Origin of the sequence: Rhodococcus sp. RDE2 (assembly GCF_020885655.1) — a bacterium.
Lineage (GTDB): Bacteria > Actinomycetota > Actinomycetes > Mycobacteriales > Mycobacteriaceae > Rhodococcus > Rhodococcus pyridinivorans.
In genome coordinates this window covers 2,980,760-3,038,430 of record NZ_AP025186.1, presented here as the reverse complement: position 1 = coordinate 3,038,430, position 57,671 = coordinate 2,980,760, and the positions used below count along the sequence as shown (strand labels likewise).

At 69.1% G+C, this 57,671-nt stretch carries 51 protein-coding genes (2 of these 51 running past the window's edge); 32 read left to right on the top strand and 19 right to left on the bottom strand.

Annotation, left to right across the window (positions count from 1 at the left end; genetic code table 11):
* On the bottom strand, positions 1-572 hold the 5' portion of the coding sequence (locus LPH33_RS14115; protein WP_229564975.1) for a GlxA family transcriptional regulator. Its footprint begins 508 nt before the window's first position; 572 of the gene's 1,080 nt are visible here — the first part of the coding sequence; the start codon lies at positions 570-572; its stop codon lies beyond the left edge, outside the window.
* 232 nt (positions 573-804) lie between these two features.
* The gene (locus LPH33_RS14110; protein ID WP_145691081.1) at positions 805-1,323 is read right to left on the bottom strand and encodes a 2'-5' RNA ligase family protein; all 519 of its coding nucleotides are present in this window, start codon (positions 1,321-1,323) and stop codon (positions 805-807) included.
* Between the two features lie 19 nt (positions 1,324-1,342).
* On the opposite strand from LPH33_RS14110, the gene LPH33_RS14105 reads away from it, so the two are divergent.
* From LPH33_RS14105 to LPH33_RS14090, 4 genes are all read left to right on the top strand, one after another.
* Positions 1,343-2,428, top strand: a complete 1,086-nt coding sequence (locus LPH33_RS14105) for an isocitrate/isopropylmalate dehydrogenase family protein (RefSeq protein WP_160876881.1) — start codon at positions 1,343-1,345, stop codon at positions 2,426-2,428.
* A 108-nt stretch (positions 2,429-2,536) separates the two neighbouring features.
* Positions 2,537-3,409: an ABC transporter substrate-binding protein gene (locus LPH33_RS14100; RefSeq protein WP_229568343.1), complete on the top strand. Its 873-nt coding sequence runs from the start codon at positions 2,537-2,539 to the stop codon at positions 3,407-3,409.
* Positions 3,410-3,420: 11 nt separating this feature from the next.
* Positions 3,421-4,428, top strand: coding sequence for an amino acid ABC transporter permease (locus LPH33_RS14095; RefSeq protein ID WP_229564974.1), 1,008 nt, complete (start codon positions 3,421-3,423; stop codon positions 4,426-4,428).
* Positions 4,425-5,198 carry an amino acid ABC transporter ATP-binding protein gene (locus LPH33_RS14090; RefSeq protein ID WP_160876885.1) on the top strand — a complete coding sequence of 258 codons (774 nt, stop codon included), beginning with the start codon at positions 4,425-4,427 and terminating at the stop codon, positions 5,196-5,198. Before LPH33_RS14095 ends, LPH33_RS14090 begins: the two co-directional genes overlap by 4 nt.
* A 7-nt stretch (positions 5,199-5,205) precedes the next feature.
* Here the strand turns inward: LPH33_RS14090 and LPH33_RS14085 are convergent, their stop codons facing one another.
* The gene (locus LPH33_RS14085; protein ID WP_202400262.1) at positions 5,206-6,114 is read right to left on the bottom strand and encodes a class I SAM-dependent methyltransferase; all 909 of its coding nucleotides are present in this window, start codon (positions 6,112-6,114) and stop codon (positions 5,206-5,208) included.
* Positions 6,115-6,333: 219 nt separating this feature from the next.
* Between LPH33_RS14085 and rpsA the strand changes: the two genes are divergently transcribed.
* A complete protein-coding gene (gene rpsA, locus LPH33_RS14080) occupies positions 6,334-7,794 on the top strand; it encodes a 30S ribosomal protein S1 (protein ID WP_229564973.1) in 1,461 nt (486 codons plus the stop codon).
* Positions 7,795-7,981: 187 nt separating this feature from the next.
* Here rpsA and LPH33_RS14075 read toward each other — a convergent pair whose 3' ends face one another.
* Positions 7,982-8,194, bottom strand: a complete 213-nt coding sequence (locus tag LPH33_RS14075) for a hypothetical protein (protein WP_016934979.1) — start codon at positions 8,192-8,194, stop codon at positions 7,982-7,984.
* Positions 8,195-8,484: 290 nt separating this feature from the next.
* On the opposite strand from LPH33_RS14075, the gene LPH33_RS14070 reads away from it, so the two are divergent.
* From LPH33_RS14070 to LPH33_RS14040, 7 genes are all read left to right on the top strand, one after another.
* Entirely contained in the window at positions 8,485-9,942 is a 1,458-nt protein-coding gene (locus LPH33_RS14070; RefSeq protein WP_145691078.1) for an MFS transporter, read from the top strand.
* Between the two features lie 82 nt (positions 9,943-10,024).
* Positions 10,025-13,447 (top strand): BTAD domain-containing putative transcriptional regulator, encoded by a 3,423-nt coding sequence (locus LPH33_RS14065; RefSeq protein WP_088899276.1) that lies wholly within the window; start codon positions 10,025-10,027, stop codon positions 13,445-13,447.
* Between the two features lie 112 nt (positions 13,448-13,559).
* Positions 13,560-14,948, top strand: coding sequence for an FAD-binding oxidoreductase (locus tag LPH33_RS14060; protein WP_229564972.1), 1,389 nt, complete (start codon positions 13,560-13,562; stop codon positions 14,946-14,948).
* 47 nt (positions 14,949-14,995) lie between these two features.
* Complete coding sequence (locus LPH33_RS14055) at positions 14,996-15,829, top strand: DUF5602 domain-containing protein (RefSeq protein ID WP_229564971.1); 834 nt, start codon at positions 14,996-14,998, stop codon at positions 15,827-15,829.
* A 47-nt stretch (positions 15,830-15,876) separates the two neighbouring features.
* A complete protein-coding gene (gene coaE, locus LPH33_RS14050) occupies positions 15,877-17,094 on the top strand; it encodes a dephospho-CoA kinase (RefSeq protein ID WP_186455092.1) in 1,218 nt (405 codons plus the stop codon).
* 97 nt (positions 17,095-17,191) lie between these two features.
* Positions 17,192-18,334: an LLM class flavin-dependent oxidoreductase gene (locus LPH33_RS14045; protein ID WP_060652933.1), complete on the top strand. Its 1,143-nt coding sequence runs from the start codon at positions 17,192-17,194 to the stop codon at positions 18,332-18,334.
* Entirely contained in the window at positions 18,331-18,993 is a 663-nt protein-coding gene (locus tag LPH33_RS14040; protein WP_088899274.1) for an FMN reductase, read from the top strand. Before LPH33_RS14045 ends, LPH33_RS14040 begins: the two co-directional genes overlap by 4 nt.
* Here LPH33_RS14040 and LPH33_RS14035 read toward each other — a convergent pair.
* Both LPH33_RS14035 and LPH33_RS14030 read right to left on the bottom strand, forming a co-directional pair.
* Positions 18,981-19,610 carry a TetR/AcrR family transcriptional regulator gene (locus LPH33_RS14035; RefSeq protein WP_229564970.1) on the bottom strand — a complete coding sequence of 210 codons (630 nt, stop codon included), beginning with the start codon at positions 19,608-19,610 and terminating at the stop codon, positions 18,981-18,983. The two genes, LPH33_RS14040 and LPH33_RS14035, sit on opposite strands and share 13 nt — an antisense overlap.
* Positions 19,567-20,589 (bottom strand): NADP-dependent oxidoreductase, encoded by a 1,023-nt coding sequence (locus tag LPH33_RS14030; RefSeq protein WP_229564969.1) that lies wholly within the window; start codon positions 20,587-20,589, stop codon positions 19,567-19,569. The genes LPH33_RS14035 and LPH33_RS14030 overlap by 44 nt, the downstream gene beginning before the upstream one ends.
* 182 nt (positions 20,590-20,771) lie before the next feature.
* Between LPH33_RS14030 and LPH33_RS14025 the strand changes: the two genes are divergently transcribed.
* Positions 20,772-21,461, top strand: a complete 690-nt coding sequence (locus LPH33_RS14025) for a TetR family transcriptional regulator (RefSeq protein WP_088899272.1) — start codon at positions 20,772-20,774, stop codon at positions 21,459-21,461.
* 29 nt (positions 21,462-21,490) lie between these two features.
* On the opposite strand, the gene LPH33_RS14020 is transcribed toward LPH33_RS14025, so the two are convergent.
* From LPH33_RS14020 to LPH33_RS13995, 6 genes are all read right to left on the bottom strand, one after another.
* Positions 21,491-21,784 carry a hypothetical protein gene (locus tag LPH33_RS14020; protein ID WP_088899271.1) on the bottom strand — a complete coding sequence of 98 codons (294 nt, stop codon included), beginning with the start codon at positions 21,782-21,784 and terminating at the stop codon, positions 21,491-21,493.
* A gap of 104 nt (positions 21,785-21,888) precedes the next feature.
* Positions 21,889-22,425 (bottom strand): RNA polymerase sigma factor, encoded by a 537-nt coding sequence (locus LPH33_RS14015; RefSeq protein ID WP_145691074.1) that lies wholly within the window; start codon positions 22,423-22,425, stop codon positions 21,889-21,891.
* 192 nt (positions 22,426-22,617) lie between these two features.
* Entirely contained in the window at positions 22,618-23,898 is a 1,281-nt protein-coding gene (locus tag LPH33_RS14010; protein ID WP_229564968.1) for a DUF7373 family lipoprotein, read from the bottom strand.
* A gap of 1,052 nt (positions 23,899-24,950) precedes the next feature.
* Complete coding sequence (locus tag LPH33_RS14005; protein ID WP_016692795.1) at positions 24,951-25,082, bottom strand: putative transporter small subunit; 132 nt, start codon at positions 25,080-25,082, stop codon at positions 24,951-24,953.
* Positions 25,079-26,794, bottom strand: a complete 1,716-nt coding sequence (locus LPH33_RS14000; protein ID WP_051033008.1) for a sodium:solute symporter family protein — start codon at positions 26,792-26,794, stop codon at positions 25,079-25,081. The genes LPH33_RS14005 and LPH33_RS14000 overlap by 4 nt, the downstream gene beginning before the upstream one ends.
* A 461-nt stretch (positions 26,795-27,255) precedes the next feature.
* Positions 27,256-27,774: a DUF402 domain-containing protein gene (locus tag LPH33_RS13995; protein ID WP_088899269.1), complete on the bottom strand. Its 519-nt coding sequence runs from the start codon at positions 27,772-27,774 to the stop codon at positions 27,256-27,258.
* 69 nt (positions 27,775-27,843) lie between these two features.
* Between LPH33_RS13995 and uvrB the strand changes: the two genes are divergently transcribed.
* The 3 genes from uvrB to LPH33_RS13980 all read left to right on the top strand — a co-directional run bounded on the left by uvrB (position 27,844) and on the right by LPH33_RS13980 (position 31,530).
* Positions 27,844-30,003 carry an excinuclease ABC subunit UvrB gene (uvrB, locus tag LPH33_RS13990; protein ID WP_016692792.1) on the top strand — a complete coding sequence of 720 codons (2,160 nt, stop codon included), beginning with the start codon at positions 27,844-27,846 and terminating at the stop codon, positions 30,001-30,003.
* A 45-nt stretch (positions 30,004-30,048) separates the two neighbouring features.
* A complete protein-coding gene (locus LPH33_RS13985; RefSeq protein ID WP_088899268.1) occupies positions 30,049-30,921 on the top strand; it encodes an SCO6745 family protein in 873 nt (290 codons plus the stop codon).
* A 156-nt stretch (positions 30,922-31,077) separates the two neighbouring features.
* Positions 31,078-31,530, top strand: coding sequence for a universal stress protein (locus LPH33_RS13980; RefSeq protein ID WP_059381080.1), 453 nt, complete (start codon positions 31,078-31,080; stop codon positions 31,528-31,530).
* Positions 31,531-31,534: 4 nt separating this feature from the next.
* Here LPH33_RS13980 and LPH33_RS13975 read toward each other — a convergent pair whose 3' ends face one another.
* The 4 genes from LPH33_RS13975 to LPH33_RS13960 form a co-directional block, all read right to left on the bottom strand.
* Positions 31,535-31,954, bottom strand: a complete 420-nt coding sequence (locus LPH33_RS13975) for a hypothetical protein (RefSeq protein WP_088899267.1) — start codon at positions 31,952-31,954, stop codon at positions 31,535-31,537.
* 110 nt (positions 31,955-32,064) lie between these two features.
* A complete protein-coding gene (locus LPH33_RS13970; RefSeq protein WP_172415047.1) occupies positions 32,065-34,326 on the bottom strand; it encodes a HelD family protein in 2,262 nt (753 codons plus the stop codon).
* Positions 34,327-34,556: 230 nt separating this feature from the next.
* A complete protein-coding gene (locus LPH33_RS13965) occupies positions 34,557-35,666 on the bottom strand; it encodes a DoxX family protein (protein ID WP_229564967.1) in 1,110 nt (369 codons plus the stop codon).
* A gap of 166 nt (positions 35,667-35,832) precedes the next feature.
* Positions 35,833-37,527, bottom strand: a complete 1,695-nt coding sequence (locus LPH33_RS13960) for an alkaline phosphatase D family protein (protein WP_160876905.1) — start codon at positions 37,525-37,527, stop codon at positions 35,833-35,835.
* 193 nt (positions 37,528-37,720) lie between these two features.
* Here LPH33_RS13960 and LPH33_RS13955 point away from each other — a divergent pair, with 193 nt between their 5' ends.
* Complete coding sequence (locus LPH33_RS13955) at positions 37,721-37,972, top strand: hypothetical protein (RefSeq protein ID WP_145691065.1); 252 nt, start codon at positions 37,721-37,723, stop codon at positions 37,970-37,972.
* Between the two features lie 204 nt (positions 37,973-38,176).
* On the top strand, positions 38,177-38,482 hold the full coding sequence (locus LPH33_RS13950) for a hypothetical protein (RefSeq protein ID WP_145691064.1): 306 nt from the start codon (positions 38,177-38,179) through the stop codon (positions 38,480-38,482).
* A 492-nt stretch (positions 38,483-38,974) separates the two neighbouring features.
* Here LPH33_RS13950 and LPH33_RS13945 read toward each other — a convergent pair whose 3' ends face one another.
* Positions 38,975-39,664 carry an MBL fold metallo-hydrolase gene (locus LPH33_RS13945; RefSeq protein WP_229564966.1) on the bottom strand — a complete coding sequence of 230 codons (690 nt, stop codon included), beginning with the start codon at positions 39,662-39,664 and terminating at the stop codon, positions 38,975-38,977.
* A gap of 131 nt (positions 39,665-39,795) precedes the next feature.
* Between LPH33_RS13945 and uvrA the strand changes: the two genes are divergently transcribed.
* Entirely contained in the window at positions 39,796-42,819 is a 3,024-nt protein-coding gene (uvrA, locus tag LPH33_RS13940; RefSeq protein WP_088899262.1) for an excinuclease ABC subunit UvrA, read from the top strand.
* A gap of 97 nt (positions 42,820-42,916) precedes the next feature.
* Here the strand turns inward: uvrA and LPH33_RS13935 are convergent, their stop codons facing one another.
* A complete protein-coding gene (locus LPH33_RS13935) occupies positions 42,917-43,282 on the bottom strand; it encodes a DUF1844 domain-containing protein (RefSeq protein WP_016692782.1) in 366 nt (121 codons plus the stop codon).
* A 319-nt stretch (positions 43,283-43,601) separates the two neighbouring features.
* On the opposite strand from LPH33_RS13935, the gene infC reads away from it, so the two are divergent.
* From infC to pheT, 6 genes are all read left to right on the top strand, one after another.
* Positions 43,602-44,315, top strand: coding sequence for a translation initiation factor IF-3 (gene infC / locus LPH33_RS13930; protein ID WP_080597679.1), 714 nt, complete (start codon positions 43,602-43,604; stop codon positions 44,313-44,315).
* A 71-nt stretch (positions 44,316-44,386) separates the two neighbouring features.
* Complete coding sequence (gene rpmI / locus LPH33_RS13925; RefSeq protein ID WP_006553978.1) at positions 44,387-44,581, top strand: 50S ribosomal protein L35; 195 nt, start codon at positions 44,387-44,389, stop codon at positions 44,579-44,581.
* Between the two features lie 67 nt (positions 44,582-44,648).
* Positions 44,649-45,029, top strand: coding sequence for a 50S ribosomal protein L20 (gene rplT / locus LPH33_RS13920; RefSeq protein ID WP_006553977.1), 381 nt, complete (start codon positions 44,649-44,651; stop codon positions 45,027-45,029).
* 38 nt (positions 45,030-45,067) lie between these two features.
* Positions 45,068-45,880 (top strand): TrmH family RNA methyltransferase, encoded by an 813-nt coding sequence (locus LPH33_RS13915; protein ID WP_229564965.1) that lies wholly within the window; start codon positions 45,068-45,070, stop codon positions 45,878-45,880.
* 84 nt (positions 45,881-45,964) lie between these two features.
* On the top strand, positions 45,965-47,035 hold the full coding sequence (gene pheS, locus LPH33_RS13910; protein WP_059381089.1) for a phenylalanine--tRNA ligase subunit alpha: 1,071 nt from the start codon (positions 45,965-45,967) through the stop codon (positions 47,033-47,035).
* 59 nt (positions 47,036-47,094) lie between these two features.
* On the top strand, positions 47,095-49,581 hold the full coding sequence (gene pheT / locus LPH33_RS13905; RefSeq protein ID WP_229564964.1) for a phenylalanine--tRNA ligase subunit beta: 2,487 nt from the start codon (positions 47,095-47,097) through the stop codon (positions 49,579-49,581).
* Here pheT and LPH33_RS13900 read toward each other — a convergent pair.
* A complete protein-coding gene (locus LPH33_RS13900; protein WP_229564963.1) occupies positions 49,570-50,637 on the bottom strand; it encodes an Lrp/AsnC family transcriptional regulator in 1,068 nt (355 codons plus the stop codon). The genes pheT and LPH33_RS13900 overlap by 12 nt on opposite strands.
* A gap of 58 nt (positions 50,638-50,695) precedes the next feature.
* Between LPH33_RS13900 and LPH33_RS13895 the strand changes: the two genes are divergently transcribed.
* The 7 genes in view from LPH33_RS13895 to argB are tightly spaced (at most 60 nt apart) and all read left to right on the top strand, a layout consistent with a single transcriptional unit that may run on beyond the window.
* Positions 50,696-52,027 (top strand): flavin-containing monooxygenase, encoded by a 1,332-nt coding sequence (locus LPH33_RS13895; RefSeq protein ID WP_160876915.1) that lies wholly within the window; start codon positions 50,696-50,698, stop codon positions 52,025-52,027.
* The gene (locus tag LPH33_RS13890) at positions 52,024-52,935 is read left to right on the top strand and encodes a bile acid:sodium symporter family protein (protein ID WP_088899258.1); all 912 of its coding nucleotides are present in this window, start codon (positions 52,024-52,026) and stop codon (positions 52,933-52,935) included. Before LPH33_RS13895 ends, LPH33_RS13890 begins: the two co-directional genes overlap by 4 nt.
* Positions 52,932-53,936: an SDR family oxidoreductase gene (locus LPH33_RS13885; protein ID WP_088899257.1), complete on the top strand. Its 1,005-nt coding sequence runs from the start codon at positions 52,932-52,934 to the stop codon at positions 53,934-53,936. The genes LPH33_RS13890 and LPH33_RS13885 overlap by 4 nt, the downstream gene beginning before the upstream one ends.
* Entirely contained in the window at positions 53,933-54,433 is a 501-nt protein-coding gene (locus LPH33_RS13880; RefSeq protein ID WP_229564962.1) for a PspA/IM30 family protein, read from the top strand. Before LPH33_RS13885 ends, LPH33_RS13880 begins: the two co-directional genes overlap by 4 nt.
* Before the next feature lie 60 nt (positions 54,434-54,493).
* Positions 54,494-55,567, top strand: a complete 1,074-nt coding sequence (gene argC, locus LPH33_RS13875; protein ID WP_060652954.1) for an N-acetyl-gamma-glutamyl-phosphate reductase — start codon at positions 54,494-54,496, stop codon at positions 55,565-55,567.
* On the top strand, positions 55,564-56,814 hold the full coding sequence (argJ, locus tag LPH33_RS13870; protein WP_059381097.1) for a bifunctional glutamate N-acetyltransferase/amino-acid acetyltransferase ArgJ: 1,251 nt from the start codon (positions 55,564-55,566) through the stop codon (positions 56,812-56,814). The genes argC and argJ overlap by 4 nt, the downstream gene beginning before the upstream one ends.
* Positions 56,811-57,671 carry the 5' portion of an acetylglutamate kinase gene (argB, locus tag LPH33_RS13865; protein WP_088899255.1) on the top strand. Its footprint extends 78 nt past the window's final position, so the window shows 861 of its 939 coding nt (coding positions 1-861); it begins with the start codon at positions 56,811-56,813; its stop codon lies beyond the right edge, outside the window. Before argJ ends, argB begins: the two co-directional genes overlap by 4 nt.

Here is a 57,671-nt window from a genome sequence, read left to right as displayed (position 1 = left end):
TGGGCTCCCTGGGCGGAGCGGACGATGTGCAGGCACAGGTCGATGCCGGCCGCGGTGCCTGCGGCGGTGAGGACCGGATGGTCGTCGACGTAGAGCACGTCCCGGTCGACCTGCGCCGTCGGATACGTCCGGGCGAGACGGTCGGCGTGCATCCAGTGGGTCGTGCAGCGACGTCCGTCGAGCAACCCGGCCGCGCCGAGGATGAACGCCCCGGTGCACATGCTCGCCACCCGCGCGCCGCGGTCGACGGCGGCGCGCAACTTCGCGAACAACGGTTCGAGGCGCTCGTCGTCGAGCGCGATGCCCTCGCTGTTCACCGCCGGCAGCAGGATCAGGTCGGCGTCGTCGAGGAGATCGAGCGTGTACGGCACCTCGATGGTGTAGCCGAAGCGGGTGCGCACCGGATCGGAGGTCGCGGCGACGAGGTGGAAGTCGTAGGTGGGCAGGCCGTCGTCGGAGCGGTCGAACCCGAACACCTCGCACGCCACGCCGAGTTCGAAGGTCTCGACGTAGGGGAGGACGGGGACGACCACCTTCTCGAGCCGGCCGGCGGTTCCAGGTGTTCCGGACACGGCATCCAGTGTGACACCGCAGTGGCAGAAAATCGATGTTCTCCGACGGCTCTGCCACTGTCGGGTGGGTTTCCGGCACGGCAGGCTCGAAGCATGATCCTGCTGGTCCTCCTACTTCTGGCGGTCTTCCTCCTCCTCGACGTGCTGGCCCTCACCGGACGCACGCCCGACACCCATATGGAAGTGACGCAGTTCGGCGACTACCGCTTCTGAACCGCCCGCCGCCCCCTGCTCAGGTGAGCAGCCACTCCCGCTTGGCCTCGCCGTCCCATCGCCGCACACCCGCACTCGACCCGGTCAGCTGCCGCTCCGGCGTCTGCGCCGCCAGGACCGCCGCACCGACGCGCGCGGCCGGCACCCGCCGTGCGAGGGTGACGTGCGGCGTCCACTCACCGGGCCGGATGTGCGCGGGGATCCCGGGGCAGTCCGAAAGCACCTCGAACACCCGCGCCTGGAGTTCGAGCAGTTCGATCGACGGCACGACCGTCCGGGCGAGCGTCGCGTACCGGCCACCGAAGATCACCACGCCACCGAGCCGGAGGGTGAGCCGCCGGACCGTGATGGCGGCCTGCACCGCGTCCTCGAGTTCGTCCGGTACGGCATGGGCTACGAACAGCGTCACGTGCGGACGGTTGGATTCGGAACGGACCCGTCCCTGACTGTGCAGACCGGCGTCGAGCAGCCGCGTCCACTCGTCGCGCACCGCCGCGTCGAGCGGGGCGTCGAGGAGGAGTTCCACCGACTGGACCACGGTAGGCAATGATGACCGGGTGACCGACGACACCGCAACGCTTCAGAGCCACCGCATCGGACTTCTCGAGGGGGACGGCATCGGTCCCGAGATCGTGCCGGCGACCCGCAGGATCGTCGACACCGCCGTCGCGGCAGCCGGGGTCGCGGTCGAGTGGGTGCCGCTGCCGGTCGGCGCCTCCGCGATCGAGACGCACGGCAGCCCTCTGCCGCAGGTCACCCTCGACACCCTCACCGAACTCGACGCGTGGATCCTCGGCCCGCACGACAGCGCCTCGTACCCACCGGAGTTCCGGGGGCAGCTCACACCCGGCGGACGGATCCGCAAGCACTTCGACCTGTACGCGAACATCCGGCCCGCGTGCGCACTGCCGGGAGCGGCGTCGGTGTCACCGAAGATGGATCTCGTCGTCGTCCGGGAGAACACCGAGGGTTTCTACGCCGACCGGAACATGGCCGTCGGCAGCGGCGAGTTCATGCCCACCCCCGACATCGCACTCGCGGTCGGAGTGATCACCCGCGCGGCCTGTGAACGCATCGCGCACACCGCCTTCGACCTCGCGTCCCGTCGCCGCAAGCGCGTGACCATCGTGCACAAGGCCAACGTGCTCGCCCGCACGACCGGCCTGTTCCGGGACGTGTGCCAGGAAGTGGGTCGTCTCTACCCGAGCGTCACCGTCGACGACCAGCACGTCGACGCGATGGCCGCGCTGCTCGTCCGCCGCGGCGCCGAGTTCGACGTGATCGTGACGGAGAACATGTTCGGCGACATCCTGTCCGATCTCGCCGCCGAACTGTCCGGCTCGCTCGGCACCGCGGCGTCGATCAACGCGTCACGCACCAAGGCCATGGCTCAGGCCGCGCACGGCGCCGCACCGGACATCGCCGGGCAGGGCCGCGCCAACCCGATCGCGCTGATCCTCTCCGCCGCCATGCTTCTCGACCGTGTCGGTGCGCGCGCGGACATCGAGTTCTCCGCGGCCGCCCGCGCCATCGAGGACGCGGTACGCACGACCGTCGCGGCGGGTGTCGCGACCGCCGATCTCGGTGGCACCGCGTCGACGGACGAGTTCACCGCCGCCGTCATCGCCCGCCTCGAGGCCTGAGCTTCGGGTTTGCATTCGCACCCCTCCCGGGTTGGATACTGTTCGACTGTGAATCGAGCAGTGCACACCCGCCGCGCGACCTCGTGGGGGCGTCGTCGCGTCCGGACCCTGAGCAGGCTGGCGGCGGGAGCAGCGGTGCTCACCCTCGCGACCGGGTGCGTGGTGAACACCGAATCGACCGTCCCGCCCGGCGACCGCGTCACCGTCGACAAGGTCGACGCCATCGCGAGCCGGTTGCCGCCCGACATCGCCGACGGCGGCACCCTCGAGGTCGGAGTGAACGTCCCGTACGCCCCCAACGAGTTCAAGGACGACGACGGCACCATCGTCGGCTTCGGTGTCGAACTCGTCCAGGCCCTCGGAGACGTTCTCGGACTCGAGGCGGTGCTCAACGAAGCGGACTTCGACCGGATCATCCCGGCGGTCCAGGCGGGCACCTTCGAGATGGGTTCGTCGTCCTTCACCGACACGAAGGAACGCGAGGAATCGGTCGACTTCGTCACCTACTACAGCGCCGGGGTGCAGTGGGCGCAGCGCACCGGCGAATCCGTCGACCCCGACAACGCGTGCGGCCTGCGGGTGGCGGTGCAGACCACCACCATCGAGGACCTCGAGGAGGTCCCCGCCAAGAGCGAGGAGTGCGTCGCCCGCGGACTGCCGCCCATCGACAAGGTCAAGTACGACAGCCAGGACGAGGCCGCCAACGCCCTGATCCTCGGCCGGGTGGACGCACTGTCCGCCGACTCACCGGTCACGGCGTACGTCATCGCCCGCAGCGAGGGACGACTCGAACCGGCCGGTGAGGTCTTCGACGCCGCGCCCTACGGCTTCGTCGTCGCGAAGGGTTCGCCGTTCGGTCCCGTACTGCAGCAGGCGGTGCAGTACCTCATCGACTCCGGTGCATACGACGAGATCACCGCGCGCTGGGGCATGGAGGACGGCGCGATCACCACCTCGCAGATCAACGGCGCGACGAGCTGAGAAAGGGAACCATGAGCGAGTCCACGTCCGCGAGATCCGCGGAACCGCGACCGGACGAACCGGAGCCGATACGCGCAGTACCCCTGCGGCATCCCGGACGATGGATCTCCGGCGCGATCGTCCTGGTCGCACTCGGGCTGTTCGCCTGGGGAGCAGCCACCAACGAGGCGTACCGCTGGGACATCTACGCCCAGTACCTGTTCGACGCCCGCATCACTGCAGCCGCCTGGAAGACCGTCCAGCTGACGGTGCTCGCCATGGCCATCGCCGTCGTTCTCGGCGTGGTGCTCGCCGTGATGCGTCTGTCCCCGAATCCCGTGCTGCGCTCCGTCGCATGGCTGTACCTGTGGGTCTTCCGCGGTACCCCCGTGTACGTCCAGCTCGTGTTGTGGGGACTGTTCCCGTCGATCTACAAGCAGATCGACCTCGGGATCCCGTTCGTCCACCAGTTCGTCCACATCGACGTGCAGGGCCTGAACGCAGCGTTCCTGTTCGCCGTCATCGGTCTGGCACTCAACGAAGCGGCCTACATGGCGGAGGAAGCGGCCTACATGGCGGAGATCGTGCGCGCCGGCATCACCTCCGTGCCCGAGGGGCAGCTCGAGGCGTCGACCGCGCTCGGCATGTCGTGGTCGCAGACCATCCGCCGCACCGTCCTGCCGCAGGCGATGCGGGTGATCATCCCGCCCACCGGCAACGAGCTGATCAGCATGCTCAAGACCACCTCGCTGGTCGCCGCCGTGCCCTACAGCCTCGAGCTGTACGGCCGGGCCCGCGACATCTCGGGTGCGAACTTCCAGCCGATCCCGCTGCTGCTCGTCGCTGCGACCTGGTACCTGGCGATCACCAGCCTGCTCATGATCGGCCAGTACTACCTCGAACGGCACTACTCGAAGGGCCTGAGCCGGCAGCTCACCGCCCGCCAGCTGCAGGCACTCGCCGACGCACAGAACGCACCGGTCACCGAGGCCGGCAAGCCGACGCCGAAGCCCGGCGCACCGGGGGAGGAACGCATATGACGTCCGTCGACACGCCGATGGTGCGGGCCGACCGGGTCTGCAAGAGTTTCGGTGCCGTCAAGGTGCTCAAGGGCATCTCGCTCGAGGTCGGGCGCGGCCAGGTGACCTGTCTGATCGGCCCGTCCGGATCGGGCAAGTCGACCTTCCTGCGGTGCATCAATCACCTCGAACGCGTCGACGCCGGTCGCCTGTACGTCGACGGCGATCTCGTCGGCTACGCCGAGCGGGGTTCGAAGCTGTACGAACTGCACCCGCGGGCCGCCGCGAAGCAGCGCCGCGACATCGGCATGGTGTTCCAGCACTTCAACCTGTTCCCGCACCGCACCGTGCTCGAGAACGTCGTCGAGGCGCCGATCCTCGTGAAGAAGCTCAAGCGCGACGAGGCGGTCGACAAGGCCCGGGATCTGCTCGCGCGGGTGGGGCTGGCCGACAAGGTCGACGCCTATCCCGCGCAGCTGTCGGGCGGCCAGCAGCAGCGCGTCGCGATCGCCCGCGCACTCGCCATGGATCCCAAGCTCATGCTGTTCGACGAGCCCACCTCGGCCCTCGACCCCGAACTCGTCGGCGAGGTGCTCGCGGTGATGCGGGACCTCGCGGAGGGCGGCATGACGATGGTCGTCGTCACGCACGAGATGGGCTTCGCGCGGGAGGTCGCCGATCAGCTCGTGTTCATGGACGGCGGCGTGGTCGTCGAGGCCGGGGATCCCCGCGAGGTGCTGGCCGACCCGAAGGAGAGCCGGACCCGGGAGTTCCTGTCCCGCCTGTTGTGAATCGGGTTCAGGCGGGTTTGCGACTGCAGAAGATGGCGGTGCCCGGGAAGATCGAACCGCGCAGCGGGCTCCACTGCCCCCACTCGCGGTCGAGATGCTCGGGCCACTCGGGTTCGACGATGTCGTAGACCTCGAGGCCGGCGGCGACCAGTTCGCGCACCCGGTCGCCCACCGTGCGGTGGTGTTCGGCGTAGGTCGCCCGGCCCGTCGCGTCCACCTCCACGTAGGGCGTCCGGTCGAAGTACGGGAACATCGCGACCAGGCCTTGTTCGCCCGGGTCGTCGGGGAAGATCCACCGCATCGGGTGGTTCACGGAGAACACCCACCGTCCGCCGGGCCGCAGCACCCGCGCGACCTCGCGCATCACCCGGGCGGAATCGGCGACGAAGGGCACCGCGCCGAACGCCGAGCACACGATGTCGAAGCTTGCGTCGGCGAAGGGCAGGTTCTCGGCGCCGGCCTGCACGAGCGGAACCGTCGGGCCGGAGGCGGCCATCGCCGCGCGTCCGCGCTGCAGCATCCCCATGGAGATGTCCAGACCGACCGCGCGGGCGCCCTGTCCGGCGAGCCAGCGGGCGCACGGCGCCGAACCGCATCCGAGTTCGAGGACGTCGCGGCCGGCGACCGGGCCGAGCAACTGCACATCGCCCTCGTGCAGCCCTTCCGGGCACCACACGAACTCGCCGGCGGCCGAATCCACGCCGAGGAACTCGCCGTGCGTGCGGTGGTAGTCGTCGGTGTCGGCGTCCCACCACACCCGGTTCGCGCGTTCGCTCTCGAGAGAGCCGAGGCGGGTCCGGGTGGGGCGGGTCTCGCCGAGGATCGTCTCGGCGTCCGCGTGGCGCGCGGCCTCCTCGTCGGTTCCCTCCGGGGCGCCCGAAAGGTCTGGAAAAGGGGTGTTCGCGGAGCCCGACATGTGTGTGAGCCTATCGGGTGCGGGGGAGCGGTCCCGATATCGGTTTGCCCGGGTCCCCTCGAGACGCGTAGCCTGGTGATCGCGAGTGTCCGCAGTTCGGCTCCAGGGCCGAGCGAGGAACTCGCCGTGACTCGCACATCGCCGTATCGCAGTGGGTGTTTCACGTGCCCGACCGAATTTGACCAACCGACTATCAACCCGTCCGGAGCAACTCAACACATGGCCTCCACCACCGTCACCTCGCCGCAGGTAGCCGTCAACGACATCGGCTCCGCCGAGGATTTCCTCGCCGCCATCGACGCCACGATCAAGTACTTCAACGATGGCGACATCGTCGAGGGCACCATCGTCAAGGTCGATCGCGACGAGGTGCTGCTCGACATCGGTTACAAGACCGAAGGCGTCATCCCGTCCCGCGAGCTCTCCATCAAGCACGATGTCGACCCCAACGAGGTCGTGTCGGTGGGCGATGAGGTCGAGGCTCTTGTTCTCACCAAGGAGGACAAGGAAGGCCGTCTGATCCTGTCCAAGAAGCGTGCTCAGTACGAGCGCGCCTGGGGCACGATCGAGGAGCTCAAGGAGAAGGACGAGGCCGTCAAGGGCACCGTCATCGAGGTCGTCAAGGGCGGCCTGATCCTCGACATCGGCCTGCGTGGCTTCCTGCCCGCGTCGCTCGTCGAGATGCGTCGCGTCCGCGACCTCCAGCCGTACGTCGGCAAGGAGATCGAGGCCAAGATCATCGAGCTCGACAAGAACCGCAACAACGTGGTCCTGTCGCGCCGCGCATGGCTCGAGCAGACCCAGTCCGAGGTCCGCAGCGAGTTCCTGCACCAGCTCCAGAAGGGCCAGGTCCGCAAGGGCGTCGTGTCCTCCATCGTCAACTTCGGCGCCTTCGTCGATCTCGGCGGTGTCGACGGCCTCGTGCACGTCTCCGAGCTGTCCTGGAAGCACATCGACCACCCGTCCGAGGTCGTCGAGGTCGGCACCGAGGTCACCGTCGAGGTTCTCGACGTCGATCTCGACCGCGAGCGCGTCTCCCTGTCGCTCAAGGCGACGCAGGAAGATCCGTGGCGTCAGTTCGCCCGCACCCACGCGATCGGTCAGATCGTGCCGGGCAAGGTCACCAAGCTCGTTCCGTTCGGCGCGTTCGTCCGCGTCGAGGAGGGCATCGAGGGCCTCGTCCACATCTCCGAGCTGGCCGAGCGCCACGTCGAGGTCCCGGACCAGGTCGTTGCCGTCGGCGACGACGCGATGGTCAAGGTCATCGACATCGACCTCGAGCGTCGTCGTATCTCGCTGTCGCTGAAGCAGGCGAACGAGGACTACACCGCCGAGTTCGATCCGTCGAAGTACGGCATGGCCGACAGCTACGACGAGCAGGGCAACTACATCTTCCCCGAGGGCTTCGATCCCGAGACCAACGAATGGCTCGAGGGCTACGAGAAGCAGCGTGAGGAGTGGGAGTCCCGCTACGCGGAGGCCGAGCGTCGCCACAAGATGCACACCGCTCAGATCGAGAAGATGGCTGCCGACGAGGCTGCCGAGGCTGCGGCCGGCGTGTCCGGTGGCAACTACTCGTCCGAGTCGGGTGCCGAGGCGACTCCGGAGACCGGCGGCGGATCGCTCGCGAGCGACGCCCAGCTCGCCGCTCTGCGCGAGAAGCTGTCGGGCAACGCCTGACACAGGGTTCCACGGACGGCCCCGCACCATTTCGGTGCGGGGCCGTCCGCGTTCTACAGGGGCTCGTTGCTCCGGCGCAACGGCTCCCGGGACCACGCCCGGGACCACGACGAGACCGGCCCCCTCCGCAACGGAGGGGGCCGGTCTTCGTATGTCGTCGGTGGCAGGTGCTCAGCTCACGGCGAGTTCACCCCACGGCGGGAGTGGCCCACTGCGCGGGCAGGGCCGTCGCCCGCTTGCGCATCGCGGCGTGGCTGTGGCGCGCGTTCGTCAGCAGCGCGGTGAACCAGTTCCGCCGGTGCTCGGCGAGGGCGGCAGCGACCTCGGGGATGAGGATGCAGTGAACACCGTTTTCCATGCCGAGGCGATGCCGACCTGTGGTTGAGGTGGAGGATCGCATGGCCTGCCTTCTCGAATGCTCCGGACGAGCCGGGACGGACGCTTCGCAACGACGATATCGGACACGACGTCGAATTCTCCGCATTTGCCCCAGGTAGGAGGGGGTGTGTCCGGTCCCGAGCGGCCTGCAACTGCCCCGTGACCCTGTCGTGATCGGTGTGTGATCCCCGGTCGTCCCGACGGGGAGATGTCGGTGACTGCCGAGCGGTCCAAGAAGTACACCCGGTTCGTCCCAAGCGACGCGATGCACCGTGTCCGAGGTCCACACACCTCGATACGGAAGGACGTTCCATGACCACACCGATCCCTGCGAGAAGCACCGCGACGAAGCGGATCACGCTGCTGGTGGTATGTGTGACGACGGCGATGCTCATGCTCGACATCGCCGTCGTCAACACCGCACTGCCGTCGATCGCCGTCGACCTCGACGCGGGCGTGAGTCCACTGCAGTGGGTGATCGACGCCTACACCCTCGCCCTGGCCACAGTCGTCCTCGGTGCCGGGTCGTGGGCCGATCGCCGCGGCCGCCGCCAAGTGTTCGTCGCCGGCCTCGTCTGGTTCACGGTCGCCTCGCTGCTGTGCGCCCTCGCCCCGACGATCTGGTTCCTCGATCTCGCCCGGGCCGTGCAGGGCATCGGTGGGGCGGTCCTGTTCGCCTGCTCGCTCGCCCTCCTCGCCGACGTCTTCGACCGGGGGCCGGCACGGGCGTCGGCCCTGGCCGCCTACGGCGCGACCATCGGCGGCGCCTTCGCGGTCGGCCCGCTCGTCGGAGGTCTGCTCACCGAACTGCTCGACTGGCGCGCGATCTTCTTCGTCAACGTGCCGATCGGCCTCGTGACCCTGCTCCTGTCCCTGCGCTGGGTGCCCGAATCGCGGGATCCCCGCCCGCGCGGCGCCGATGTGCCGGGGCAGTTCCTGGCCGCGGTGGGACTGGCGGCGCTCGTGTTCGCCGTGCTGCGCGGCCACGAGATCGGGTGGTCCGATGCCCAGCCGGTGCTCGCGTTCGTCGTCGCTGCCGGTGCCCTCGTCGCCTTCGTCGTGCACGAGATGCGCACCGCCGAACCGATGTTGCCGCCACATCTGCTCGCCAACCGGGCCTTCGCCGGAGCGCAGGTCGCGGCCTTCGCCATCTCGGCGTCGTTGTTCGCGGTGTTCGTCTACACCACCCTGTACCTGCAGAACGTCCTGCTGTTGTCGCCGGTGCAGGCGGGGTTGGTGTACCTGCCCGCGACCGTCGCCATGTTCGTCGTCGCCGGTACGACGGCGAAACTCGATCGTGTCGTCCCCGCGTGGGTCTCGTTGTCGTGCTCGCTGGCGCTCGTCGCCGTCGGGTTGCTCATGATGACGGTCGCCGAGGCGGACAGCTCGAAGTACGTCCTGCTGCCGGGACTCGTGGTGGCCTGCGCGGCCGCGGGTGTCTTCAACCCGGTGATGAGCGGGATCGTCCTCGGGGAGAGCACCGCGGATCATTCCGGTCTCGCGGCCGGTATCAACGACGCGTTCCGTCAGACCGGCATCGCCGTCGGCGTCGCGGTGCTCGGGGTGTTCCTGCCCGCCGAGTCGCTGCTGCCCGGCGGGTCACCGCAGGACTTCGTGGCCGGCCTGCAGGGGGCGCTCGTGGCGGCGGCGGTCGTCGCGGCCCTCGGAGCGGTGGTGTGTGTGGCCTGCCTGCGCACCCGGCGGCAGACCGTACCTGCGTTCGGGGACACCGAGGGCGACACGGTCGAATTCCCGGCCGTGACGGGATGAGAAGTCGCCGCGCACCCGGCGAAAACTGTCCTTACACTGCAACGATCGCATAGTTCGGCCGGGGTCGAGGGGGGCTCACCACATGATGTACCGACTGCTCGGACCGCTGGAGGTGGTTCGGGTCGCGTCGACGAGTGACCCGGCGGGGCCCTCGTCGGAGTCGCAGGTCGATCTGGGTCCGCGCAAGCAGCGAGCGGTCTTCGCCGTCCTGCTGCTCAACCGGGGGCGGGTGGTCTCCACCGACCGGCTGATCGACGCCCTGTGGCAGGACGACGCGCCCGCCAGCGCGATGGCGAGCATCCAGGCGTACATCTCCAATCTGCGCAGGGTGCTGAGAGGGGAGAGCGGTGCGGCCTCCCCGATCGTGCGCCAACCTCCCGGCTACGTCCTCGACATCCCGGCCGAGTCGGTCGACCTGGCCCGCTTCCTCGACGACGCCGAGGCCGCCCGTCGGCACGCCGAGAACGGGGAATGGGAGCTCGCACTCGACACCGCCGACCGTGCCCTCGACTCGGTGCGGGGGCATCTCCTCGAGGACCTGCGCGACGAACACTGGGTGGAGGTCGCGGCGGCATCCTTCGACGAGGTACGTACCGAATGCCGTGAGACCCGGATCACCGCGCTGCTCGCCCTCGGTCGCCTCGCTCCCGCCCTCGTCGACGCCACCGAACTGTGCAGCGAGTTCCCGTTCCGCGACCGCACCTGCTGGCTGCGCATGCTCGCCCTGCACCGAGCGGGGCGTTCGTCGGAAGCACTCGAACAGTTCCGCGTCCACGAGACGAGACTGGACGCCGAGCTGGGGCTGCGGCCCGGCACCGAACTCACCGACCTGCAGGGCGCGATCCTCCGGCACGAACCGGGACTCGCGGCGTGGCCCCGCACCCCGGGATGGACGGGCGCGGAGGAGGTTCCGGCACCGGCCGCGCCCGCCGTCCCCGCGCCCACCCCGGCGCCGGGCCCCGGACGCATCTTCGTCGGGCGCACCTCCGAGACCGGAACCCTCGACCGCATGCTCGACGAGGTCCGCTCCGGCGCGACCCGGTGGGTCGTCCTCACCGGACCCGCCGGCATCGGCAAGACCCGCCTCGCCGAGGAATGCGACGCCAGGACCGCCGCGATCGGCGGGACCACCGTGTGGGCGCGGTGTCTCGAGGACGACGGAGCGCCCGCCTGGTGGCCGATCCGGCGCATCCTGCGCGAACTCGGCGCCGATGCCGACACCACCCTGATCCCGCCCACCGGAGTGGAATCCGACGAAGCGCGCTTCGCGGTCTACGAGCGGATTCTGGGCGTCGTCGAAACGGCCGCGGCGCAGACTCCCGTGCTCACGATCGTGCTCGACGACATCCAATGGGCCGACCCGACCTCCCTACGTTGCCTGCTGTATCTCGTGGGAGCCCTGCACAAGCGGGGCGTCTGGTTCGTGTGCACACTCCGCGACTCGGAGACGACCCCCACCGTCCAGCGCTTCGTGGACGCCGTGCTGCACGGTGAAGGCAACCGGCACATCGACGTCCCGGCGCTCGCCGAATCCGAGGTCGCCGCCCTGGCGGGACATGTGAGCGGCGCACCGCTCGACGCCGACGAGGCCCGCCTGCTCGCCGAACGGACCGGCGGTAACCCGCTGTTCGTGTCCGAATACGCACGTCTTCCCCGGGACGAACGCCTCGACGGGGGCATCCCCATGGCGGTCCGCTCGGTCCTCGCGCGGCGGCTCGCCGCGGTGGAACCCGCCGTCCTGCAGGTGCTCCGAGTGGCCGCGGTCGTCGGCGACACCATCGAGATGGACATCCTCGCCGGTGCGACCCGCCTCGATCCCGACACCCTCGCCGACTACCTCGACGACGCCGCCGACGAACGCATCATCGTCGCCGATCCCGGATTGCGGGGGTACGCCTTTGCCCACGGACTGCTCCGCGACGAGGTCCTCGCGGCGATTCCCGCCATCCGCCGCCAACGCATGCACGCACGCGTCGCGGAGGTCCTGGCGGACTCCTCCGACCCGGATCGTGCCGGCAGACGAGCCCGGCACCTCATGGCGGCACTACCGCTCGTCGACCCTCGCATCGTGTTCGACGCCTGCGTCACCGCCGCCCGCGAGGCCACCGAGAGGTGGAACTCGGAGGAGGCGGCACGCTGGTGGGACGATGCCGTCCGGGCCTTCGACCTGCTGCCCGCCGCGGAACGATCCCCGGGCGACCGCGACGATCTGCTCGTCGCGCGCGTCGAGGCACTCGCCCGGGCGGGTCGCGGCCAGACCGTACTCGATGTCGTCGACGCCGGTCTGCTCGACGCGGTCCGCGACGGCCGCACGTCGACGGCCGGGCGCCTGGCTGCAGCGCTGCTGCGCGCGGCCGGCGCGTGGCCGTGGGTGTCCTACGGTAAGGATCCGGGACCGGTCCTCGACCGCCTCGCCGCACTCGAACCGTTCGTCGCGACCGACCGCGCGGCGCATGCCCGGGTGCTCGCGGCGCTCGCCGTGGGCAGTTGCTATCACCCCGATTCGTCCGTCCCCGACGGGATGAGCCGCACCGCGCTGGAGATCGCACGCGAACTCGCCGACCCGGACGTCGTCGCCGACGCGTTGCTGGGCCGCATCCTCCTCTACTCGGGGGTCGCGACACACAGTCACGAATCCGCCCGTCTCACCGACGAACTTCTCGCGCTTCCGCACCAGCAGGCGCGGTTCGACGAGGTGATCGCCCACGCCGTCGCGAGCATGACGCAGATGAACCTCGGGGACGTCGACGCCGCCACGTTCCACGTCCGCCGGGGCATCGCCGGCTGCGACCTGCTGCGTCTGCCTGTGCTGCGCGTACAGCTGCGATGGATGGAGGCGACCCTCGCGGCGTGGCACGGCGACTTCGCCGAGACCCGGCGCCACTACGACACCGCCACACAGTTCCACCTGCAGACCGAGCTGTACACGGCGGGCAGTTCCGATCTCGCCACCAATACCCTCGAGTGGGAGTACGGCACCCTCGCCGACGCGGATCCCGGCACCGTCGAACCGGACTCCTGGAGCATCGCCATCGCCGGCGCCCGCCGGGACACCGCGGCGGTGATCCGCGACATCGAACAGTGGGTAGCCAAGGGAGCACCCTTCACCTGGACGACGCTCGGTCACCGCACACTCATCGCGCGCGTCGTCGCCGACCTCGCCCTCGTCGACTACGCCGAGATGTTCCTCGAGCTCCTCGATCCGTTCACCGATCGCATCGCGACGGTGGGACAGGTCGGGGTGATCGGCTCGGTGGCGGAGGTCTGCGCGCGCCTGCACGCACTGCTCGGACGCACCGACGACGCCGCAGTGCTGCTGGACCGGGCCGAGGACCTCGCGACCCGCACATCGAGCCCACCGACACTGCTGCGGTGCCGTCTGCTGCGCGCCCAACTGCGCCCGGTCTCGCCCGAACGCAGCCGGGACATCGTCGCGATCGCCGACGAAGCCACCCGCACCGGCATGCTCGGCCTCGCCGCCCACGCCCGCTCGATCCCCACCTGACCGGTTCTTGGCGGACACTTGGACGACGCCCCCACGTCGCCGCAAGAAGCCGCCAAGCCGGTCCCGGCACTCTTTCGTCGCACCTCATCCCGTGCGACGAAAGGAAGTGCACATGAACCTCCGGACGCCCACCGTCGGCACCGACCCACTCGACGCCCTCCGCACCGCGGTCACCGGATCGATCTCCCTGCCGGGCGAACCCGGCTACAACGCCGCGACCCCGTGGAACGTGGCGGTCCCGGTCCGTCCCCGCGCGGTGATCGCGGTCGAGAACGCCCTCGACGTCAGCGCCACCGTCCGGTTCGCGGGCGAACACGGCCTGAAGGTGGCCGTACAGCGCACCGGGCACGGCGCCGTGCCCCTCGGCGACGATGTGCTGCTCGTGCACACCGGCCGCCTCACCGAATGCCTGATCGACCCCGACACCCGCACCGCCCGTCTCGGAGCCGGCCTGGTGTGGCAGCAGGTCGTCGACGCGGCCGCACCCCACGGTCTGGCCCCGCTCGCGGGATCGTCACCCCACGTCGGCGTCGCCGGTTTCCTGACCGGCGGGGGAATCGGACCGCTGGTCCGCACCTACGGACTGTCCTCCGACCACGTGCGCGCCTTCGATCTCGTCACCGGTGACGGAGACCTGCTCCGGGTGACTCCCGAGCAGCACGCCGAACTGTTCTGGGGCCTGCGCGGTGGCAAGGCGACCCTCGGCATCGTCACCGCGGTGGAGATCGACCTCATGCCCCTGCCGCACTTCTACGGTGGGGCGCTGTATTTCGACGGCGCCGACGCGGCCACGGTGGCGCACGCCTGGCTCGACCTGTGCGCCGACCTGCCCGAGCACAGTTCGACCTCGCTGGCCTTCCTGCAACTGCCGCCGCTGCCGGGAGTCCCGGAACCGCTGGCCGGCCGCGCGACCGTGGCCGTCCGCTTCGCGAGCGTCGCCGGCGAAGCCGAGTCCGAGGCGATCCTCGGTGCGCTGCGCACGGTCGCGGCGCCGATCCTCGACGGCATCGCCACCCTGCCGTACGCGGCACTGGGAGCGGTGCACGCCGACCCGGTCGACCCGATGCCGACCCACGAACACAGTGCGCTGACCCGCGAACTGACGCACGACGCGATCGACGCGTTGCTCTCGGTGGCGGGACCGGGCTCGCACTCGCCGCAGACCATCGTCGAGGTACGGCTCCTCGGCGGAGCCCTGGCACGCGAACCGCGGCATCGCAGCGCCTTCTGCCACCGCGACGCCGCTTTCACCCTCTTCGTCATCGGTGTGCTCGCGCCACCCTCGGCAGACGCCGTCGTCGCACACACCCACGTGATCGACCGGGCGCTGGCGCCGTGGACCACGGGCACCTCGCTGCCCAACTTCACGGCCACCTCGGATCCGGACCGCATCGCGCGCACCTACGACGACGACACCGCGCACTGGCTCGGCGCCCTCGCCGACGAGCACGACACCCACGGCGTGCTGCGCGTCGGGCAGGTCGTTCGCCGGCCCCGATGAGACCGACACCTCCCGCCCCGAGCCCCTCCACTCCCACAAGGCAGGCAATGCGAACTTCTCGATCGATCACCGCACTCGCCCTCTCCACCTGCGCCGTTCTCGCCCTGACGGGTTGCGGCGACGGATCCGTCCCGACCGCCGAGGGCGCAGAGACCGCGGGACACCATCACGGTGTCACCACCCTCTACGGACCGGAAAGCGAACTGGGGGAGGGCATCTCCCGCACCTACGTCGTCGTCGATCACGAGGGTAGGCCGCGTGAGGTCGGTATCCGGATGTCCGAGTCCGTGCTCACCGGCCTTCCCGACGGCCCGGACGCCGAGATGACGATGCTCATGCTGGATCTTCCCGCCGGCGCCCCGGACACCGGTTTCGACCACGTGATGCTGGACTGGAACCCGAACGGGCACGATCCGGAGATCCTCTACGGCGCGCCCCATTTCGACATGCACTTCTACACGACGGACGCCGACCGCGAGGTGGACCCGGGCGCGCCCGATTTCGCGGAGCGCGCGGCGCGGCTCCCCGACCCCGAATACGTTCCGGAGGGGTACATCCCACCGCCCGGTCCGCCGGTCGAGAACACTGTGCCGTTCATGGGCATGCACTGGACGGACGCTGCCGACGGCGTGATCTCCGGATCCTTCGAGTTCACCGAGGTGCTGCTCAACGGGTCGTGGGACGGGGAGTTCATCTTCATCGAGCCGATGATGACGCGGGAGTGGCTGGCGGCGAAGCCGTCCCTGCGGGAGGTCGTGAAACAACCGTCGTCGTACCAACGGACCGGCTACTACCCGACGGTGTACACCGTCGACTTCGACGAACAGGCGGGCGAATATGTCGTGGCGTTGTCGGGGCTGACGATGCGCGAGGCGTCGTAGGGACCGCGAAGGTGCCCCGGCGACGCGGTGATGCGAGACTGGGCAGCGTGCTGCGAATGGGGTTGACCGGAGGAATCGGCGCGGGCAAGTCGACCGTCGCCAAGGAGCTCGTCGAACTCGGGGCGGTGATCGTCGACTCCGATGTCGTCGCCCGGGAGATCGTCGCTCCCGGCTCCGAGGGACTCGCCGAGCTCGTCGACGCCTTCGGCGAGGACATCCTGCAGTCCGACGGCACCCTCGACCGCCCTGCCCTCGCGGCGAAGGCGTTCGCCAGCGACGATGCCCGCGCGGTTCTCAACGCCATCACCCATCCCCGGGTCGGGCGCCGTACCGCCGAGCTGGTCGCCGCTGCGCCCGACGACGCGGTGGTCGTGCAGGACATCCCGTTGCTCGTCGAGGGCGGGATGGCGCCGGCCTTCCACCTCGTCGCCGTCGTGCACGCCGACGAGACGGAGCGGATCCGGCGTCTCGTCGAACTGCGCGGCATGCCCGAGGCGGACGCCCGCGCGCGGATCGCGGCGCAGGCGACGGAGGAACAACGGCGCGAGGTCGCCGATGTGTGGCTCGACAACACCGGTGATCAGCAGGTGCTGGTCGAGCAGGTCCGGACGCTGTGGAACGACCGTCTGGTGCCGTTCGAGAAGAATCTGCGCACCGGCACGGTGGTCGAGGCGGATCCGGTGCTCGTGCCCGCGCGCGAGGAGTGGCATCGGCAGGCGCAGCGGCTCATCGCCCGGCTGGCCCTTGCAGCCGGGGGAGCGGCCGAGCGCATCGACCACATCGGTTCCACCGCGGTGGCCGGTCTGGCCGCCGTCGACGTCATCGACCTGCAGATCACCGTCGGTGACCTTGCGGCAGCCGACGCGCTCGCACCCGCGTTGGCCGCTGCGGGCTTCCCGCGCATCGACGATGTGGTGACCGACGAACCGAAGCCGTCCTACGGCGCCGGGGGAGAGACCGACCCGGCGGTGTGGGAGATGCGGCTGCACGGCAGCGCCGATCCCGGCCGTCCGTCGCGGGTGGCGGTCAGGGTGGACGGCTGGCCCGCCCAGCAGTTCGCGTTGCTGCTGCGTGACTGGTTGTCTGCGGTCGACACCGCGAAGCGCGAGTACGCCGACCTCAAGGCCGATGCTGCAGCCGAAGCGGCGCAGAAGTCGGATCCTGCCGAGGCGGCCGCCGCCTACGCGGCGCTCAAGGCCCCGTGGTTCGACCGGGCGCATCATCGCGCGTGGGAGTGGGCCCAGAGCACCGGCTGGTCGGCCTAGGGAGTCCGGACCCCAGGCGGGGACCCGCCCGGGAATCTTCCGGATGCCCCGTCCGTTAGAGTAGTTGACAGTTCAACTACTTGACGGAGGTTCGACCGTGCAGTTCGGCATCTTCACCATCGGCGACGTCACGCGCGACCCCACGACGGGTCGGGTCCCCACCGAACACGAGCGCATCGTCGCGATGACGAAGATCGCGCTGAAGGCCGAGGAGGTGGGCCTGGACGTCTTCGCGTCCGGCGAGCACCACAATCCACCCTTCGTCCCGTCCTCGCCGACGACGATGCTCGGCTGGATCGCCGCGAGGACCGAGAAGCTCATCCTCTCGACCGCGACCACTCTCATCACCACCAACGACCCGGTGAAGATCGCCGAGGATTTCGCGATGCTGCAGCACCTTTCCGGCGGCCGCGTCGACCTCATGATGGGGCGCGGGAACACCGGACCGGTCTACCCGTGGTTCGGCAAGGACATCCGGCAGGGCATCCCGCTGGCGATCGAGAACTACCACCTGCTGCGACGGCTCTGGCGCGAACGCGTCGTCGACTGGGAGGGCAAGTTCCGCACACCGCTGCACGGCTACACCTCCACCCCGTGGCCGCTCGACGACACCCCGCCCTTCGTCTGGCACGGCTCCATCCGTTCGCCGGAGATCGCCGAGCAGGCCGCCTTCTACGGCGACGGCTTCTTCCACAACAACATCTTCTGGAACAAGGAACACATCCAGCAGATGATCGCCCTCTACCGGCAGCGGTTCGAGCAGTACGGTCACGGCGCCGCAGACCAGGCTGTCGTCGGACTCGGCGGCCAGGTGTTCATGGCGGAGACCGAGGCCGAGGCGAAGCGGATCTTCCGTCCCTACTTCGACAACGCGCCCGTCTACGGTCACGGCCCGTCGCTCGAGGACTTCTCGACGATGACACCGCTGACCGTCGGCACACCCGAGCAGGTCGTCGAACGCACGCTCGGCTTCGCCGACTACGCCGGCGACTATCAACGTCAGCTGTTCCTCATGGATCACGCGGGTCTGCCGCTCGACGTCGTGCTCGAGCAGATCGAGATCCTCGGCCGGGAGGTCGTGCCGGTGCTGCGTACGGAATTCGAACGTCGCCGCCCCGCCCACGTGCCGTCCGACCCGCCCACGCACACCACCCTCGCCGCGCAGGGGGCCGACTCGGCGCACCGCCAGGTGATCCCGGCCCGCGTCGACCTCGTGCCCGAGGAGGCGGACGCCCGATGACCCGCCGCATCGTCGTCGTCAGCGGTGGCCTGTCCGAGCCGTCCACCACCCGTCTGCTCGCCGACCGCATCGCCGAGGCCGCTCGCGTCGCGGTCGGTGCGCGAGGCGACCACGCGGAGATCGAGGTGATCGAACTGCGCAGCCTCGCGACGGATCTCGCCACCACCTTCACCGCCGGTGTCCCCACCGCGGCGGTCGCGCGGGCCCGCGAACAACTCGCGACCGCCGACGGGCTGATCGCGGTGAGCCCGGTCTTCGCCGCCGGCTACTCGGGCCTGTTCAAGATGTTCTTCGACGCGCTCGACCCGGACACGCTCACCGGTGTGCCCACGGTGATCGCCGCGACCGCGGGCAGCGCCCGGCACTCGCTGGTCCTCGACCACGCGATGCGGCCGCTGCTGAGCTATCTGCGCGCGCTCGTCGTGCCCACCGGCGTCTTCGCGGCCACCGACGACTTCGGCGCGGGCGAGGCCGCCACGGCACTGCGGGGGCGGATGGACCGGGCGGCGGACGAACTCGCCGAGCAGATCACCCGCAGCACGGGCTCACCACACGGGGTCTCGGAAGTCTCGCCCCCCGGACGGCCGCGCGCGTCGGGCAACGCGGTCCGCACGGACGGACCGTCCTTCCGGGAACTGCTCGGTGCTCACCTGGGATGAGCCCCCACGTCGCGGGCCGGTCGGCAGTCGGCGGGGAGGTAGGCACTGAGCAGGTCCGCGGCGAGAGCGCGCAGCTCGGCCGCCGGGCCGTTCACCCGATACAGTCCGCCGACCGCGAGTGCCCCCACGATCGAGATGTGCAGTCGATCGGCCAGCCGGTCGCTGTGGGGCCCGCCGAGCTCACCGGTCAGGGCACGCAGCCTGCGGCGGAGCTCTTCCTCGTGGTCGAGGCAGCGATTCCTGATGTGCTGCGACTCGTCGCCGTCGAATTCCGCTGCCGTGTTGACGAATGCGCAGCCGCGGTAATCGGTCCGCATCGCGAGGTCCTGGATCCAGGCCAGCTGGGCGTCGAGCTGCTCACGTGGGTCCGGGTGTTGCGCGGCGGTGCTGTCCCATTTCGCCCAGAAGTCGTCGTCGCGCCGCTGGAGCACGGCGAGGACGAGGTCGTCCTTGCTCGGGAACCAGCGGTACAGGCTCGCCTTGGCCACTCCGGCGCGGCGAACGACCTCGTCGACCCCCACTGCGCGAACACCGTTGGCGTAGAAGAGCTCTGCTGCGATGTCGACCAGTTTCTCACGCAGGGCCTCCCCGCGTACCTGCTTGGTCGCCTCGCTCACGTCGTCCCTCCCGGTCGCCCACCACTATCGCCGCCTTGCCGAAGCCGAGACGGTTCGTCACCCAGGCCTGGGCCTCGACCGCACGATACAGATCGAACCGCGCGCCGACGACGACCCGGATGCGTCCCGCATCGACGAGACCGGCGATCGCCGTGAGTGCTACGGGATCCGGTTCGACGAGGCACGCGACCGCCCGGATTCCGCGTGCCTCGGCCGCCGCCCGGTACCGCGGGATCGACCACGCGGTCGCGAGCGCGACGGTCCCACCCGGTGCGACCAGATCGAAGAGCGAGACACCGAAATCGCCCCCGACCAGGTCGAGTGCTGCATCCACCGTCCCGATGGCGGCGACAGCAGGACGGTCGGTGTAGTCCACGCACGACCGGGCGCCCAGTTCGTACAGGGCGGCGTGGTCGTGGGGACGCGCGAGTGCGACGACCGTCGCGCCGCGTGCGACCGCGATCTGCACGGCGAGATGTCCGACCCCACCCGAAGCGCCGCTGATCAGGACATGGCACCCACTGCCCACTCCGGCCGCGTCGAGCATCTGCCACGCGGTCAGCGCCGCCATCGGAAGGCACGCTGCCTCGACGAACGGGACCGACGCGGGCAGCGGCACCAGTTGGTAGGCGGGCACGGCCGTGTACTGCGCGTACGTTCCGGCGGGGTAGGGGAACCGGGCCAGACCGAATACCCGATCCCCCACCTCGAACCGCGTGACGCCGTACCCGATGGCGTCGACGACGCCGGCGACATCCCATCCGGGCACGAAGGGGAGTCGCATCGACTGTTCGTAGCCGGCATTGCGCCCGGTGTACATGTCGATCGGGTTGACGCTCGTCACCTCGACGGCGATACGGATTTCTCCGGCAGCGGGTTCGGGCCGCGGAACATCGACGATCCCGAGGGGAGACCCCCACTGTTCGTGGCGGGCGGCCGGCATGGTGCCGGTACCGGGTCTGCGTGCGCCGACGATCATGATTCGCCTCCGTGGTGGGATCCAATATCGAGACAGATCTGTCTCGTTCATCCCCGACGGACGGAGGGTGTGTCAACAGGGATTGCTGCGATGCGGCTCGGCGACTTGCCGTTCCCGAGGGGCACACCTATAGTTCCTTAAGTTATGGGGTCTAACTTAAGGCGATCGGAGGGGCGAGCGGGGTGGCCGGCGTCCGCAGGCGTGCACGCAAGATCGACGTGGAGGACATCATCCGCGTCGGTCGGGCGATCGGGCTGCGACAGTTGAGCCTCAACGCCGTCGCTGCCGAACTCGACGTCTCCACGGCGGCGCTGTACCGCCACGTGGACGGTCGCTGGGGGCTCGAACTCGTCGTGGGGGAGAGTCTGCTCAGCGATCTCGCTCTGCGCGACGATCCGGCACACGACATCGAACAGCACCTGCTGTCGTTCGGTCTGCAGCTCCGCGCGTTCGTCCTGGCTCATGCGGGCCTGGGAACCTACATGCAGACGCTCTTCCCGCGCGGGGAAGCGGGGCAGCGTCTGATGGCGAGCGAGGTCGAAGCTCTCGTGCGCCGCGGGTACACCCCCGACGTCGCTGTCGCTCTGGCCAGTGCGGTGGCGAGCACCGCGATCAACTTCGCGGTGGCCGAGGAAGCGCAACTCGAGCGGATCTCGGGGCTCCAGCAGCAACGCGACGACGTCGCCGAACGGCTGAGCGCCGACGAACGCCTGGGTGAGGCTCATCGCGACCTTCCCGAGTTCGACCACGAGGGGTTCTCGATGATGGTCCTCACGGCGACGATTCGCGGCCTGCTGGCGGTCGGTCCGGTGGGGCGACCACTGCACGAGGTGGTCGTCGATCTCGGATCGACAGGGATGGGGCTGCGATGATGCAGGACGAATCTCGGCAGGTCGTACGATCAGAAGTCGGGATCGGTTGTGTCGACGACGATTTCCGGATCCGATGTATCAGTGAGGTCGAGATCGCCGAGGTGTTCGATCGGCAGGTCGTCGATGACGGGGTGCTCGATATCGTCCTCATCGATTCCCTCGGCAGGAACCAGTTCGGTTCCGATGCGAGGGGTGAGGGGATCGGTGGCGATATCGAGCACCCGACACCAGACGCTGCCGGGTAGTTCGGGTATCCGGTCCATCAGGTCGAGACCCAGCGATTCCCCCAACGGGGGCAACGGATTCGGTTCGCTTCGCGTCATTGCTCATCCTTCCGGGGATTCTCCGGCCGTTCGGTGCCCTCCGTGCCGGCCGATCCGATCGTCGTTGCCGGATCGATACGGGCCGACCGCCGGTCGGAGGCGACTCATTCTGCGCCGAGCAGTGCCGGACTCAGCAGATCGACGAGTTGCCTACGGGCGCGACTGATCCGGCTCTTCACCGTCTGCACACCCACCCCTTGATGGGCTGCGATCTCGGCGTAACCGAGTTGTGCATACTCGCGCAGCACGATCGCAACCCGAAACTGTTCGGGGAGAAGGAAAAGGGCCCGACGGACCGCATCACCGTCGACCACGCTGTCGGCGAGAAGTGTTTCCCCGGATGTATATTCGTCCCCGACCCGTTCGCCGAGGACCTCACCACGTCGTCTGCGCACGACGGCGAGCGCCGCATTGCTCGCGATGCGATACAGCCATGTTCCGAATGCTGCTGTGCCACGGAACTTGTCGAGATTCTTCCACGCCGCGATCAGTGCATCCTGCAGTGCGTCCTCGGCGTCGTGCCGGTTTCCTGTGATCTGGACGCAGACCGCCCACACACGTTCGCGTGACGGTGCGACGAGTTCGGCGAACGCTGCCCGATCGCCTGCCCGGCACCGCTCGATCAACTCGGCCTCGTTCATCGAGTCCCCTCACCATCCCGAGCAGTCACATTGTCCCGCATGCACATTCGAGCCTCTGCTCGACGGGCGGGGGAGTTACGAATATACCGTGGTTCGAAGTGGTCGACGCCGTCGGGGGCAGCGTCGACCACCCGTCGACAATACCGCGAGATCAGTTCTCGCCCAAGCCCATCTCCTGGGATCGGACCAATTTCACGTACTGGGTGGCCAACCGCTGTGACATCGTACGAAGCGAGTCGTTCTCGGGAGCCTCGTTCCCACCGGCCGCAGCCCCGAGAGTTCCGCCATGTACCGCCCGTGGACAATCAGACACACACTCGCCCGCCCCTGCGCCACGTCACCCGACCAGCAACGTGTTCCCGGGATGTCCTGCGGAACGGTCTCGTCCTCGACGAGGTCCGGATGCATCTCCCGGATCGTCTCGACGAAATCGTCCCGCAGGAGCTCCGCCTCCGCAGGACCGGCAGTGCGGTAGACGTTCGACGCGGCCTTGGCGATCCGGTCGGTTCCGGTGACCTCGAAGATCCTCTCGGTACGGGCGGGATGCGAATCGAAGTGCAGCCATCCGTCCGGCCCGTAGACCGCGAGGTCGGACAGGCGGGGGAGCGCCCCCTCCGGCAGGCCCACCGCCCGGGCGAGGACCCTGTCGACATCCATCGGAAGATCGCCGATCTCCTCGACCGGCGTCGCAGGAAAACCGTCGAGCAGCGTCGCCTGGGCCCGCGCGGCACGCGCGGCGATGTCGGTGGTCCAGGCGACGTCCCCGGTCTCGCTGCTCGCATAGGTGTGGATGACGAAGCTTCCCTGCGGGGTGATCGTCGTGGTGGTCACGCGACCGATCACGTCCCACGACCGTACGGAGGCCAGAGTCTCCGGAGCCCCCGGCACGGCGACCGGCACCGCCGGCGGGATACCCGTGACGATCGAGGGATCGCTGGCGAGCGGCGTCGTCCTGTCGACCCGCTCGAAGTCGTGCACGACCTGCGCGGCCCGCGCGGCGTCCTCGGGAGTCGCGAACCGCGCCACCGCGACCTGCAGCATTCCCGACTCGTCCTCGGTGCTGCGGGAGGTCCGGAATCCCGTGATCATCCCGAAGGGTTCGAGGAGATTGCCGGCACCGTCCGCCAGGATCCTGTCGGTGGACACCGAGACACCGGTACGCGATCCTTCCGTCGTCAGCGTCGGATCGATGTCGTGGGGGTGGACGACGAACTCGGCCATCCGCTGTCCCTCGATCACCGGTCCGGCTTCACCGGCAGCGAAGTTCTCCCCGACGAAGTCGCGCGGTTCGACCCGATACTCTCCGGTGTCCAACGAGGCGAGGTCGATTCCTTCGGTGCTCTCCTGCCCGGGAGGGGTTGCGGGTTCGGTCCCGTTTCCGGTGACGGTCGTGTCGGAACCGCACCCGGCGGCCGCCAGGATGGTTGCCGTCGCGACCGCCAGGACGGCGCGCGTGGCACGAGATGTACGCATGGGTCGGCTCTCTCCTCGGTGTGCGAACACGGATCGATACGTGACGCGGATCGGAGAGCGCGGACCGCATGAATGTGCCTGCCCAGGATCATGTGTGATGCCATTCACATCGAATCGTCACGAGCGGTCCTACTGGAAGACCGTGGCGGCGACTGTGGCGCCTACACCGATCGTCGCGACGAGCCCGACCAGGCTCGCAGTGTTGCCGGGGTATCCCCAGTTGCGAGGCCGTAGGTACTTACTCGGGACAGTCGGTTGGGCAGGTGGGGTCGACGTGGAGACACCGTGGTGAGTTCCAAGTGATCGGCCCAGCACATCCGCGGATTCGACTAGTCTGGAGAAACCGACGAAAGGGACAACGTGCGGCATTACGTCAGAGACCCCGGTGTGTGTTCCTCCATCCTTGCAGGAGTTGGGATCGGAGCCGCGTACATTGCAGCACCCTCCCCGTATATCGCAGGGATCGGTGTTCTCTGGGTGGCCGTCGCAGCTTGGTCCGCCTTCGAAGCTCGCCGAAAGTTGGGATAGGTGGAGACGATCCGCAACTATGCCACCGTCCCTTTCGCCGTTCTCGTAGTGGCGACAGTCATTGCCCTCGTAGAACTGGCCGAAGACTGGCATCCATTACGTGCCACCCTCTACTTGCTCATCTGGACAGGGACCGTCGCCGTCCTCCTGCGACGAAACGCCCCCCGTCGTACTACGCAGTGAAAGATCCTCCTGACTTCACGGTCGAACCATGAGGTAGCGGCTGAGCACTGCCGAGTGCCCATCCCAGGGCTGGGACACTCGGCGCCGTCCCGATGCGGGCCTTCCGATTGCGAGCTCATTCGACGTCAACGCTTCCTGGCGTGAGCGAGACCAAGGGATGGAACCGTCTCGTGAGAGCTCTCAGAATCGCGCCAGAAGGATGCTCGTTCCCTGGTCGCGTTCGTCAGCCGCCACTTCTGGAGCGGAGATAGCGAACATGCCTGTCCGGACGAACGATCTGACGAACCGCACGACAGAATCTCGAGCGACCGGCTTTGTGGCTGAGATGCCCGCCGGGAGGGTCAGATCAGATCTTCGCCGTTCCGTCGGGCCTGCAGCCACTCCTTGACGAAGCCGCGGCAGAGCGCCGCCAACACGCCGGCGACGAGTACGGGCCAGATCAGGACGTAGACGGTCAGCGCGAGCGTGCTCATCGGGTCTCCTTCTCCGGAGTGGTTGCTGCGGGGTTCTTCTCGGGCGCAGCGTCGTTCTCGGGTGCGTTGTCCTCCACCACGTCGAAGTCACCGACACGCTGCGCGATGACCTCGAAGTCGAAGTTCTCGTCGGAGTTCACGGACATCGCCCAGCACACGACCGTGCTGACCGCGTAGGCGACGAGCGAGGCGCTGAGCACGGCGTAGTCGTGGACCGAGCCGAGCGCGAAGGGTGCCACGGCCACCGCGGCGACGACACCGACGACGCGTGCGGCCCGGAGTCCGAAGAAGCCGAACGCCATCAGACCCGCGATCACGCCGACACCGACCACCGAGGCGATGTCCACCGCCCAGGCGAGCACGCCGTCCATCGGGAACCACCCGAAACGTACCGGCAGGAACGCTGCCAGGGCGACGAGCACCGACGTCGTGAACGCCTTGTTGGTGACCTTGTGCCAGTAGAAGCTCGCGATGACGGGGAAGACCAGCGCACCCCACAGCGCGCCGACGAACACGAGCAGGTCGAGGATGCTCAACCGCATGCTCGCGAACGCCACGGCAGCGGCGGTCGCGACGACCATCGTGGCGCGCCCGATGAACAGCATCCGCTTGGGATCTGCATTGCGGGTGCCGCCGGCGATGTTCTGGCCGTAGATGTCGGCCATGACGATCGACGACAGCGCCGACAGGTCGGAATCGGCCGTGGACGACAGCGCACCGATGATCATGACGAAGAACACGACGACCAGTGCCGTGGGCAGGAACGACGCCACCATCTGCGGCACGATGTTGTTGACGTCGCCGTCCATCGGGTCGACGCCCAGGTACAGCGCGAGCACGCCGAACATGCCGACGCCGATGACGGTCGCGCCGTAGCCGATCGTCGCGGTGACGAAGGTCGGCTTGATGAGATCCTCGCGCACCGCGAACAGGCGCTGCGCGATCGTCTGGTTGCCGATGGCGTACGCGAGCACGGCCGCGATGTACGGCGCGCCCTGGTTCAGAAAGGCATCGCTCGAGAAGAAGTCGCCCTGCTGGTCGGTGAGGTTCGCGGACCCGCTGTCGAACGCGTCGGGGAAGCCGGTGATGAAGAAGACCGCCGGGATGATGACGACGACCGCGCCCAGCATCGCCACGACCTGCACGAAGTCGGTCAGCACGGACGCGCGGAAGCCGGACCACAGGGTGTAGAGCAACACGCCGGCAGCGATGAAGACGACGCCCTGGACGAAGCCGAACGGCGAGATCAGCGAGATGAGCACACCGCCGGCGATGAAGTTGGACATCAGGCTGATCAGGCTGCCGACGAGGTTCGACCCGGCCAGCATGAGCTGGCTCGACCGTCCGTGTCGGGCGAACATCACCTCGGCGAGGGTGTGCGCCTTCGGTGCGACCGCGCGGATCCGCTTGCCGAAGGGGTAGATGAACAGGATCATCAGCGCGCCCCACAGCCCGTAGTGGATGGGGCCGGAGATGCCGTAGGTGTATCCGGAGGTCGCCGAGGCGTACAGCGAGGACGCCCAGATCCAGGTGGCGGTCATGCTGGCCGCCGACACCCCGAAACCGACCTTGTTGCCGGCGGTCATGTAGCCGTCGGCGTTCTCGTCCTTCTTCCCGATCCGGGCGGAGATGAGAAGCGTTCCACCATAGAAGATTACGAGCAGGACAACGATCGTCGCGGCGCTGAACTGAACGAGCTCGGTGCCGTTCACTGCGACCTCCTTCGTGTTCGCGTCACGTCCGCGGCGATCGGAGCGCAGCGGAACCCAGGGCGCGCTGTGCGCGTCCTGTCCGTCGGTTCCGCTTCGGTGTCGGTCCGATCCACCACCGGACGGTGGGCATGCGTCGAGCGCCCGATCGGCCACGGGCCGGCGGGCGCGGCATACCGCTCCAGCAGGGCACGCCCGGATCCGGGCGTGTGCCGACGAAGGGATCGGCGGCGTTCTCGTCGGCGCTCGTGGGCTGCACGGGCGCGCGCCGCCGGCGCGAGGGGTGTCCTCGGTCGGGCGATGTGCACGCGGAGGGGCGATCCGGGCCGGCCCCGATGGTCGCCTTCTCGGTGCACTGCTTCGCCGGCCGGGGCAGATTACCATGTCCTTTGCGGCAGTAACTTTTTCGCTCCTGCGCCCCGCTGTCTGCGCAGGTGACGACACCTGCGCGGAGATCCTGCGCCTCAGCGCCAGGAGACGGGCGCACCCCGTTCCCGCAGCCACGCGTCGAGGTCGTGGCCGTGCGCGGCGATGCCGTCCACCGCCCGCAGCGCCGTGTCGATCGCCGTCTCGGCCGCGGCCGCGTCGATCATCCCGGTGGTGACCGCGACCACCAGTTCGTCGATGTCCTCGACGATCGTGTCGCGGCCGGTACGGACGATCAGGTCGAGATAGTGGTCGCGGGAGTACCAGATGTCGCCCTCGCGCCGGAACTCGCCGACGTCGACGTACCGGTCCTGGTCGCGTTCGTTGCCCGGAGTGAAATGGAAGATCGAGGCCCGCAGGCGCAGGTCCGGCAGCAGCCACGATTCGAGATAGTGGAACTGCGGGTGGTCGGACGGTCGCGCCATGTACAGGCCCCACTCCTCGACGCGGTACTCGTCGACCGCGCGCACGAAGCCCTTCGGGTCGATGTTGGTCTTCGCGGCGACGTCGAACGTCTCGGTCTTCACGGGATGCGGGGTCGCGGACACGGGATGCACGCTAGCGGGCGAACCGTGCCGCACGCAGGACCGCGATGCGTGTCGGTGGGAGCGCTTACTCTGGATTCCATGGCGTTCGCAAGTGAACATCCCGTCGTCGCACACTCCGAGTTCCGGCCGGTGGGTGAGATCGAGCGCACCGAGGCCCGCTTCGAGGTCGTCAGCGAGTACGAACCGGCCGGCGATCAGCCGGCCGCCATCGACGAGCTCGAGCGCCGGCTGAAGTCGGGGGAGAAGGACGTCGTCCTGCTCGGTGCCACCGGTACCGGCAAGTCCGCCACCACCGCGTGGCTCATCGAGCGTGTCCAGCGACCCACCCTCGTGATGGCGCCCAACAAGACCCTCGCCGCGCAGCTCGCCAACGAACTGCGAGACATGTTGCCCAACAACGCGGTCGAGTACTTCGTCTCGTACTACGACTACTACCAGCCCGAGGCGTACATCGCGCAGACCGACACCTACATCGAGAAGGACTCGTCGATCAACGACGACGTCGAGCGGCTGCGGCACTCCGCCACCTCGTCGCTGCTGTCCCGCCGCGACGTCGTGGTGGTCGCGTCCGTCTCGTGCATCTACGGTCTCGGTACCCCGCAGTCCTATCTAGACCGGTCCATCCAGCTCGAGGTCGGTGTGGAGGTGCCGCGCGACGCGCTGCTGCGCCTGCTCGTCGACGTCCAGTACGCCCGCAACGACATGGCGTTCACCCGCGGATCGTTCCGCGTCAAGGGCGACACCGTCGACATCATCCCAGCCTACGAGGAACTCGCCGTGCGGATCGAGTTCTTCGGCGACGAGATCGACGCGCTGTACTACCTGCACCCGCTCACCGGCGACGTCGTGCGCAAGGTCGACTCCCTGCGCATCTTCCCGGCGACCCACTATGTGGCCGGTCCCGAGCGCATGGAACGCGCCGTCGCGAGCATCGAGGCCGAGCTCGAGGAGCGCCTGGCCGATCTGGAGAACCGCGGCAAGCTGCTCGAGGCGCAGCGTCTGCGCATGCGCACCCAGTACGACATCGAGATGATCCGGCAGGTCGGCTTCTGCTCCGGCATCGAGAACTACTCCCGTCACATCGACGGCCGCCCCGCCGGGTCCGCGCCCGCGACGCTCATCGACTACTTCCCGGAGGACTTCCTTCTGGTCATCGACGAGTCGCACGTCACCGTGCCGCAGATCGGCGCGATGTACGAGGGCGACATGTCGCGCAAGCGCAACCTCGTCGACTTCGGCTTCCGTCTCCCGTCGGCGGTCGACAACCGACCCCTGACCTGGGAGGAGTTCGCCGCCCGCATCGGTCAGACGGTCTATCTGTCGGCGACCCCGGGTCCGTACGAGCTCGGGCAGACCGGCGGTGAGTTCGTCGAGCAGGTCATCCGCCCCACCGGCCTCGTCGACCCGCAGGTCGTCGTCAAGCCCACCAAGGGTCAGATCGACGATCTCGTGCACGAGATCCGCGAACGCGCCGAGCGCGACGAACGTGTCCTCGTCACCACGCTCACCAAGAAGATGGCCGAGGACCTCACCGACTACCTGCTCGAACTCGGTATCCGGGTGCGCTATCTGCACTCCGACATCGACACCCTGCGCCGTGTCGAACTGCTGCGACAGCTGCGTCTGGGCGAATACGACGTGCTCGTCGGCATCAACCTGCTCCGTGAGGGTCTCGACCTCCCCGAGGTGTCGCTGGTGGCGATCCTCGACGCCGACAAGGAAGGCTTCCTGCGGTCGACGACCTCGCTGATCCAGACCATCGGCCGCGCGGCCCGCAACGTCTCCGGCGAAGTGCACATGTACGCCGACAAGATCACCGACTCGATGGCGCGGGCCATCGAGGAGACCGAACGGCGTCGCGAGAAGCAGATCGCCTACAACACCGAACACGGTCTCGATCCGAAGCCGCTGCGCAAGAAGATCGCCGACATCCTCGACCAGGTCTATCAGGAGGCCGAGGACACCGAGGCCGTCGAGGTGGGCGGCTCCGGCCGCAACGCCTCGCGTGGTCGCCGAGCCCAGGGCGAGTCCGGGCGGGCCGTCAGCTCCGGTGTCGTGGAAGGTCGCGACACCTCGACGATGCCGCGCGCCGAACTCGCCGATCTCGTGCAGCAGCTCACCGATCAGATGATGCAGGCCGCCCGCGACCTGCAGTTCGAGTTGGCCGCACGGCTCCGCGACGAGATCTCCGATCTGAAGAAGGAACTGCGCGGGATGGACGCCGCGGGCCTGAAGTAGTCGCACGGCCCGGTCGGCGCCGGCGACTCGGTAGGGTCGCTTCCCATGGATCCCTCTTCGGCCGGGCGTGCTGCCCGCGCACTCGAACTGCTGCACTCGGGCGTCTACTTCGCGCCGGACGTCGCGAGCGAACTCGCCGCGCTCGGTGTCGACGGCCCGGCTGCGCAGTACTTCGGGGGACGCGCGGCGCCTCTGGGTGCCGTCGGCCCCGGGGTCGTGACCGCGACGTTCTACAGCTTCTCGCCCCGCCTGGTGGCATCGGCCGTCCCGGCCGTGTGGCAGAGCGCCGAGCCGGCCGCGATCATCGCGGCGCGGTTGCGCGGACTCGACGCTCTCCACCGGCGGGTCCTCGGGCAGGACGTGCTCGATTCTGCGGAGATGAACGAGGCCGCGGACCTCGCGACCACCGCGGCGCGGGCGATCCCCGGTCCCGACGGGCGCCCGCTCTACGCTGCTCACGCCGACCTGCCCTGGCCCGAGGAGGCGCACCTGCGCCTGTGGCACGCCCTGACGCTGCTGCGCGAATATCGCGGCGACGGCCATGTCGCGGCGCTGCAGACCGCGGGACTGTCGGGTCTCGACGCACTCGTCACCCACACTGCGACCGGTATCGGCTTCGCCACCGATCCCGCCCGGAAGCTGCGGGGCTGGTCGCGGGACGAGTGGGCGGACGCCGAGAAGGAACTGCGCGGGCGCGGGCTGCTCGACAAGCGTGGCGAGCTCACCGGCGAAGGATTCGAGGTGCGTGAGCTCGTCGAGGATCTCACCGACGACCTGGCGGTCGCGCCGTGGAGTGCGCTCGGTGACGAGGGTGTGGAGCGTCTGCTCGACCTCGCGTTGCCGTGGCGCGATGCCTTCGTCGACGCCGAGGTGTTCCCCGCCGGCCTCTTCGGCCCGCGTTACGGTGACGCGCGGTAACATCAAACGCGATTGTGGGATGAGACCCAAACGTCCCACCCGGGCCGCCCATCCCGCTACTGTCGACGCAGCGTATGGCGGGGGAGCGTGCGTGTCCTCCGTCGACGACGGCATCGGCGGCACGCGTCGATGGACCACACACCTGATGGAGGATGAATGAGCGCCTACCGGACCATAGTCGTCGGAACCGACGGTTCCGAATCGTCGTATCGGGCCGTGGAGAAGGCAGCTGCTCTGGCCGGCGACGCCGGCGCCCAACTGGTGATCGCCTGCGCCTACTACCCGGCCGACCCCAAGGACACCGCGCAGGCCGCTGACGCGCTGCGCGACGAGGCGTACCAGGTCACCGGCTCGGCACCGACCTACGAGATCCTGCGCACCGCACGGGAGAAGGCGACCGTGGCCGGCGCCCGCAAGATCACCGAGCGCCCCATCGTCGGTGCCCCCGTCGAATCGCTCCTCACGCTCGTCGAGGAGGTCGACGCCGATCTCATCGTCATCGGCAACCGCGGCCTCAACACGCTGACCGGGCGCCTGCTCGGTTCCGTCCCGTCGGACGTCGCCCGCAAGGCCCTGTGCGACGTGCTGGTGGTGCACACCGTCCGCTGACGGATCAGCAGTACTCCTCGCGGACGGTCTCGAGGTAGCGCGCGGCGGCATCGTCCGCCGACATGCGCGACCCCGAGGCGCCCGCAGCATAGGCGGCGATCGGCCGGAGCGTGACGAGGACGTCGTGCTCCGGCACGCCCGCGCTCAACTGGTCGCACACCCCTCGCACCACCGCCAGCACCGTGTCGTCCTTGACATCGGCGACCAGTCCGGACGCGTCCAGCGCCTCCTTCACCCGCAGGAACCGCACGTCGGGCGGCGTCGACGAGGTCGGGGCGATCGACGTCGTGGACGTCGCGGCCTGCGCTTCGTCCTGGGTCGGCGTCGCCGATCCGCACGCGGCGGAGACGAGGAACCCGCTCAGCGCCGCGATCGCCGCGCACCCCGCTCGACGTATCCGGTGGTGCGCTGCCCCATAGGCCACGTGTTCGTTCCCTCCGCGGATGATCCGTCCCAGTCCCTTGCCCCGAAGGACGGTACCGTCCGTGACCGGTCCTGGGGTCCGCTCGGCGGTGTCTGCCGAACCGTGTCGGCTCAGCAGTGTGTCGGCGCGGCGAGACCGGCCAGCACCTCCGGCAACGCCTCCGAGTGCACCACCCCGAGACGCTGGGTGGCTCGGGTCAGCGCCACGTACAGGTCGTTCATCCCGCGTGAGGAATCGGTGAGGATCTCCGCCGGTTCGACGAGCAGTACCGCGTCGAACTCGAGGCCCTTGACCTCCTTCACGGTCGCGACCGTGACCGACTCGGACGCGAGATGCTCCCACGCAGCCACGAGCCGCGCCGGAACGAGCACGGCCGTCGTGCCCGGGCCGGTCTCGGCGTCGAGCGCGGCCTGGACGGTGGTGAGCACCGCGTCCGCGTCGACGTGCTGCGCCCACGGCTCGAAACCGGACTCGCGCACCGACTGCGGCGGCACCTGGTCGGGATCGATCTCCGCGAGCACCGCGTGCGCGATCCTCATGATCTCCGCCGGGGTGCGGTAGTTGACCGTCAGTTCGGTCTTCTTCCACCGGTTCGCGACGTACGGTTCGAGGATCTGCTGCCACGACTCGGTTCCCGCCGGATCCCCGGTCTGCGCGGTGTCGCCCACCAGGGTCATCCAGCGATTCGGGATGCGGCGCATGATCGTTCGCCACGCCATCGCCGACAACTCCTGCGCCTCGTCGACGATCACGTGGCCGTACGTCCAGGTGCGATCACCGGCCGCCCGCTCCGCCGTGGTCTCGTGGCGACGGTGGTTCTGTCGTTCGGCGAGCTGAGTGGCGTCGATCAGGTCGTATGCCATGAGCAGTTCGGGATCGAGATCGTCCTCGAGATCCTGCGGTGCCGAACCGGTGAGGATGTCGAGTGCGCCCTGCGCGTCGGCGATCTGCTTGCGCCAGCGCCGCTTCGCGCGTTCACGTTCGGCGGCGTCGTCCACACCGAGCAGTTCGGCGAGCTCGTCGAGCAGGGGAGCGTCGGCGGCGCTGAAATGCCCCGGTGCATCGGGACGGTGCAGCGCGTCGATCTGCTCGTCGGTCAGCGTCGGAGCCGCCGACGCGATCCGGTCGCGGGAGGCGAGCAGATCCGAGAGCACCTGCTGCGGGGACAGTTCCGGCCACAGTGCGTCGATCGCAGCGACGATGTCGGGATCCGAACGCATCTCGGACCGGATATCGTGGATGTCCTCCCGGCTCAACAGGTTCGCGCCGCCGAGCGGATTCGATCCGATGATCCCGGCGAGCTGGTCGGCGAGGGCGTCGATGACCCCGTTCACGAAGATCGGCCGGGCAAGGTTGTGCGGTCGGCGGGACGACCGGGCGCGACCCCGCGCACGGGTCACGATCTTGCGGTCGAGGGTGAGCGCGTAGGTGTCGAAGCTCAGCGGAACGGGGGAGCGGGGCACTTCCTGCCGGTCGCGGACGGCCTTCTCGAGCACCTTCACCATGTCCAGGGAGCCCTTGAGCTCGCCGGCCACGGGACCGTCCTCGACGGTCGGCGTGACCCCCGGATACAGATCCCCGACCGTCGACAGCAGCACCCCGGTCTCACCGAGCGAGGGCAGCACCTGACCGATGTAGTCGAGGAAGCGGCTGTTCGGGCCCACGATGAGCACGCCGCTCTTCGCCAGCTGCTTTCGGTAGGTGTAGAGCAGGTAGGCCGCGCGGTGCAGCGCGACAGCGGTCTTGCCGGTGCCCGGACCGCCCTGGACGACGAGCACACTGCGATGCTCGGACCGGATGACCGCGTCCTGCTCGGCCTGGATCGTCGCCACGATGTCGTGCATCTGCCCGGTACGCGCGGCGTTCAGAGCGGCGAGCAGCGCCGATTCTCCGGCCACGCCACCGGCCGGTGGGGTGTCGGCGTGTTCGAGCGCCGCGTCGAGGTCGAGGTACTCGTCGTGCAGTGCGGTGACGGAGCGGCCGCGGCTGCGGATGTGGCGGCGCAGCACGACGCCGTCGGGAGCGGCGGGGGTCGCGAGGTAGAACGGGCGGGCCTGGGGTGCGCGCCAGTCGAGCAGCAGCGACTCGTAGTCGTTGTCCTCGTCGAGGATGCCGAGGCGGCCGATGTAGCGGGTCTCCGCGCCGTCCTCCGTCACGGGTCCGGAGGTGTCCGTCCCGTCGTCCCGCACATCGATGCGGCCGAAGCACAGACCGTGCTCGGCGGCGTCGTACTTCGCGATGTCCTCGGTGTACATGTGGGTGTACGACTCGCGTTCGCTGCGCGCCTGCGGGGTGCCTCCGGTCTCGCGCAGCACGCGGGCCAGCCGGGTCTTCGCGTAGTCGCGCAGACCGTCGAGATGCGTGTAGAGCATCGCCACGTAGGCCTGCTCGCGATCGAGCTCCGGATGGGACGCGCCATCAACCGGCACAGGGACTCCTCGGGGATAGACAGGACGAGATCGCTCGCCGCCGCAGGGGTGACGCGTCGACGAAAGTGCCCGAGAAGTCTAGTCGCCGCAGGAGGGAAACGGGCAGAAAGCCTGATCACAGCAGTGCGGGCGTGCGATTCCCTCGCACGCCCGCACCACGGTGCCGTACCGGACTACTTCTTCTTCTCGATGCTCTTCTCGAACGCCTTCAGGTTCTTCGCGAGCTTCTTCTCCGCCTTCGTGCCCTGCTTGCGCGCGGCCTCGGCACGCAGACGGGCCTTCTCCGCGGCGACGTGGGCCCGAGCATTCAGGATCGCGGACTGCTCCTCGGCGAGCTTGGCCCACTCCGAGCTGCGATCGACCGTGGTGTCCCACAGCTTCGAGCCACGCTTGCGGGCGACGTCGGCGAGCTCGGGGGTGCGTTCGCGCGCCAGCCCGAGGAGTTCGGTGCCGCGTTCGCGGGCGCCCTCGGCGAGCTCTGGGGCGCGCTCCCGCGCGACACCGAGGAGTTCGGTGCCGCGTTCGCGGGCGCCCTCGGCGAGCTCTGGGGCGCGCTCCCGCGCGACACCGAGGATCTCGGCGCTGCGATCGCGCGCACGCTCGGTCAGCACCGGGCCGCGGTCGCGGGCGACCTCGAGCAGTCCGCTGCCCCGCTCGCGCGCGGCCTCCGCGAGTTCCGGTGCCCGTTCCTTGGCGATCTCCAGGAAGTGGCCGCCCTGCTCGCCGGCTTCCTCGGTCAGCGTCTTCACCCGCTCGGCGACGGTGTGCAGCGCTTCGGCGGTGTGGCCGTCCGAGGAATGGCTCGGCAGCGCGGCGGCCACCGACTTCTGCGCGGCACGCGCGGCGCGACGGCTCCGCCAGCCGAGCGACGGCTTGCCCTCGGTGTCCACGGCGGCGATGAGCAGACCACCCATCAGGCTCACGTTCTTGATGAGCTGGGTGCGCTGCTGGGCGCGGGCATCGGGGTCCTCGACGTTCCAGAAGTCGTGTCCCGCAACGGTTGTCGGCACGAGGCTGCCGATCAGGGCGAGAGCGGACAGGCGAGGCGCCTTGCCGAGTGCGAACAGCGTCCCGGCGCCGATCTGCACTGCGGCGTTGATCTGGACGAGAGTCTCGGGATTGCTGGGGAGCCGGTCGGTGATCGACGCCGGCAGGGCGTTCACAGCCTGATCGAGCCCGGGCTGCGCGGCACCTGCTTTCGGCTCGGGCTTCCGCAGGGCGTCGATACCCCCGGCGATGAAGATGGACGCGAGCATGGGCCGCGCAATTCTCCGGACGAGCATGTGGTTCCTCCCGTGGTCGGCTGTGTTTCCAAACCCTGACACAGGTACCCCGGGCGTCACGGGAATATGCGCGAAGCAGGGTCGAAGGACACGAAGCGGTATTTCGGACCGTACGGAAACCAAAGAAATCCCGAATCAAACGCCGATGGGGACCACCCCTCCGGGCTCACCTCGACGGCTGTTCCTCCGCGCAGGCGGACGGGACCTCGGGCGGTCGATCCTCGGTGGTCAGGGGTACTTCCGCGACGGTCTCGAACAGATGCGGACCCGACGCGGTCTCGACGCTCCGCTCGATGGTCAGACGCGCAGCACGTCCTCGTGTCCGCAGCGTGGCGATCTGGTTCCCGAAGCTCGGACCTGTCATCTTCGACCACGAGAACGACGCCTCGGGAACAGCCGTCACCCGGCCGAGGATCAGTCGCACGACGCGCTCCGCCGCGCGGCTCCACGCAGCGCGGAAGGCGAGCCGGACGGCTGCCGGGACGTGGTTGTGCAGGGGCGAACAGGTCAGCTGGTAGACCGCGCCGGCGGTCGGCGTCGCGAATCGGACGCGGGCGGCGTAAGCATGGTGCACGTCGCCCGAGAGGACGCAGATCGTCGCGGGCGCGCGGCCGGACGTTCCGGCGCGACGTCCGGCGGCAACATCCCGCAGCAGCCGTGCGAGTCGCTCGAACGAATCACGGAAGGCCGACCAGTGTTCGAGATCCGCGGCGCGGCGGAGTTTCTCGGCCCAGCGTGCCGATCGGGCACCGCGCGCACCGGATGCAAGCTTCTCGTCCCATGCCTCGAGGTCGTGCATCGCGCGGGGGAGGAGCCACGGCAGCGACGTGCCGATCAGCAGGTGGTCGTAGTCGCCGTCGGTCTGTTCCTCGATCCAGTCGAACTCCGGATCGGACACCATGTCGCGCCGGTCGGGAGTGAGCACCCGGCCGCACCGCGAATCGATCACCAACAGACGCACCGGTCCGAAATCGCGGCGGTACGACCATCGCACCCCTTGACTGCCGTCGGCTTCCTCGTCGGCACCGGACGCGAACGCACGCAGGATCGGTTCGGCGTCTCCGGCGCAGTTCCGCACCCGATCGTAGAGCGGGTCCTCGTCCAGTTCGGCGGGGGAGAGGTTCCCGAGATGCTGATAGATCCAGTACGACGCCAGCGCCCCGACGATGCGTTCCTCCCACCACGTGGAGGCCTCCACCTCCCTGCGCCACGAATAGGAGGTGTTCCAGTCGTCGTGCACGTCGTGATCGTCGAAGATCATCGAGGTCGGCACGGTCGACAGCAGCCACCGGACGTTGTCCTGGGACCACGACCGGCTGTACAGCCAGGTGTACTCCTCGAAGTCGCGTACCTGGGCCCCGGGCGGTTCCGACAGATCGTGACGCTCACCGACCCGGCGCTTCATTTCCTCCGACAACTCGTCGGCGTAGACCTGATCTCCCAACAGCAACAACGCGTCGGGCCATTCGTCGATCGGCAGGGAACGCATTCGTTGCGCGTAGGCGACGAGGGCATCCTTCCCGAGTACGGTTGTCGGTTCCGCGCTCGCCGAGGCAACCCGGCACGATCCGAAGGCGAGCACGAAGCCCTCGGGGTCGTCTCCCGCGGTCCTGATCAGCGGCGGTGCAACGCCGGCGGGCGGCCACACGACCCGGCCGTCGAGATCCACCTCGTAGGGCGTCACCGATCCGGGTTCGAGGTCTCGGACGGTGACGAGCGCGTAGTGGTGTCCCGCAACCGTCCATGTGGGTTCCGAACTGCCGAGCACGCGCACCGTGCAAGGCTCGGACGTCTCCACCCAGATCGTGGCGTCCGTGTCGCCGATGTGCCGAAGCACCGGCCCCAGTACGAGATCCGCCACAGTGTCAGGCCTCCGTGCTCGTGCGAGCTCGTCCGGTTTTCGAGCGTACTCGCGGCAGTGGCGCACAGGAGGATTCCGGCGAACTCCGATCCTCGTTCGACCTCCGGGACTCCGCGACGGGGCGCACCCTGGAACGGACGCCACCGCATCGGCCCGCTCGGGTCGGTGCCGCGTGCTGGAAGGGGGCCCGGACATGACCGACGCGGAGGATCCGACCCGTTGGGATCGGCTCGACGACGAAGAGAAAAGACAGGCGAAGGAGAAGGCCGAGGAGATCGACCGTATGTACGAACCGGGAGCACGACCGACCACGGTCGTGCCGGGCACGAACGGGATGGTCTCGGGAACGGCCTTCGCGGACACGGTGGGCGAGCGCTCGAGCGAGGAGCACGCCGATGCGGGCAGGGGTGAGGAAGGGACCGACAGGGAAAATACTCCCGACTAGACGCCGATCTTCTCCGAGCGACGAGCCCACAGGGAGCGTGCTGTGAACTCGGCCGCGCTTTTCCGGGAGCGTCCTCTGAATGCACCGTCCGAACGGACGTCGACATCTGAAGCGTGGAATGCGGGGCGAGTGACGCTTTCCGACCCGTTCAGGAATTGCCTTCCGGGCGATCGACGCTGGGAGAGCTTCTGACATGATGCGGCGATGACGATGGACCGACTTTTCGTGGAGGAACCTGAAGGCTGGGGATTGCGTGGCGACCCGTATGTGTGGGCCGCACTACGAGAGTATCTGGCCGGAGTTCCTCTTCCTGATGACGAGGTGACGTTGGAAGAGTCGCTCTTCTCGGCCTTCACGGCGGTCGTGGGCTCGGACCTGCGAACTGAGCCGGCGGAGCGGGTGTATCGGGAGGAGTTCGCTCACGGCGGCATGTCGAGCGGCCACGTTCATCTGCCGACATGGCGGGATTCTCTGATCCCGCTGTTGGTGAGTAGGGGACGACCGGCCTGAGCGACGGCGTAGGCAGGATCGCCACCTCAGCGGGAGTCCCGACATCACCGGTCGAAGATCTCAGTGTCGACGTGGCCGAACGGGAGCGACCTGGGTGGGTGTGCTCGGCTGTCGCAGGCTAGGGCTCGTACCGAGTGCCGTCGGGTCCGATCCAGGCGCTGATCCTGTCCCCGTGGGCTGCGATCGCACACCATGCGGTCTTCGGTGTGCCGTACTCGGTGTGCCATAGCCGAGGCCGTTCCAGTGCTTGTTGTCCGTCACGAACCAGGTGTCCTGCTCGAACGACGAGAGGGACGTCAGGGCGTTCGGATCCGGCCACCGGATGTTCGCATCCATCAGCTCGACGGCCCATCCGGACATGTCCGCATCCGCCGGGTCGACGATGACGTACCGCATGCCGTCGACGTCCGAACAGAGGGTGAACGGCGGCGGCACGTCATCGCGATCGGAGTGCACGGGGGCTCCTGCCTCTGCGGGCCCGGTACGGGACCGTCACCAACCCCGCTCGCGCCACTCGCCGAGATGCGGACGCTCGGTTCCGAGGGTCGAGTCCTTGCCGTGTCCGGGGTAGAAGATCGTCTCGTCGTCGAACCGGTCGAAGATCTTGGACTCGACGTCGCCGAGGAGCGATCGGAAAGCGTCGTCGTTCGGCGTCTTGCCGACCCCGCCGGGGAACAGCGAGTCGCCGGTGAAGATGTGCGTGCGACCCGTGCCCTGTTCCGTGAGGACCAGCGCAACCGACCCCGGAGTGTGCCCTGAGAGGTGGATCACCTGGAGATTCAGCTCACCGATCTGCACGGTGTCGCCCTCGGTCAGGATCCGGTCGGGCTGCACCGGCAGGGGACCGGCGTCGAGCTCGTGCGCGGCGGTCGGCACACCGGTCTCGGCGGCGACCCGCTCGAGGCCCTGCCAGTGATCCCAGTGCTGATGGGTGGTGACGATCAGTTCGAGCTCCGGCGCATTGTCGCGGAGGAACTGCACGAGACGGTCGGGTTCGTTTGCGGCGTCGATGAAGACGGACTTGCCGGTGGCGTCGTCGGTGACGAGATAGGTGTTGTTGTTCATCTCGCCGACGGCGAGTTTGACGATGCTCGCTCCGGGAATCCTTCGGCGTTGCGCGGGTCCGCCGGGAGTGACGTCGCCGGTGTAGGTGTCCTCGATGATCACGGGCTGCTGCGTCATGCAGCCAACCTACCTTCGCGTGCACGCGCGTGAGCCCCGGGCGCGCGGTGTTCGTCACGGAAACGTGTCGGTACCCGCGCCTACCATGGCTGAGGGCCGAACTCCGGCCTTGTCTACAGGAAGGATGTGGCGTGGCAGACCGCCTGATCGTGCGTGGAGCCCGGGAACACAACCTGCGTGGTGTCGACCTGGACCTGCCGCGCGACAGTCTGATCGTTTTCACCGGACTGTCGGGTTCGGGCAAGTCGAGCCTCGCGTTCGACACCATCTTCGCCGAGGGGCAGCGGCGCTACGTCGAGTCGTTGTCGGCCTACGCTCGCCAGTTCCTCGGACAGATGGACAAGCCGGACGTCGACTTCATCGAGGGCCTGTCGCCCGCGGTGTCGATCGACCAGAAGTCCACCAACCGCAACCCGCGGTCCACCGTCGGCACCATCACCGAGGTCTACGACTACCTGCGTCTGCTCTATGCGCGTGCCGGCACCCCGCACTGCCCGGTCTGCGGTGAGCAGATCTCCCGGCAGACGCCGCAGCAGATCGTCGACCAGGTGCTCGAGATGGAGGCCGGGGCCCGCTTCCAGGTCCTCGCACCCGTCGTGCGCACCCGCAAGGGCGAGTTCGTCGATCTCTTCGAGCAGCTGACCATCCAGGGCTACTCCCGTGTGCGCGTCGACGGGGTCGTCCACCCCCTGTCGGATCCGCCGAAGCTGAAGAAGCAGGAGAAGCACGACATCGAGGTCGTCGTCGACCGCCTCGCCGTCAAGCCCAGTGCCCAGCAGCGCCTCACCGACTCCATCGAGACCGCGCTGCGGCTCGCCGAGGGTGTCGTCGTGCTCGACTTCGTCGATCGCGAGGAGGACGCCCCCGACCGCGAGCGCCGGTTCTCCGAGAACCTGGCGTGCCCGAACGCGCACCCGCTGTCCATCGACGAACTCGAACCTCGGTCGTTCTCCTTCAACTCGCCCTACGGCGCGTGCCCCGAGTGCGCGGGTCTCGGCGTGCGCAAGGAGGTCGATCCCGATCTCGTCGTGCCCGACCCGGATCTGAGCCTGGCCGACGGCGCGATCGCGCCCTGGTCGATGGGTCAGAGCGCCGAATACTTCGGCCGACTGCTGTCCGGCCTGGCCGACGCCCTCGAATTCGACATCGACACCCCGTGGCGGAAACTGCCCGCCAAGGTGCGCAAGGCCGTGCTGGAGGGCAGCACCGAGCAGGTGCACGTGCGCTACAAGAACCGCTACGGCCGCGTCCGCTCGTACTACGCCGAGTTCGAGGGTGTCATGCCGTTCCTGCACCGCCGCCTCGAGCAGTCCGAGTCCGAGCAGGCCAAGGAACGCTACGAGGGCTACATGCGGGAGATCCCGTGCCCGGCCTGCGCCGGTGCCCGCCTTCGTCCCGAGATTTTGGCCGTGACGGTCAGCGCGGGCGACTTCGGTGCGATGTCCATCGCCGAGGTCAGCGACCTGTCGATCGCCGAGTGCGCACGCTTCCTCGACAGCCTCGTCCTCGGCGCGCGCGAGGCCGCGATCGCCGGGCAGGTCCTCAAGGAGATCCAGGCCCGACTCGGCTTCCTGCTCGACGTCGGACTCGACTACCTCACCCTCTCGCGTGCCGCGGGCACCCTCTCCGGTGGTGAGGCCCAGCGCATCCGTCTCGCCACGCAGATCGGTTCCGGTCTCGTCGGCGTGCTGTACGTGCTCGACGAGCCGTCCATCGGTCTGCACCAGCGCGACAACCGTCGTCTCATCGACACCCTCACGCGACTGCGCGATCTCGGCAACACGCTCATCGTCGTCGAGCACGACGAGGACACCGTCCGCGCCTCCGACTGGGTCGTCGACATCGGACCGCGCGCGGGCGAGCACGGCGGGAAGGTCGTCCACAGCGGCACCTACAAGGAACTGCTCGACAACCCCGAATCGCTTACCGGTGCCTATCTGTCCGGACGCGAGGAGATCGAGATCCCCGCGCTCCGGCGACCGATCGACAAGGGTCGGCAGGTCACCGTCGTCGGTGCCCGCGAGAACAACCTGCGCGAGATCGACGTGTCGTTCCCGCTCGGCGTTCTCACCTGCATCACCGGTGTGTCCGGCTCCGGGAAGTCGACACTCGTCAACGACATCCTCGCCACCGTAATGGCCAACAAGCTCAACGGCGCGCGGCAGGTCCCCGGACGGCACACCCGCATCAACGGACTCGACCAGCTCGACAAGCTTGTCCAGGTCGACCAGTCGCCGATCGGCCGCACCCCGCGGTCGAACCCGGCCACCTACACCGGTGTGTTCGACAAGATCCGCAGCCTGTTCGCGTCCACCACCGAGGCGAAGGTGCGCGGCTACCAGCCGGGCCGGTTCTCCTTCAACGTCAAGGGCGGCCGGTGCGAGGCGTGCTCGGGCGACGGCACGCTGAAGATCGAGATGAACTTCCTGCCCGACGTGTACGTGCCGTGCGAGGTATGCCACGGCGCCCGCTACAACCGCGAGACGCTCGAGGTGCACTACAAGGGCAAGACCATCGCCGAGGTGCTCGACATGTCGATCGAGGAGGCCGCGGAGTTCTTCCAGCCGGTCACCTCCATCCACCGCTACCTCAACACGCTGGTGGAGGTCGGTCTCGGTTACGTCCGCCTGGGCCAGCCGGCGACAACCCTGTCCGGTGGTGAGGCGCAGCGCGTCAAGCTCGCCGCCGAGCTGCAGAAGCGCTCCAACGGGCGCACCGCGTACATCCTCGACGAGCCCACCACGGGTCTGCACTTCGAGGACATCCGCAAGCTGCTCGGGGTCATCAACGGTCTGGTCGACAAGGGCAACACCGTCATCGTCATCGAGCACAACCTCGACGTCATCAAGACCGCCGACTGGATCATCGACATGGGTCCCGAGGGTGGTTCCGGTGGCGGCACGGTGGTCGCGGAGGGCACTCCGGAGGAGGTGGTCACGGTGGAGGAGAGCTACACCGGACGCTTCCTCGCGGAGATCCTCGACGGGCGGACCACCGCGCCCGCTCCGGCGCCGGCGCGCAAGCGCGCGGCGAAGACGACCAAGGCTGCCACGACCAAGGCCTCCGCGGCGAAGACTGCCGGGACGAAGACCGCCGCCGCGAAGACGGCGGCGAAGGCGAAGACCACCAAGAAGAAGGTGGCCGCCGCGAGCTGACGAGTCGAGCCGCCCACCTCAGCGGTGGGCGGCTCGGTCGCGTCGATGATGAAGTCGGGCTGTGGATCGTGACGTAGGCGAAAAGTGCCGGTTCGGCTCAGTAGACCGGGCCGGTGTACTTCTCGCCCGGGCCCTTGCCGGGCTCGTCGGGCACGGCCGACGCCTCACGGAAGGCGCGCTGCAGGGCCTGCAGCCCTTCGCGCAGCGGACCGGCGTGCGGACCGAGATATTCCACCGATGATGTGATCAGGCCGGCGAGTGCGGTGATCACGCGGCGGGCTTCGTCGAGGTCGCGTCGTGCGCTGCTGTCGGGATCCTCGTCGGCGAGACCGAGCTTCTCGGCAGCCGAACTCATGAGCATCACGGCTGCGCGGCTGATCACCTCGACGGCCGGGATGTCGGCGAGCTCGCGCACATCCTCTGCCGCAGCGTCCTGATCGGGGGTCTCGGGAGCATCCGTCATAGCGTCGAGCATAGGGTTGCGCCGCTCCTCGCCGACCGCGCGGGTGGGGCGCCGACGCGCCGATTCGTCGTCGACGTGGCTTTTTGTTAGACTTGATCCCACGACCGCCCGCGGTGATCCTCCGTGGGCAGCAAAGTGGAGTCCGACTCCCACCTCTGGCGGCACATCGATGCAGCTCAGGGGTCCGGTCCTCCGGGTGCGGAAGCCCCGGACGTCCGCCCTTCATCGGGCGGTGCGGATCATCCGGCGCGAGCCGGGTGGCCGTCGACCGGTCGGTATCGGACCCCGCGTGGAGCCTCGGCACCACAGCGGGGTCTTCTTGTCGAGGAGTAGGGCCACGTGCTGCGGTGCGGTCAGACCGACCACACCGCTCTACCTAGGAGGCCCCATCAGCGCTGAGACCCGCATCAACGAACGCATCCGAGTTCCCGAAGTCCGACTCGTCGGACCCGGCGGTGAACAGGTCGGAATCGTGCGTGTTGAAGATGCCCTCCGCCTGGCAATCGAAGCCGACCTCGACCTCGTCGAGGTGGCACCCGACGCCCGGCCGCCGGTCTGCAAGATCATGGACTACGGCAAGTTCAAGTACGAAGCCGCGCAGAAGGCGCGCGAATCGCGCAAGAACCAGCAGCAGACCGTGATCAAGGAGCAGAAGCTCCGTCCGAAGATCGACGACCACGACTACGAGACCAAGAAGCGCAACGTCGTGCGCTTCCTCGAAGCCGGTTCGAAGGTCAAGGTCACGATCATGTTCCGCGGCCGCGAGCAGTCGCGCCCCGAACTCGGATTCCGGTTGCTGCAGCGCCTCGGCGCCGATGTGGCCGAGCTCGGTTTCATCGAGACCAGTCCGAAGCAGGACGGCCGGAACATGACGATGGTGCTGGCCCCGCACAAGGGTGCGAAGACCCGCGCGAAGGCTCAGGAAGCCGCGCAGGCCGCACCGGCGAAGTCCGCTCCGCGCCCGGCAGCCTCCGCAGCCCCGTCCACGGAGTCCGCGCCGGCTCCCGAGACGGGCGACGCCCAGAGCAACTAGCCCGCTCAGGCAGCACATCCGGTGCTGTCCGTGAGCACCGATGTACGCACACGACAAGAACTGAGGACTCCATGCCCAAGTCGAAGACCCACAGCGGCACCGCGAAGCGATTCAAGGTGTCCGGTAGCGGAAAGGTCCTGCGCCAGAAGGCGGGTCGCCGCCACCTGCTCGAGCACAAGTCCTCGCGGGTGACGCGTCGCCTCGACGGCAAGGCCGTCGTCGCCGATGCCGACGCTCCGCGCGTCAAGCGCATGCTCGGGCTCTGAGCCTCTCCGACCGATCCATCCGGGGACACCTCGTTCGTCCCCCGAACTCTGACAGGACACATAACCAGTGGCACGCGTGAAGAGGGCCGTCAACGCCCAGAAGAAGCGTCGTTCGATTCTCGAGGCCTCGAAGGGCTACCGCGGACAGCGCTCGCGCCTGTACCGCAAGGCCAAGGAGCAGCAGCTTCACTCGCTGACCTACGCCTACCGCGACCGTCGCGCCCGCAAGGGTGATTTCCGCAAGCTGTGGATCAGCCGCATCAACGCTGCTGCCCGCGCCAACGACATCACCTACAACCGCTTCATCCAGGGCCTGAAGGCCGCCGGTGTCGAGGTGGACCGCAAGATCCTCGCCGAGCTCGCCGTCTCCGACGCCGAGGCCTTCGCCGGCCTCGTGGCCGTCGCCAAGGCTGCCCTGCCGGCCGACGTCAACGCTCCGGCTGCCTGAGTGCTGCCCTGAGCTACGACAACATCCAGGAACGACCCGTGGACACGCTCACCGAGCGCACACCACGGGTCGTTTCTGCTGTGAAACTGCTCCGGACCGCCGAGCGTCGCAAGACCGGGCGGTTCCTCGCCGAGGGTGAGAACTCCGTCACCGAGGCGCTCGCCGCCGCCCGCGTGCACGAACTGTTCGTCACCGAGGCGGCCGCCGCCCGGTACGCGACGGTCGTCGACGAGGCACACCGCAAGGGTGTGCGCGTGGGGATCGTCACCGAGCGGGCCGCTGCCCGGCTGTCCGACACCGTCACCCCGCCCGGCCTCGTCGCCGTGTGCGACACCCTCGACGTGCCGCTCGCCGAAGCGGTGACCCCGCGGTCGCGGCTGCTCGCCGTCCCCGTCGCGGTCGCCGAACCCGGCAACGCCGGCACCCTCATCCGTGTCTCCGACGCCGTGGGCGCCGACGCCGTGGTCCTCGCCGGCGACAGCGTCGACCCGCACAACGGCAAGTGCGTGCGCTCCTCGGCCGGCAGCATCTTCCATCTGCCGGTCGCGCGCGAACGCGACACCGACCGGGTGCTGGCCGCGCTCGCCGAGGCCGGCGTGCAGATCCTCGCGACGGCCGCCGACGGCGAGATCGACCTCGACGACGCCGACGAGTTGCTCGCCGCGCCCACCGCCTGGCTGTTCGGCAACGAGGCCCACGGACTCGACCCGCAGGTCGCCGCCCGCGCCGACCACCGCGTCCGCATCCCTATCCGCGGACGCGCCGAATCGCTCAACCTCGCCACCGCCGCCTCGATCTGCCTGTATGCGAGCGCGCGGGTGCAACATCGGGCCGCTCGGCCCATCACATAGGATTTCCCCGTGCTTCCGCGGACTCCGGCCCGGACCGCACCTACCGAGATCACCCGTTCGTCCGAAGAAGGAGATGCACCGGTCGTGGCCAAGAAAGAGGGCGGCACCCCGCCGGCAGTCGATCCGAGCGCCCTGACCGAGGACGCGCTCACCGCCGCCGAGAAATCCGCGATCGACGCGTTCGCCGCTGCGACCGACCTCGACGAACTCGCCCAGGCGAAGATCGACCACCTCGGCGACAAGGCGCCCATCTCCCTCGCCAAGCGCGCCCTCGGCTCGCTGCCCGGCAACGAGCGCGCCGACGCCGGCAAGCGGGTCAACGCCCACCGCACCGCCGTGCAGGCCGCCTTCGACGACCGCAAGGCGGTGCTGCAGGCCGAACGCGACGCCGCGGTCCTCGTCGCCGAGGCCGTCGACGTCACCCTGCCCGCGACCCGCCGCGCGCTCGGCGCTCGCCACCCGATCTCGATCATCTCCGATGAGATCGCCGACGTCTTCGTCGCGATGGGCTGGGAGGTCGCCGAAGGCCCCGAGGTCGAGACCGAGCATTTCAACTTCGACGCCCTGAACTTCCTGCCCGACCATCCGGCGCGCACGATGCAGGACACCTTCCACATCGCCCCGGAGGGTTCGCGGCAGGTGCTGCGCACCCACACCTCGCCCGTGCAGGTCCGCACCATGCTGCACCGCGACATCCCGATCTACGTCGTGTGCCCCGGTCGCACCTTCCGCACCGACGAACTCGACGCCACCCACACCCCGGTCTTCTCGCAGGTCGAGGGTCTCGCCGTCGACAAGGGCCTGACCATGGCGCACCTGCGCGGCACCCTCGACGCGTTCGCGCGGGCGCTGTTCGGGCCGGAGACCCGCACCCGGATGCGCCCGAACTACTTCCCGTTCACCGAACCGTCCGCCGAGGTGGACGTGTGGTTCCCGAACAAGAAGGGCGGCGCCGGCTGGGTCGAGTGGGGTGGCTGCGGCATGGTCAACCCCAACGTGCTCCGGGCCTCGGGCATCGACCCCGACGTGTACACCGGGTTCGCGTTCGGCATGGGCCTCGAACGCACCCTGCAGTTCCGCAACGGCATCCCCGACATGCGCGACATCGTCGAGGGCGACGTGCGCTTCACCCTGCCGTTCGGCGTGCAGGGCTGAGAGCCCGCTCCCGACACCGACTCCACCGACCGACGACCGAACGAAAGAGCTGAGCACAAGTGCGAGTAGCGCAGTCCTGGCTGACCGAGATCCTGCAGCGCGCCACCCCGGAGTGGAACGTCACCGCCGAGGAACTCGACGCGGGATTCGTCCGGGTCGGACTCGAGGTCGAGGACATCGAGACCCTCGGCCGCATCGACAACCTCGTCGTCGGACGGGTCGTGGAGATCACCGAGCTCACCGAATTCAAGAAGCCCATCCGTTTCTGCAAGGTCGACGTCGGTGAGGACGAACCGCGCGGCATCGTGTGCGGTGCCCGCAACTTCGCCGAGGGCGACCTCATCATCGCCGCCCTGCCCGGCGCCGTGCTTCCCGGCGACTTCGCCATCGCATCGCGCAAGACCTACGGGCACATCTCCGACGGCATGATCTGCTCGCTGTCCGAGCTGGGCATCGGCAAGGACCACTCCGGCATCCTCGTGCTCGAGCCCGGCACGGCCGAACCCGGCACCGACGCCAACGATCTGCTCGGTCTCGGCGACACCGTCATCGAACTGAACATCACCCCCGACCGCGGATACTGCTTCTCCGTCCGCGGACTCACCCGCGAACTCGCGTGCGGCTTCGACCTCGAATTCGCCGATCCCGCGGCCGTGCCGGCACTGCCGTCCGACGGCGGCGAGGCCTACCCGATCCGGCTCGAGCCCGAGACGAAGGCCACCCGGTTCGCCGCACGCCGCGTCACCGGCATCGATCCGAAGGCCGTCACCCCGTGGTGGATGCAGCGCCGCCTGCACACCGCCGGTGTCCGCCCGATCTCCCCGGCCGTCGACGTGACCAACTACGTCATGCTCGAACTCGGCCAGCCGCTGCACGCCTTCGACGCCGCCACCCTGCAGGGTGAGCTGGTCGTGCGACGCGCCCGGGCAGGGGAGAAGCTCACCACCCTCGACGGTGTCGAGCGCGATCTCGATCCCGAGGACGTCGTCATCACCGACGACTCCGGGGTGATCTCCCTCGCCGGCATCATGGGCGGCGCGACCACCGAGGTCGGCGACAGCACCACCGACGTGCTGCTCGAGGCCGCCACCTGGGATCCGCTCGCCGTCTTCCGCGGCAACCGTCGGCACAAGCTCAGCAGCGAGGCCGGCAAGCGTTTCGAGCGCACCGTCGATCCGGCCCTGGCCCGCGCCGCGCTCGACCGGGCCGCGAGCCTGCTCGTCGAGATCGCCGGCGGCCGCGTGGAGTCGACCCTCACCGACATCGTCGTGCCCACCGAGAGCCCGACGATCCGCATGGACATCGACCTGCCCGACCGCATGGCCGGGGTGAGTTACCCGAACGGCACCGCCGCCCGCCGCCTCACACAGATCGGGTGCGCGGTCGAGGTCGGCGTCGGCGAGGACGGCCACGGCCAGCTCGTCGTCACCCCGCCGACCTGGCGTCCCGACCTGCGTCAGCCCGCCGACCTCGTGGAGGAGGTGCTGCGCCTCGAAGGTCTAGAGCAGATCCCGTCGGTGCTGCCCACCGCCCCCGCCGGTCGTGGTCTGACGGCCACGCAGAAGCGTCGCCGCGCCGTCTCCCGTGCCCTCGCCCACGACGGCTACGTCGAGGTGCTCGCCCCGGTGTTCCTGCCGGCCGGTGTGTTCGACACCTGGAAGCTCGACGCCGACGACCCGCGACGGGTGACCACCAAGGTGCTCAACCCCCTCGAGTCCGACCGTCCGGAGCTGGCCACCACGCTGCTGCCGGGTCTGCTCGAGATCCTCGGCCGCAACGTCTCGCGCGGACAGCGCGACCTGTCGCTCTACGCGATCGCGCAGGTCGTGCAGCCCACCTCCGAGACGAAGCCGGTCGACCTGCTGCCGGTCGACCGTCGTCCCACCGACGACGAGATCGCCCTGCTCGAAGGGTCGCTGCCGAAGCAGCCCGTCCATGTCGGTGGTGTGCTCGCCGGATTGCGCGAACCGGCCGGTCCGTGGGGCACGGGCCGCGCCGCCGATGCCTTCGACGCCTTCGCCGCCGCGGAGACCGTGGCACGTGCCGCCGGGGTGCGCCTCGAGCGCCGCGCCGCGCAGTACCTGCCGTGGCATCCCGGCCGCTGCGCCGAACTGCTCGTCGACGGGGTCGTCGTCGGCCACGCCGGCGAACTGCATCCCGCGGTGATCGAACGGGCTGGCCTGCCCGCCCGCACGTGCGCCTTCGAACTCGACCTCGACGCGTTACCGATCGTGGAATCGCTTCCGGCGCCGGTGGTCTCGCCGTTCCCGGCGGTCCTGCAGGACGTCGCCGTCGTGGTCGACGCGGACGTGCCGGCCACCGACGTCGAGAGCGCCCTGCGCTCGGGTGGCGGCGACCTGCTCGAGGACATCCGCCTGTTCGACGTCTACCAGGGCGCCCAGCTGGGGGAGAACCGCAAGTCCCTCGCATTCGCGCTGCGTTTCCGCGCTCCCGATCGCACCCTCACCGAGGACGAGGCCAGCGCCGCCCGCGAGGCGGCGGTGGCCGCCGCGGCCACCGCGGTCGGTGCCGAGCTACGCGCCTGAGACGACGCCCGCGTCCCCGCCCGGCAGCCACACGTCGGGCGGGACCGTGGTGACCTTGCGGCCCGCACGGTCGAGGATGTGCCCGGCGAGCTTGTGAATGCGCAACACCAGCACCCGGTCCCGCACGGCCAGGTCGGGGCATCGTGCGAGCAGCCGGGCCTCGAAGTCCGGGACCTCGGCGGGGGAGTGCAACCACGCCTGCACCACGAGGTTCGCGGCGCCGACGACGGCGAAACAGTTGCGCACCTCCGGCTCCCGGCTCACCACCCGCCCGGTGGTGGTCAACCGCTCCACGGGCACCGTGCACCACAACGTGACGAGCACCGCGAAACCCGCTGCGGGATGCGCGAACTCGCACCGTAGGCCGACGACGTCTGCGGCCAGCAATGCCTCTACCCGGCGTTTGACCGTTGCCGCTCCGGCCCCGGCGATCTCCGCGAGGGTGCGCATCGGGGTGCGGCCGTCGACCGCGAGCGCCGACAGGATCGCGCGATCGGTGGCGGAGATCGCCGTGCGTCCGCGCCGCTCACCTACCCGCCGCGAGCCCGAGGTCAGTTCCCCTCCCTCGCCCGGCCCGAGCGCGTTCAGTCGCCACGCCCCGCCCTCGGTGAACCACTCCGAGACCACGTGGGTGCGGATCGACGCGACGCCGGGCAGTTGTGCCAGGTCGTCGACGACCAACCGGGTCATCTGCTCGTAGGTCGCGGTCGCGGCAGTGACGAGCAGGTCGGCGCCGGCCGACGGCACCTCGACGGTCACCGCGTGCGGACGCCCGGTCATCACCTCGGTCACCGATCTCCTTGCGCCGGGTGCCATGGTGATCTCCAGTAGCGCGGTGGTCACCTGCGCGAGGATGCGCGGCCCCGGGGTGATCGTGGTCCACGCCAGACGTTCGCGTTCGAGGCGGCGCCAGTGCCGGGCCACCGTGGCGGCATCGAGACCGAGCGGACCGGCCAGCGCATCCCACGTGGAGCGCGGAGACCACTGGAGCGCATTGATAATTCTCAGGTCGATTTCATCGATCGATCGCGAAGTTCCGTACTCGGAATCGTCCATTTCGTCATTATCCTGCAAAATCCGTGCCGAATTCGTGCGGCCTGCGAGCCTACGACACATGGAGACGGAGCAGAAGTATGCGCTGATCGGGGCGGGCCCCTCGGGACTCGCCGGAGCCCGCGCGCTCTCCCGGCAGGGCATCGACTTCGTCGGCTTCGAGTCCCACAGCACCGTCGGGGGGTTGTGGGACATCACCAACCCGGCGAGCACGGTCTACGAGTCGGCGCACCTGATCTCCTCGAAGACGACCACCGAGTTCGCCGAGTTCCCCATGCCGCCGCAGACACCTGACTATCCGGGGCACGCGGCACTCGCCCGGTACTTCGGCGACTACGCCGATGTCTTCGGCCTGCGTGAGCACTACCGCTTCGGAACGACCGTGACCCGCGTCGAACCGGACGGCGACCGGTGGCGGGTGACCGCCGCCGACCGGGACGGCGCCGCGACCACCGAGCTCTACCGCGGTGTCGTGGTCGCCAACGGCACCCTCGCGACACCGAACCACCCGCAGATCGCCGGCGAGTTCGACGGCGAGATCCTGCACACCAGCGCCTACAAGGACCCGACGAGCTTCCGCGGCAAGCGGGTCCTGATCGTCGGCGCCGGCAACAGCGGCTGCGACATCGCCGTCGACGCCGTCCATCACGCCCGGTCGGTGGACCTGAGCGTGCGCCGCGGCTATCACTTCGTGCCCAAGTACCTGTTCGGGCGTCCCGCCGACACCCTCACCCGCGGGCGGCCGCTGCCGGCGCCGATCAAACAGCGCCTCGACGCGCTGTTGCTGCGCCAGTTCACCGGCGACCCCACCCGCTTCGGGCTGCCCGCACCCGACCACCGTCTCTACGAATCGCACCCGGTCGTCAACTCGCTGATCCTGCATCACCTCGGTCACGGGGACGTGCAGGTGCGGCCCGACATCGAGCGGTACGACGGCGCCGAGGTCCGGTTCCGGGACGGCTCCGCCGCCGGCTACGACATGATCGTGCACGCCACCGGTTACGTCCTCGACTATCCGTTCCTGGACCGCGACCTGCTCGACTGGCGCGGCCACGCACCCGACCTGCTGCTGAACATGATCAGCCGTCGGTTCGCGAACCTGTTCGTGCTCGGCATGGTCGAGTCGTCCGGGCTCGGCTGGCAGGGCCGCTACGAACAGGCCGAACTCGTCGCCGCCGCGATCGGTCTCACCGACACCGACCCGGCGGCCGCGGCGCGATGGCGGGCGGCCCTCGCGGCCTCGCCCCCGGACCTCACCGGCGGTTACCGCTATCTGAAGCTCGGCCGGATGGCCTACTACGTCAACAAGGACGCCTATCGCACGGCGCTACGCGATCAGACCCGCGCGGTCCGCGAGGCCGCCGGCTCGTCCACCGGGGCGGGCGTGCGGTGAACGTCGACGACGTCAGGCTCTCCTTCGACTCCGGTTCGCTGCTCGTCCTCAACGTCGTGCTCGCGGCGATCATGCTCGGCATCGCCCTCGACACCTCCGTCGACGACTTCCGCCGTGCCCTGCGCGCACCGAAGGCCATGGCGGTGGGCATCGCCGCGCAGTTCCTCGCACTGCCCGCCGTGACCTGGCTGCTGACGTTGCTGCTCGACCCCGCGCCGTCGATCGCGCTCGGCATGATCCTCGTCGCGTGCTGCCCGCCCGGGAACATCTCCAACGTCCTCACCCACCGGGCCGGCGGCGACGTCGCCCTGTCGGTGTCGATGACGGCCGTGTCGAACGTGTTCGCCATCGTGCTCATGCCGATCAACTTCGCGTTCTGGGGCAGTCGCAGCGACGACACCCGGGCGCTGCTGCGCTCGGTCGAACTCGACGGCCTCGACATGGTCGTGCAGATCGCCCTGATCATCGGGCTGCCGTTCGTCCTCGGGATCTGGGCTGCGCAGAAGGCGCCCGGCCTCGCGTCCCGCGCCCAGCCGTGGGTGAAGAACGGATCCCTGCTCGCACTGCTCGCCTTCATCGTCGCCGGGCTCGCCGGCAATTTCGCCGACTTCCTCGACTACATCGGACTCGTCCTGCTCGCGGTGTTCCTGCACGACGCGATCGCCCTCGGCCTCGGCTATCTGTGCGGATGGGCGAGCGGACTGCCCGAGTACAGCCGCCGAGCGGTCTCGTTCGAGGTCGGCATCCGCAACGCAGGTCTCGGCCTCGGCCTCGTCATGACCTTCTTCGACGGACTCGGGGGCATGGCGATCGTCGCCGGCTGGTGGGGGATCTGGGACATCGTCGCCGGACTGCTCCTGGCCACCGTCTGGTCCCGTCGCACCGCAACTCGAAAGGTGATCGCATGACCTCCCTCACCGCCCTCGTCACCGGTGGCAACGGCTTCCTCGGCAGCGCCGTCGTCGCGGCCCTGCGCTCGCGCGGTGTCCGGGTGATCAGCGCCGACCTCCATGTACCTGCCGACCTTCACGAACCCGCGGACGCCGACGACGCCGTCACCCACGTGATCGCCGACGTCCGCGACCGCCGCCGGATCGCCGAGGTCGTCGGCACCCACCGCCCCGACGTGATCGTGCACCTGGCGTCCATCGTCAACCCCGGACGTGACAGCACCCCGGAGCAGGAATACGCCGTCGACGTCGACGGCGCACGCAACGTCGTCGACGCCGCACTGACCTACGGGGTGCGACGGCTGGTGGTGGCGTCCTCGGGCGCCGCCTACGGCTATCACGCCGACAACCCGGTCCCGCTCACCGAGGACGATCCGATCCGCGGCAACGACGAGTTCACCTACAGCCGGCACAAGCGTCTCGTCGAGGAGATGCTCGCCGCCACCCGGGTCGAGGATCCGCAGCTCGAACAGGTGATCCTGCGGATCGGCACGATCCTGGGGGAGACCGTCCGCAACCAGATCACCGCACTGCTCGACCGCGAGCGGCTGCTCGTCGTCGCCGGCAGCGACAGCCCGTTCGTGTTCGTCTGGCACACGGACGTCGCGGCGGCCTTCGCCGAGGCCGTCCTCGGTCCGGTCACGGGCATCTTCAACGTCGCGGGCGACGGGGTCGTCACCGTGCCCGAGATCGCCGCGATGACGAACCGCAGGACCCTCACGGTGCCCGCCGCGGTGCTGAAGCTCGCCCTGCGGATCGGGCGCGCGTTGCGTCTGACCGAGCACGGCCCGGAGCGGGTCGGCTTCCTGCAGTACCGTCCGGTGCTCGACAACCGGCGGTTGCGTGAGGAACTCGGTGTGCGCCTGCGGTACACCAGCCGGGAGGCCTTCGAGGCGTATCTGCGGGCTCGCGCCGAACAGGACTCAGCGGGAGCCGAGCGACGTAGCCTGGATGCATGAGCAAGGACGAAGCCGGCCGGGTGCCGTCTCCCGAGGAACCCGACAAGCCGGAGCAGCCCGTCCCCGACGTCACCCCGGCCGGGCCGGAGACGCCGACGGTGCCGGATGTGCCGCCGGGCCCGGACATTCCGGACGTGCCGCCGATCGACCCGGAGCCGAGCCCCGATCCCGACGTGGCCCCGCGCGAGGAGGACGTCCACGAGGCTCAGGTGCACGAAGCCGAGATCGTCGAACCGGGTGTCGTCGACTCCGGAATCGTCGACAGCCCGGTCCGCGCACCGACGATCGAGGAGATCACCGGTTACACCGCGGACGGGGTGCCGACCTTCGAATCGGTGCGTGAGAAGATCGAACAGCGTTCGGCGACCGCGCTCGGCGCGGAGGAACTCGCTCACGCGACCGGGGCGGCTCGCACGCTCGAGGAGCAGTACGAGGAGCGCAAGGCGGCCGCTGCCGACCGGCTCGAGCAGATCCGACGGTCGTTGCGGTCGGAGTGAATCCTCCCGAAAGGGACACCCCCTATGAAATGATTTGCATGAGGGTGCATAATCATTCGTATGGGTACTTCACCGGACTTCACCGCCACCCCCGAGTCGCCGCTACGGGTCGCCGTGGCAGGCGCCAGCGGTTACGCGGGCGGCGAGATCCTGCGCCTGCTCCTCGGCCATCCCGCCTACCAGGACGGCTCACTCGTCATCGGCGCGCTCACCGCCGGCGGTAACGCCGGCGCCACCTTGCGTGAGTTCCATCCCCATCTGCTGCCGCTCGCCGACCGCGTGCTCGGCGCCACCGACATCGACACCCTGCTCGGGCACGACGTCGTCTTCCTCGGCCTGCCGCACGGCCACTCCGCCGTGATCGCCGAGCAGCTGCCCGAGACGACCGTCGTCATCGATTGCGGCGCCGACTTCCGGCTCGAGAACGCCGCCGACTGGCAGCGCTGGTACGGCAGCGACCACGCCGGCACCTGGCCCTACGGCATGCCCGAGCTGCCCGGCAAGCGCGACGCCCTCGTCGGCGCCACCCGCATCGCGGTCCCCGGTTGCTACCCGACCTCCGCCTCGCTCGCCCTCGCCCCGGCCGTCGCCGCCGGCATCGTCGAACCCGTCGTGAACGTCGTGGCCGTCTCCGGCACCTCCGGCGCCGGGAAGTCCCCGAAGGTCGACCTGCTCGGCTCCGAGGTCATGGGCTCGGTCCGCGCCTACGGCGTCGGCGGCGCCCACCGGCACACCCCGGAGATCAAGCAGAACCTCTCCGCTCTCGCCGGTACCGACGTGAAGGTCTCGTTCACCCCGGTCCTCGCGCCCATGCCGCGCGGCATCCTCGCGACCTGCACCGCGCCGACCACGGTGACCGCCGCCGAGGCCCGTGCCGTCTACGAGAAGGCCTACGCCGACGAACCGTTCGTGCAGCTGCTGCCGGAAGGCGCGCTGCCCGCCACCGGCGCGGTGGTCGGCTCGAACGCCGTCCAGATCGCCGTCACCGTCGATGCCGACGCCGGACTGCTCGTCGTCGTCGCCGCGCTCGACAATCTCACCAAGGGCACCGCCGGTGCCGCCGTGCAATCGATGAACCTGGCACTCGGCCTGCCCGAGACCGCCGGCCTGTCCACCGTGGGAGTGGCTCCGTGACCGAGAACAAGTACGCAGACGACGTCTACACCGGCGCTACCGAGATCGCCGGAGGACGCCTGATCCGCACCCAGGGTGTCACCAGCCCCGCCGGTTTCCGGGCCGCCGGCATCCCCGCCGGTATCAAGGTCTCCGGCAGGCAGGACCTCGCGCTCGTACTCAACGAGGGCCCCGAACTCACCGCCGCCGGCGTGTTCACCACCAACAAGGTCAAGGCCGCTCCCGTCCTGTGGTCCCAGCAGGTGCTGAAGTCCGGCAGCCTGCGCGCGGTGATCCTCAACTCCGGCGGCGCCAACGCGTGCACCGGCGCCGGGGGTTTCCAGGACACCCACGCCACCGCCGAGGCCGTCGCCGACGCGCTGAGCAACTGGGGCACCGAGACCGGTGCCGGTGAGGTCGCCGTGTGCTCGACCGGTCTGATCGGCGATCGCCTGCCGATGGACAAGGTGCTCTCCGGCGTGCAGGAGATCGTCCACGAACTCGCCGGGGGCATCTCCGGCGGCACCGACGCCGCTTACGCGATCATGACCACCGACACCGTGCCCAAGCAGGCCGCCCTGCACCACGCCGACAAGTGGAACGTCGGCGGCATGGCCAAGGGCGCCGGCATGCTCGCCCCCGCCCTGGCGACGATGCTGTGCGTGGTCACCACCGACGCCGTCGCGACCGCCGACCAACTCGACACCGCGCTGCGCCACGCGTCCCGGCTCACCTTCGACCGCCTCGACGTCGACGGCGCCACCTCCACCAACGACACCGTGCTGCTGCTGGCCTCCGGCGCGAGCGGCATCACCCCGAGCCAGGACGAGCTGAACGCCGCCGTCCTCGCCGTGTGCGACGACCTCGCCGAGCAGATGATGGCCGACGCCGAGGGCGTCACCAAGCGGGTCACCGTCACCGTCCGCGGCGCCGCCAGCGAAGCCGACGCCCTGATCGGTGCCCGCACCGTCGCCCGCGACAGCCTCGTCAAGACCGCCCTGTTCGGCTCCGACCCCAACTGGGGCCGCGTGCTCGCCGCCATCGGTATCGCCCCGATCGAACTCGACCCCGACAAGATCTCCGTGTCGTTCAACGGGAACCCGGTGTGCATCGACGGTGTCGGTGCCCCCGGCGCCCGCGAGGTCGACCTGTCCGCCGCCGACATCGCCCTCGACATCGACCTCGGTCTCGGCGACGCGCAGGTGTCCATCCGCACCACCGACCTCTCGCACGCCTACGTCGAAGAGAACTCGGCGTACTCGTCGTGACCGGAACGAACACAGGAGACGACGTGACCGACGCACTGATCGCCGACCTCACCTCGCACCAGAAGGCGTTCGTCCTCGCCGAGGCCCTGCCGTGGCTGCAGAAGTTCCGCGACAAGATCGTCGTCGTCAAGTACGGCGGCAACGCCATGATCGACGACACTCTCAAGACCGCCTTCGCCGCCGACATGGCGTTCCTGCGCACCGTCGGCCTCCACCCCGTCGTCGTGCACGGCGGCGGCCCGCAGATCAACGCCATGCTGAAGCGACTCGGCCTCGAAGGTGAATTCCGCGGCGGCTTCCGCGTCACCACCCCCGAGGTCATGGACGTCGTGCGGATGGTGCTCTTCGGGCAGGTCGGACGCGAACTCGTCGGCCTGATCAACAGCCACGGCCCCTACGCCGTCGGCACCTCCGGTGAGGACGCCGGACTGTTCACCGCGACCCGCCGCACGGTCGTCGTCGACGGCGAGGCCACCGACATCGGGCTCGTCGGCGACGTCACCAGCGTCGACCCCGGTGCGGTGCTCGACCTCATCGCCGCCGGGCGCATCCCCGTCGTCTCGACGATCGCGCCCGACGCCGACGGCGTGGTGCACAACATCAACGCCGACACCGCCGCGGCCGCCCTCGCCGAAGCGCTCGGCGCGGAGAAGCTGGTCGTGCTCACCGACGTCGAAGGCCTCTACACGAACTGGCCCGACCGCAGCTCGCTCACCTCGCGGATCGACGCCGACGCGCTCACCGCGCTGCTGCCGTCGCTCGACTCCGGCATGGTCCCGAAGATGGAGGCGTGCCTGCGCGCCGTGCAGGGCGGAGTGCCCACCGCGCACGTCATCGACGGGCGCCAACCTCACTCC

Bases quoted from the DNA above. Each gene is read 5' to 3' on its own strand.
- LPH33_RS14095 (WP_229564974.1), top strand. From the start codon at position 3,421: ATGAGCGAGTCCACGTCCGCGAGATCCGCGGAACCGCGACCGGACGAA.
- LPH33_RS14090 (WP_160876885.1), top strand. From the start codon at position 4,425: ATGACGTCCGTCGACACGCCGATGGTGCGGGCCGACCGGGTCTGCAAG.
- LPH33_RS14085 (WP_202400262.1), bottom strand. From the start codon at position 6,114: ATGTCGGGCTCCGCGAACACCCCTTTTCCAGACCTTTCGGGCGCCCCG.
- rpsA (WP_229564973.1), top strand. From the start codon at position 6,334: ATGGCCTCCACCACCGTCACCTCGCCGCAGGTAGCCGTCAACGACATC.
- LPH33_RS14075 (WP_016934979.1), bottom strand. From the start codon at position 8,194: ATGCGATCCTCCACCTCAACCACAGGTCGGCATCGCCTCGGCATGGAA.
- LPH33_RS14070 (WP_145691078.1), top strand. From the start codon at position 8,485: ATGACCACACCGATCCCTGCGAGAAGCACCGCGACGAAGCGGATCACG.
- LPH33_RS14065 (WP_088899276.1), top strand. From the start codon at position 10,025: ATGATGTACCGACTGCTCGGACCGCTGGAGGTGGTTCGGGTCGCGTCG.
- LPH33_RS14060 (WP_229564972.1), top strand. From the start codon at position 13,560: ATGAACCTCCGGACGCCCACCGTCGGCACCGACCCACTCGACGCCCTC.
- LPH33_RS14055 (WP_229564971.1), top strand. From the start codon at position 14,996: ATGCGAACTTCTCGATCGATCACCGCACTCGCCCTCTCCACCTGCGCC.
- LPH33_RS14040 (WP_088899274.1), top strand. From the start codon at position 18,331: ATGACCCGCCGCATCGTCGTCGTCAGCGGTGGCCTGTCCGAGCCGTCC.
- LPH33_RS14030 (WP_229564969.1), bottom strand. From the start codon at position 20,589: ATGATCGTCGGCGCACGCAGACCCGGTACCGGCACCATGCCGGCCGCC.
- LPH33_RS14020 (WP_088899271.1), bottom strand. From the start codon at position 21,784: ATGACGCGAAGCGAACCGAATCCGTTGCCCCCGTTGGGGGAATCGCTG.
- LPH33_RS14015 (WP_145691074.1), bottom strand. From the start codon at position 22,425: ATGAACGAGGCCGAGTTGATCGAGCGGTGCCGGGCAGGCGATCGGGCA.
- LPH33_RS14010 (WP_229564968.1), bottom strand. From the start codon at position 23,898: ATGCGTACATCTCGTGCCACGCGCGCCGTCCTGGCGGTCGCGACGGCA.
- LPH33_RS14005 (WP_016692795.1), bottom strand. From the start codon at position 25,082: ATGAGCACGCTCGCGCTGACCGTCTACGTCCTGATCTGGCCCGTACTC.
- uvrB (WP_016692792.1), top strand. From the start codon at position 27,844: ATGGCGTTCGCAAGTGAACATCCCGTCGTCGCACACTCCGAGTTCCGG.
- LPH33_RS13985 (WP_088899268.1), top strand. From the start codon at position 30,049: ATGGATCCCTCTTCGGCCGGGCGTGCTGCCCGCGCACTCGAACTGCTG.
- LPH33_RS13980 (WP_059381080.1), top strand. From the start codon at position 31,078: ATGAGCGCCTACCGGACCATAGTCGTCGGAACCGACGGTTCCGAATCG.
- LPH33_RS13970 (WP_172415047.1), bottom strand. From the start codon at position 34,326: ATGCTCTACACGCATCTCGACGGTCTGCGCGACTACGCGAAGACCCGG.
- LPH33_RS13965 (WP_229564967.1), bottom strand. From the start codon at position 35,666: ATGCTCGTCCGGAGAATTGCGCGGCCCATGCTCGCGTCCATCTTCATC.
- LPH33_RS13955 (WP_145691065.1), top strand. From the start codon at position 37,721: ATGACCGACGCGGAGGATCCGACCCGTTGGGATCGGCTCGACGACGAA.
- LPH33_RS13950 (WP_145691064.1), top strand. From the start codon at position 38,177: ATGACGATGGACCGACTTTTCGTGGAGGAACCTGAAGGCTGGGGATTG.
- LPH33_RS13945 (WP_229564966.1), bottom strand. From the start codon at position 39,664: ATGACGCAGCAGCCCGTGATCATCGAGGACACCTACACCGGCGACGTC.
- LPH33_RS13935 (WP_016692782.1), bottom strand. From the start codon at position 43,282: ATGACGGATGCTCCCGAGACCCCCGATCAGGACGCTGCGGCAGAGGAT.
- rpmI (WP_006553978.1), top strand. From the start codon at position 44,387: ATGCCCAAGTCGAAGACCCACAGCGGCACCGCGAAGCGATTCAAGGTG.
- LPH33_RS13900 (WP_229564963.1), bottom strand. From the start codon at position 50,637: ATGGACGATTCCGAGTACGGAACTTCGCGATCGATCGATGAAATCGAC.
- LPH33_RS13895 (WP_160876915.1), top strand. From the start codon at position 50,696: ATGGAGACGGAGCAGAAGTATGCGCTGATCGGGGCGGGCCCCTCGGGA.
- LPH33_RS13885 (WP_088899257.1), top strand. From the start codon at position 52,932: ATGACCTCCCTCACCGCCCTCGTCACCGGTGGCAACGGCTTCCTCGGC.
- LPH33_RS13880 (WP_229564962.1), top strand. From the start codon at position 53,933: ATGAGCAAGGACGAAGCCGGCCGGGTGCCGTCTCCCGAGGAACCCGAC.
- argC (WP_060652954.1), top strand. From the start codon at position 54,494: ATGGGTACTTCACCGGACTTCACCGCCACCCCCGAGTCGCCGCTACGG.